Annotated in this window: 51 protein-coding genes (1 of these 51 only partly in view); 35 read left to right on the top strand and 16 right to left on the bottom strand. The window is 65.1% G+C overall.

Features of this window, described 5'->3' with window-relative positions; genetic code table 11:
- Both wrbA and arsC read right to left on the bottom strand, forming a co-directional pair.
- Nucleotides 1–346 carry the 5' portion of an NAD(P)H:quinone oxidoreductase gene (gene wrbA, locus APH44_RS11970; RefSeq protein ID WP_054892907.1) on the bottom strand. The gene continues 260 nt to the left of window position 1, outside the view, so the window shows 346 of its 606 coding nt (coding positions 1–346); the start codon lies at nt 344–346; its stop codon lies off the left edge, out of view.
- On the bottom strand, nt 343–696 hold the full coding sequence (arsC, locus tag APH44_RS11965; protein ID WP_054892906.1) for an arsenate reductase (glutaredoxin): 354 nt from the start codon (nt 694–696) through the stop codon (nt 343–345). The genes wrbA and arsC overlap by 4 nt, the downstream gene beginning before the upstream one ends.
- 87 nt (nt 697–783) lie before the next feature.
- On the opposite strand from arsC, the gene APH44_RS11960 reads away from it, so the two are divergent.
- On the top strand, nt 784–1,251 hold the full coding sequence (locus APH44_RS11960; RefSeq protein WP_054892905.1) for a TlpA disulfide reductase family protein: 468 nt from the start codon (nt 784–786) through the stop codon (nt 1,249–1,251).
- A gap of 36 nt (nt 1,252–1,287) precedes the next feature.
- Here the strand turns inward: APH44_RS11960 and APH44_RS11955 are convergent, their stop codons facing one another.
- The 4 genes from APH44_RS11955 to APH44_RS11940 are packed head-to-tail and all read right to left on the bottom strand — an operon-like array spanning nt 1,288 to nt 5,929.
- A complete protein-coding gene (locus APH44_RS11955) occupies nt 1,288–1,692 on the bottom strand; it encodes an META domain-containing protein (protein ID WP_054892904.1) in 405 nt (134 codons plus the stop codon).
- Nucleotides 1,689–2,126, bottom strand: a complete 438-nt coding sequence (locus APH44_RS11950; protein WP_054892903.1) for a hypothetical protein — start codon at nt 2,124–2,126, stop codon at nt 1,689–1,691. Before APH44_RS11950 ends, APH44_RS11955 begins: the two co-directional genes overlap by 4 nt.
- A 25-nt stretch (nt 2,127–2,151) precedes the next feature.
- Entirely contained in the window at nt 2,152–3,141 is a 990-nt protein-coding gene (locus APH44_RS11945; protein ID WP_054892902.1) for a 2-hydroxyacid dehydrogenase, read from the bottom strand.
- Nucleotides 3,142–3,172: 31 nt separating this feature from the next.
- The gene (locus APH44_RS11940; RefSeq protein ID WP_054892901.1) at nt 3,173–5,929 is read right to left on the bottom strand and encodes a response regulator; all 2,757 of its coding nucleotides are present in this window, start codon (nt 5,927–5,929) and stop codon (nt 3,173–3,175) included.
- A 203-nt stretch (nt 5,930–6,132) separates the two neighbouring features.
- Here APH44_RS11940 and APH44_RS11935 point away from each other — a divergent pair, with 203 nt between their 5' ends.
- The 7 genes from APH44_RS11935 (at nt 6,133) to APH44_RS11905 (ending at nt 14,489) form a co-directional block, all read left to right on the top strand.
- Nucleotides 6,133–6,849 carry a response regulator transcription factor gene (locus tag APH44_RS11935; RefSeq protein WP_054892900.1) on the top strand — a complete coding sequence of 239 codons (717 nt, stop codon included), beginning with the start codon at nt 6,133–6,135 and terminating at the stop codon, nt 6,847–6,849.
- 2 nt (nt 6,850–6,851) lie between these two features.
- Complete coding sequence (locus APH44_RS11930) at nt 6,852–8,285, top strand: sensor histidine kinase (protein ID WP_082420899.1); 1,434 nt, start codon at nt 6,852–6,854, stop codon at nt 8,283–8,285.
- A gap of 95 nt (nt 8,286–8,380) precedes the next feature.
- Nucleotides 8,381–9,280: a cysteine synthase CysM gene (cysM, locus tag APH44_RS11925; protein ID WP_054892899.1), complete on the top strand. Its 900-nt coding sequence runs from the start codon at nt 8,381–8,383 to the stop codon at nt 9,278–9,280.
- The gene (gene rlmD / locus APH44_RS11920) at nt 9,280–10,644 is read left to right on the top strand and encodes a 23S rRNA (uracil(1939)-C(5))-methyltransferase RlmD (protein ID WP_054892898.1); all 1,365 of its coding nucleotides are present in this window, start codon (nt 9,280–9,282) and stop codon (nt 10,642–10,644) included. Before cysM ends, rlmD begins: the two co-directional genes overlap by 1 nt.
- Before the next feature lie 96 nt (nt 10,645–10,740).
- The gene (gene relA / locus APH44_RS11915; protein ID WP_054892897.1) at nt 10,741–12,981 is read left to right on the top strand and encodes a GTP diphosphokinase; all 2,241 of its coding nucleotides are present in this window, start codon (nt 10,741–10,743) and stop codon (nt 12,979–12,981) included.
- A gap of 108 nt (nt 12,982–13,089) precedes the next feature.
- On the top strand, nt 13,090–13,923 hold the full coding sequence (gene mazG, locus APH44_RS11910) for a nucleoside triphosphate pyrophosphohydrolase (RefSeq protein WP_054892896.1): 834 nt from the start codon (nt 13,090–13,092) through the stop codon (nt 13,921–13,923).
- A 26-nt stretch (nt 13,924–13,949) separates the two neighbouring features.
- Entirely contained in the window at nt 13,950–14,489 is a 540-nt protein-coding gene (locus APH44_RS11905; protein WP_054892895.1) for a DUF2058 domain-containing protein, read from the top strand.
- A 44-nt stretch (nt 14,490–14,533) separates the two neighbouring features.
- Here the strand turns inward: APH44_RS11905 and APH44_RS11900 are convergent, their stop codons facing one another.
- The 4 genes from APH44_RS11900 to purM all read right to left on the bottom strand — a co-directional run bounded on the left by APH44_RS11900 (nt 14,534) and on the right by purM (nt 17,355).
- Nucleotides 14,534–14,716: a hypothetical protein gene (locus APH44_RS11900; RefSeq protein WP_054892894.1), complete on the bottom strand. Its 183-nt coding sequence runs from the start codon at nt 14,714–14,716 to the stop codon at nt 14,534–14,536.
- Between the two features lie 208 nt (nt 14,717–14,924).
- The gene (locus APH44_RS11895) at nt 14,925–15,635 is read right to left on the bottom strand and encodes a DUF3108 domain-containing protein (RefSeq protein ID WP_054892893.1); all 711 of its coding nucleotides are present in this window, start codon (nt 15,633–15,635) and stop codon (nt 14,925–14,927) included.
- An 8-nt stretch (nt 15,636–15,643) separates the two neighbouring features.
- Nucleotides 15,644–16,297: a phosphoribosylglycinamide formyltransferase gene (purN, locus tag APH44_RS11890; protein WP_054892892.1), complete on the bottom strand. Its 654-nt coding sequence runs from the start codon at nt 16,295–16,297 to the stop codon at nt 15,644–15,646.
- On the bottom strand, nt 16,297–17,355 hold the full coding sequence (gene purM / locus APH44_RS11885; protein WP_054892891.1) for a phosphoribosylformylglycinamidine cyclo-ligase: 1,059 nt from the start codon (nt 17,353–17,355) through the stop codon (nt 16,297–16,299). Before purM ends, purN begins: the two co-directional genes overlap by 1 nt.
- Nucleotides 17,356–17,626: 271 nt before the next feature.
- Between purM and APH44_RS11880 the strand changes: the two genes are divergently transcribed.
- From APH44_RS11880 to mqo, 3 genes are all read left to right on the top strand, one after another.
- Entirely contained in the window at nt 17,627–18,691 is a 1,065-nt protein-coding gene (locus APH44_RS11880) for a DUF2066 domain-containing protein (RefSeq protein ID WP_054892890.1), read from the top strand.
- A gap of 12 nt (nt 18,692–18,703) precedes the next feature.
- On the top strand, nt 18,704–19,777 hold the full coding sequence (locus APH44_RS11875; protein WP_054892889.1) for an AI-2E family transporter: 1,074 nt from the start codon (nt 18,704–18,706) through the stop codon (nt 19,775–19,777).
- Between the two features lie 264 nt (nt 19,778–20,041).
- Nucleotides 20,042–21,685 carry a malate dehydrogenase (quinone) gene (gene mqo, locus APH44_RS11870; RefSeq protein ID WP_054892888.1) on the top strand — a complete coding sequence of 548 codons (1,644 nt, stop codon included), beginning with the start codon at nt 20,042–20,044 and terminating at the stop codon, nt 21,683–21,685.
- 223 nt (nt 21,686–21,908) lie between these two features.
- Here mqo and APH44_RS11865 read toward each other — a convergent pair whose 3' ends face one another.
- Nucleotides 21,909–25,334, bottom strand: coding sequence for a hypothetical protein (locus APH44_RS11865; protein ID WP_054892887.1), 3,426 nt, complete (start codon nt 25,332–25,334; stop codon nt 21,909–21,911).
- Between the two features lie 330 nt (nt 25,335–25,664).
- On the opposite strand from APH44_RS11865, the gene APH44_RS11860 reads away from it, so the two are divergent.
- The 3 genes from APH44_RS11860 to APH44_RS11850 are packed head-to-tail and all read left to right on the top strand — an operon-like array spanning nt 25,665 to nt 29,738.
- Nucleotides 25,665–27,017, top strand: coding sequence for a hypothetical protein (locus tag APH44_RS11860; protein ID WP_054892886.1), 1,353 nt, complete (start codon nt 25,665–25,667; stop codon nt 27,015–27,017).
- A gap of 4 nt (nt 27,018–27,021) precedes the next feature.
- Nucleotides 27,022–27,519 (top strand): sorbitol dehydrogenase, encoded by a 498-nt coding sequence (locus APH44_RS11855; protein ID WP_054892885.1) that lies wholly within the window; start codon nt 27,022–27,024, stop codon nt 27,517–27,519.
- Complete coding sequence (locus APH44_RS11850; protein WP_054892884.1) at nt 27,516–29,738, top strand: GMC family oxidoreductase; 2,223 nt, start codon at nt 27,516–27,518, stop codon at nt 29,736–29,738. Before APH44_RS11855 ends, APH44_RS11850 begins: the two co-directional genes overlap by 4 nt.
- 44 nt (nt 29,739–29,782) lie before the next feature.
- Here APH44_RS11850 and APH44_RS11845 read toward each other — a convergent pair whose 3' ends face one another.
- Both APH44_RS11845 and APH44_RS11840 read right to left on the bottom strand, forming a co-directional pair.
- The gene (locus APH44_RS11845) at nt 29,783–31,105 is read right to left on the bottom strand and encodes an APC family permease (protein ID WP_054892883.1); all 1,323 of its coding nucleotides are present in this window, start codon (nt 31,103–31,105) and stop codon (nt 29,783–29,785) included.
- 138 nt (nt 31,106–31,243) lie between these two features.
- The gene (locus tag APH44_RS11840) at nt 31,244–32,068 is read right to left on the bottom strand and encodes a carbon-nitrogen hydrolase family protein (RefSeq protein WP_054892882.1); all 825 of its coding nucleotides are present in this window, start codon (nt 32,066–32,068) and stop codon (nt 31,244–31,246) included.
- 177 nt (nt 32,069–32,245) lie between these two features.
- On the opposite strand from APH44_RS11840, the gene APH44_RS11835 reads away from it, so the two are divergent.
- The 8 genes from APH44_RS11835 to APH44_RS11805 all read left to right on the top strand — a co-directional run bounded on the left by APH44_RS11835 (nt 32,246) and on the right by APH44_RS11805 (nt 39,261).
- On the top strand, nt 32,246–33,031 hold the full coding sequence (locus APH44_RS11835; RefSeq protein ID WP_054892881.1) for a helix-turn-helix transcriptional regulator: 786 nt from the start codon (nt 32,246–32,248) through the stop codon (nt 33,029–33,031).
- 414 nt (nt 33,032–33,445) lie between these two features.
- Nucleotides 33,446–33,610 (top strand): hypothetical protein, encoded by a 165-nt coding sequence (locus APH44_RS30080; RefSeq protein ID WP_172964786.1) that lies wholly within the window; start codon nt 33,446–33,448, stop codon nt 33,608–33,610.
- Nucleotides 33,611–33,721: 111 nt separating this feature from the next.
- On the top strand, nt 33,722–34,651 hold the full coding sequence (locus tag APH44_RS11830; RefSeq protein WP_054892880.1) for an FHA domain-containing protein: 930 nt from the start codon (nt 33,722–33,724) through the stop codon (nt 34,649–34,651).
- Between the two features lie 8 nt (nt 34,652–34,659).
- Entirely contained in the window at nt 34,660–35,022 is a 363-nt protein-coding gene (locus APH44_RS11825) for a hypothetical protein (protein ID WP_054892879.1), read from the top strand.
- Entirely contained in the window at nt 35,022–35,357 is a 336-nt protein-coding gene (locus APH44_RS11820; RefSeq protein WP_371105658.1) for a tetratricopeptide repeat protein, read from the top strand. The genes APH44_RS11825 and APH44_RS11820 overlap by 1 nt, the downstream gene beginning before the upstream one ends.
- Entirely contained in the window at nt 35,354–37,495 is a 2,142-nt protein-coding gene (gene sctV / locus APH44_RS11815; protein ID WP_054892877.1) for a type III secretion system export apparatus subunit SctV, read from the top strand. Before APH44_RS11820 ends, sctV begins: the two co-directional genes overlap by 4 nt.
- A 59-nt stretch (nt 37,496–37,554) precedes the next feature.
- The gene (locus tag APH44_RS11810) at nt 37,555–38,814 is read left to right on the top strand and encodes a type II and III secretion system protein family protein (protein ID WP_370671064.1); all 1,260 of its coding nucleotides are present in this window, start codon (nt 37,555–37,557) and stop codon (nt 38,812–38,814) included.
- A gap of 30 nt (nt 38,815–38,844) precedes the next feature.
- Nucleotides 38,845–39,261, top strand: coding sequence for a hypothetical protein (locus APH44_RS11805; RefSeq protein ID WP_054892952.1), 417 nt, complete (start codon nt 38,845–38,847; stop codon nt 39,259–39,261).
- Nucleotides 39,262–39,281: 20 nt separating this feature from the next.
- Here APH44_RS11805 and APH44_RS11800 read toward each other — a convergent pair whose 3' ends face one another.
- Nucleotides 39,282–40,067, bottom strand: coding sequence for a tetratricopeptide repeat protein (locus APH44_RS11800; RefSeq protein WP_054892875.1), 786 nt, complete (start codon nt 40,065–40,067; stop codon nt 39,282–39,284).
- A 112-nt stretch (nt 40,068–40,179) separates the two neighbouring features.
- Here APH44_RS11800 and APH44_RS11795 point away from each other — a divergent pair, with 112 nt between their 5' ends.
- From APH44_RS11795 to APH44_RS11735, 13 genes are all read left to right on the top strand, one after another.
- Nucleotides 40,180–40,758 carry a hypothetical protein gene (locus tag APH44_RS11795; RefSeq protein ID WP_054892874.1) on the top strand — a complete coding sequence of 193 codons (579 nt, stop codon included), beginning with the start codon at nt 40,180–40,182 and terminating at the stop codon, nt 40,756–40,758.
- A gap of 22 nt (nt 40,759–40,780) precedes the next feature.
- Nucleotides 40,781–40,996 (top strand): hypothetical protein, encoded by a 216-nt coding sequence (locus APH44_RS11790; RefSeq protein ID WP_054892873.1) that lies wholly within the window; start codon nt 40,781–40,783, stop codon nt 40,994–40,996.
- Nucleotides 40,997–41,089: 93 nt separating this feature from the next.
- On the top strand, nt 41,090–41,437 hold the full coding sequence (locus APH44_RS11785; protein WP_371105664.1) for a hypothetical protein: 348 nt from the start codon (nt 41,090–41,092) through the stop codon (nt 41,435–41,437).
- 4 nt (nt 41,438–41,441) lie between these two features.
- Nucleotides 41,442–42,224, top strand: a complete 783-nt coding sequence (gene sctJ, locus APH44_RS11780; protein WP_054892871.1) for a type III secretion system inner membrane ring lipoprotein SctJ — start codon at nt 41,442–41,444, stop codon at nt 42,222–42,224.
- Nucleotides 42,221–42,847, top strand: a complete 627-nt coding sequence (locus tag APH44_RS11775; protein ID WP_054892870.1) for a hypothetical protein — start codon at nt 42,221–42,223, stop codon at nt 42,845–42,847. The genes sctJ and APH44_RS11775 overlap by 4 nt, the downstream gene beginning before the upstream one ends.
- Entirely contained in the window at nt 42,844–43,434 is a 591-nt protein-coding gene (locus APH44_RS11770; RefSeq protein WP_054892869.1) for a FliH/SctL family protein, read from the top strand. Before APH44_RS11775 ends, APH44_RS11770 begins: the two co-directional genes overlap by 4 nt.
- On the top strand, nt 43,431–44,753 hold the full coding sequence (locus APH44_RS11765; protein ID WP_054892868.1) for a FliI/YscN family ATPase: 1,323 nt from the start codon (nt 43,431–43,433) through the stop codon (nt 44,751–44,753). The genes APH44_RS11770 and APH44_RS11765 overlap by 4 nt, the downstream gene beginning before the upstream one ends.
- 13 nt (nt 44,754–44,766) lie before the next feature.
- On the top strand, nt 44,767–45,240 hold the full coding sequence (locus APH44_RS11760) for a YscO family type III secretion system apparatus protein (RefSeq protein WP_054892867.1): 474 nt from the start codon (nt 44,767–44,769) through the stop codon (nt 45,238–45,240).
- Nucleotides 45,237–46,265 (top strand): FliM/FliN family flagellar motor switch protein, encoded by a 1,029-nt coding sequence (locus APH44_RS11755; RefSeq protein WP_054892866.1) that lies wholly within the window; start codon nt 45,237–45,239, stop codon nt 46,263–46,265. Before APH44_RS11760 ends, APH44_RS11755 begins: the two co-directional genes overlap by 4 nt.
- On the top strand, nt 46,262–46,918 hold the full coding sequence (gene sctR, locus APH44_RS11750; RefSeq protein WP_054892865.1) for a type III secretion system export apparatus subunit SctR: 657 nt from the start codon (nt 46,262–46,264) through the stop codon (nt 46,916–46,918). Before APH44_RS11755 ends, sctR begins: the two co-directional genes overlap by 4 nt.
- A 4-nt stretch (nt 46,919–46,922) precedes the next feature.
- The gene (locus APH44_RS11745) at nt 46,923–47,192 is read left to right on the top strand and encodes an EscS/YscS/HrcS family type III secretion system export apparatus protein (protein ID WP_054892864.1); all 270 of its coding nucleotides are present in this window, start codon (nt 46,923–46,925) and stop codon (nt 47,190–47,192) included.
- Nucleotides 47,193–47,198: 6 nt separating this feature from the next.
- Nucleotides 47,199–48,017: a type III secretion system export apparatus subunit SctT gene (sctT, locus tag APH44_RS11740; protein WP_054892863.1), complete on the top strand. Its 819-nt coding sequence runs from the start codon at nt 47,199–47,201 to the stop codon at nt 48,015–48,017.
- Nucleotides 48,010–49,056, top strand: coding sequence for an EscU/YscU/HrcU family type III secretion system export apparatus switch protein (locus APH44_RS11735; RefSeq protein WP_054892862.1), 1,047 nt, complete (start codon nt 48,010–48,012; stop codon nt 49,054–49,056). The genes sctT and APH44_RS11735 overlap by 8 nt, the downstream gene beginning before the upstream one ends.
- 207 nt (nt 49,057–49,263) lie before the next feature.
- On the opposite strand, the gene APH44_RS11730 is transcribed toward APH44_RS11735, so the two are convergent.
- Both APH44_RS11730 and APH44_RS11725 read right to left on the bottom strand, forming a co-directional pair.
- Complete coding sequence (locus APH44_RS11730; protein WP_054892861.1) at nt 49,264–52,821, bottom strand: hypothetical protein; 3,558 nt, start codon at nt 52,819–52,821, stop codon at nt 49,264–49,266.
- Between the two features lie 165 nt (nt 52,822–52,986).
- Nucleotides 52,987–55,839, bottom strand: coding sequence for a winged helix-turn-helix domain-containing protein (locus APH44_RS11725; RefSeq protein ID WP_082420878.1), 2,853 nt, complete (start codon nt 55,837–55,839; stop codon nt 52,987–52,989).
- Nucleotides 55,840–55,866: the final 27 nt, after the last annotated feature.

The raw sequence follows: 55,866 nt of genomic DNA, 5'->3' as shown, positions 1-55,866 counted from the left end.
CAGTGGAGGTGAACACCGCCGCAGGCTTGCCGACCAGTTCACCGCCCAGCCACAGGCTGCTGGTGCCGTCGAGGAAGTACTTGAGCGGCGCGGCCATGTTGCCGAAGCGGGTCGGGCTGCCCAAGGCAAGCCCCGCGCAGTGGCGCAGGTCGTCCAGCGTGGCGTAGAGCGCGCCGCTGGCGGGGATGTCCGGCGCCACGGCTTCGCACTCGGTGGAAATCGCCGGCACCGTGCGCAGGCGCGCTTCCAGGCCCGCCATCTCGACACCGCGGGCGATGTGCCGGGCCATTTCGCTGGTGGAGCCGTGGCGGCTGTAGTAGAGGACCAGGATGAATGGATCGTTCACGGCAGGATCTCCAGGACTTTCTCGGGGGGCCGACCGATCACGGCCTTGTCGCCGGCGACCAGGATCGGGCGTTCGATCAATTTCGGATGCTGGACCATGGCGTCGATCAGTTGCGCATCGGTGAGCGCGGGGTTGGCCAGGTCCAGGGCCTTGTATTCGTCTTCGCCGCTGCGCAACAACTGGCGCGCGCCGATGCCGAGCTTGCCGAGCAGCGCCTTAAGCGTGGCGGCGTCGGGCGGGGTTTCGAGATAGCGCACCACGGTCGGGGCCAGGCCGCGTTCTTCCAGCAGTTCAAGGGCACCGCGGGATTTGGAGCAGCGCGGGTTATGATAGAGGGTCAAATCGGTCATGACGGGTCGCATCCAGCTGGGTGTGGCGGCTATTCTAACCGCAGCGATCGACATTTCATGCCTTAAAACTTCGAGAAGGATTGACCCATGGCAAGGCGTTTGGCAGCTGCACTGCCCATCACCGCGAGCCTTTTGCTCGGCGGCTGCGGTGCGGACTACGGCGTGGACCAGCACGGCAATACGGTGAAGGCCGAGCAGATCGACGGGCACTGGCTGGTGCTCAACTACTGGGCCGAGTGGTGCGGACCTTGCCGCACCGAGATCCCCGAACTGAACACGGCGGCCAAGCAATGGTCTGCCCAGGGCATCAAGGTGGTAGGGGTGAACTTCGACGGGCTGCAGGGCGACGACCTCAAGCAGGCCGTACAGGCGCTGGGCATCGACTTCACCGTGCTGGCCCAGGACCCGGCCGAACGTTACGAGCTGCCTCGCAGCGAAGCACTGCCGGTGACCTACATCATCGACGACAAGGGCAAGGTGCGTGAGCAGTTGCTCGGTGAGCAGACGCTCGAAGGGCTGCAGGCGAAGATCAAGGCGCTCAAGGGCGGCGCCTGACCTGTTGTCGGGGCCGCGCAGCGGCCCCGATGCACTTCAGCCTTCCTCAGGCCAGAAGCGCAGCGGCTTGCCTTCGGCCGGCCAGAAGCGGATCTGCTCGATCGCCGACACATCCCAGCGCTGCACCGTTTCCAGGGCCTGGAGGAAGCGCTGCTCCTGCTCCATCAATGCCGGGGCACACAGCTTGCGGGTCTTGCCGATCTTGCCGAAGCTCAATTTGTCGCCGTCCAGGGTATAGCTGGCGAACCAATGGTTGCAGCCCGCATTGCCATAGGCGCGGCCATCATCGGCCAGGGTGAGGGTCAGGTGGCTGTAGTCGATCAGCGGGCGTTCGCCGATCCACTCCAGCACATAGCTCTGCTCCTGCTGCAGTTTGGAAGGCTGCGCGGCGCAGCCGAACAGACCGCCAAGCAGGGCGGCGCAGATCAACAGGTGTTTCACTGGGCGCTTCCCTGGCAGTTGCGGCACAGGTGACGCTCGCCCTGGCTGCTCCAGCCCAGTTCCGCGATGCGTGCATCGGCGGCGGGCTGGCGGGCCTTCTTGCCGAGCTTTGCATCGACGGCGAATTCGAAGTCGAGCACGGCCTCGCAGCTGTCGCACTTGACCTGCCAGGCGAGGATTTCCAGTTCGTTGAACACCGGGCCGCTGGCCACGGCAACCCACTGGCCGCGCGGGTTGATCAGGTGACGGACGCTCTCGACGGTCAGGCGCATGGACAGGTCCTTGCTGCCTTTGAGCGTCACCAGCAGGACGTCGCCTTTGTGCATCGATCCGCCGTTGCCGGTTACCTGGTAGCGGCCTGGCACCAGCGCGCGGCATTCGATCAGGGTGTGTTGCGGGTTGAAAAGGGTGTAGCGGAAATCGTGCTCGACCATGGGTCCTCCAGAAATGCCGCGTATCCTACCCTGTGACCGTGTTTTGCGCATCGCCTGCTGCCCAGCGGGCGATGTTGTCCAGGGTGGTCGCGGCAATCGCTTCCAGCGCTTCGCGGGTCAGAAACGCCTGGTGCGCGGTGACGATCACGTTGGGGAAGGTCAGCAGCCGGGCCAGCACGTCGTCCTGTAGCGGCAGGTCGGAGCGGTCCTCGAAGAACAGTTGCGCCTCTTCTTCATAGACATCCAGGCCCAGGTAGCCGAGCTGGCCGCTCTTGAGCGCGTCGATCAGCGCTGGGGTATCGACCAGCGCACCGCGCCCGGTGTTGATCAGCATGGCACCGGGCTGCAGGCGCGCGAGGCTCTCGGCGTTGATCAGATGACGGGTGTGCTCGGTCAGCGGGCAATGCAGGCTGATGATCCGTGCCTGGCCAAGCAGTTCGGGCAGTTCCAGATAGCGGGCACCGAGGGCCAGCAGCTCGGGGTTGGGGTAGGGGTCGTAGGCTAGCAACTGGCAGCCGAAGCCGGCCATGATGCGGGCGAACGCAGCACCGATCTGCCCGGTGCCGACCACGCCCACGGTCTTGCCGTGCAGGTCGAAGCCGGTCAGGCCATGCAAGGTGAAATCGCCTTCGCGGGTGCGGTTGTAGGCGCGGTGCAGGCGGCGGTTGAGGGCCAGGATCAGCGCTACCGCGTGCTCGGCCACGGCGTGCGGCGAATAAGCTGGGACGCGCACCACCGTCAGCCCAAGGTGTGCAGCAGCCGCCAGGTCGACATGGTTGTAGCCCGCCGAACGCAGGGCGATCAGCCGTGTACCACCGCTGGCCAGGCGTTGCAGGACTTCGGCGCCCAGATCATCGTTGATGAAGGCGCAGACCACCTCGAAGCCCTGGGCCAGTGGGGCGGTGTCCGGGGTGAGGCGAGCGGATTGGAAATGCAGCTCCAGGGCGCGGCTGGCGGCGGCCTGGGTGAAGCTTTCCTGGTCGTAGTGCTGGCTGCTGAACAACAGGACGCGCATGGTGGAGATTCCTTCGGTGTGTCGTCGACGATCAGGCACGCAGGTGCGCCTGCTCCGCCAGCCGGTGGATGGCGCGCTCCAGGTCATCCAGCGCCTGCAATGCCTGCGGGCTGTCCTGCTTGAGCAGCGTCTCGCTGCGCTGACAGGCGGCCCGCAATTGTGGGACGCCGCAATAGCGCGAAGCGCCGTTGAGGCGGTGAACGCGCTCGATCATCGCCGAACGATCGCCTTGTTCGCGCGCGCTGCGGATGGCCTGGCGATCACCTTCCAACGAGGCCAGCAGCATCGCCAGCATGTCGGCGGCCAGGTCCGCTTTGCCGGCCGCCAGGCGCAAACCCTCTTCGTGGTCGAGCACCTTGAGCTCGTTGCTATCGGGCAAGCGTTCAGTGGCGCGGTCCAGTGAGGGCGTACCGAGGCTCAGGCCGGTCCATTTCATCACCACTTGGGCCAGCTGGCGCTCGCTGATCGGCTTGGTCAGGTAGTCATCCATGCCACTGTGCAGCAGGGCGCGCTTTTCGTTGGCCATGGCGTGGGCTGTCAGGGCGACGATAGGCAGGGGCGGGCCACTCTGGCTGGCTTCCCAGCGACGGATCTGCTCGGTGCAGGCGCAGCCGTCCATGCCGGGCATCTGCACATCCATCAGCACCAGGTCGAAGGGTTCGTCCTGCACGGCCTGGACTGCCGCGAAGCCGCTGTCTACTGCCACGACTGCGGCGCCCATGCCTTCGAGCAGGGTCTGCACCAGCAGCAGGTTGGCCGGGTTGTCGTCGACACAGAGGATCCTTGGCACCCGCGAGCCGGCAGTGTGCCGCGGTTCGCTGCTGGGGCGGGTCGGTTGCACCAGTTCCAGCAGCAGGCGGCGCAACTTGCGGGTGCAGGTGGGCTTGGACAGCAATTGGCCATGGGCATTGGGCAGGAACGGGTGATACAGCGCCTGCTCGGTGGTCGGGCACAGCACCACGCACTGGCAGCCCAGGCGTTCGAGTTGTTGGTGGTACTGGCCGAGCTGGTCGGGCGAGAGGTTGCCCAGGTTGGCGCCAAGCACGGCGAATTCGAAGGGGTGGCCGGCCTGGCTGGCGGCCTGTACGCCTTGCAGCAACTGCTCGAACGACGAGAACAGGCTGACGCTCAGACCACAGTCTTCAAGCTGGTGTTCCAGGGCCTGACGGGCCAGTTCGTGGCCGTCGACGATCGCTGCGCGACGGCCCAGCAACGCTTGCAGGGGCATTTCCTCGGCGTCGTCGTGGGCCTTGGGCAGGCTCAGGTTGATCCAGAACTGCGAGCCTTCGCCCGGCGTGCTGTCGACGCCGATCTCGCCGCCCATCTGTTCGATCAGGCGCTTGGAGATCACCAGGCCAAGGCCGGTGCCGCCAGGTTGGCGCGACAGCGAGTTGTCGGCCTGGCTGAAGGCCTGGAACAGGGTGCGCACGTCCGCCGGGGACAGGCCGATGCCGGTGTCCTGCACGCTGATGCGCAGTTGCGCGGTGTCTTCGTGCTCGTCTTCGACCATGGCGCGCACGACGATCGTGCCTTCGCGGGTGAACTTGATGGCGTTGCTCACCAGGTTGGTGAGGATCTGCTTGAGCCGCAGCGGATCGCCAACCAGCGACAAAGGCGTGTCGCGGTACACCAGGCTGACCAGCTCCAGCTGCTTGGCGTGGGCCGCCGGGGCGAGGATGGTCAGGGTGTCCTGGATCAGGTCGCGCAGGTTGAAGGGGATGCTGTCGAGCACCAGCTTGCCGGCTTCGATCTTGGAGAAGTCGAGAATCTCGTTGATGATCCCCAGCAGGTTGTCGGCGGACTTTTCGATGGTGCCCAGATAGTCGAGCTGGCGAGGCGTGAGCTCGCTCTTTTGCAGCAGGTGGGTGAAGCCGAGGATGCCATTGAGCGGGGTGCGGATCTCGTGGCTCATGTTGGCGAGGAATTCGGATTTGATCCGACTGGCCTCCAGGGCCTCCTTGCGCGCCATGTCCAGCTCGATGTTCTGGATCTCGATGGTCTCCAGGTTCTGGCGCACGTCCTCGGTGGCCTGGTCGATGCTGTGCTGCAGCTCTTCGTGGGCGTTGTGCAGGGTTTCGGCCATGCGGTTGATGCCGGCCGCCAGCTCGTCCAGCTCGACGCTGCCCATGGGCGGCAGGCGTTCTTCGAGATTGCCCTCCTTGAGCTGGGTGACCGCGTGCTTGATGCGCCCGATCGGGCCGTTGATCGCCCGGCTCATGCGCAATGCCAGCAGCACCGTGAGGCTCAGGCAGGCAAAGATCAGCAGCAGGCTGGTGAACAGGTTGCGATAGCCGCGCAGGAGCGTGCCGTCGTGGGACAGTTCGATCTCGACCCAGCCAAGCAAGCGCTCGGATTCGTTGGGCACGGCTTCGGTGGCCAGGTCGCGGTGATGGCCGAAAACCGGCATCAGGTAGCGCGTGGCGTCGTTGCCGGTACGTTGCAGCAGTTGCGTACCGGTGCCGCCACTGGGCGGCTGGTTGAGCATGCTGGGGCCGGCATGGGCCAGGCGCGAACGGTCCGGGGCCAGGAAAGCCACGGCACGCACATCGGTCTGCTCCAAAGCTTCGGCGGCGATGCGCTCGAGCTGCCCTGGCGCTTCCTGGGCCAGGGCGGGGGCTGCGAGCGGTGCCAGTTGCTCGGCGATCATCTTGCCGCGTTGCAACAGTTGGGTGCGCAGTTCGTTCTGCTGCAACCAGGTGAAATAAATGCCCAGCACCAGCGCCATCAGCCCGGCGGGCAGTAAGGCCAGCAGCAGGACGCGGCTTCTGATTCCCAAACGATCGAGCACACCTGTCTCCTGTCATGTGCGTGCGGGCCGTCGCGAGTGGACGGGATCCCGCAGAACGTTACTCCGCGCGCACCGGTAATGCACTTTGTTTGTGCGGGTTTTTTATGACGCGCAGCGCTGGCAAGGGCATTGGTCGTCACTCGGTTGCCAGAACGGCGTCCCTCGCCAATAATCGCGCAACTGAGAATTCATGGCAGATGCCAATGCATACCGTATCCATTCACGACTCAAGCATCCTCGCCATCGAGGACGATCCGGTGCTCGGCGCCTACCTGCACGAGGAGCTGCAGCGCGGCGGTTTCCGCGTGACCTGGTGTCGTAATGGCCTGGAAGGCTTGGAAACTGCTGGCCGCGAGGCCTTCGATGTGGTGTTGCTGGACATCCTGCTGCCAGGGCTCAACGGTCTGGACGCCCTGGCGCAACTGCGCCGGCGCAGCGCCACGCCGGTCATCCTGATGTCGGCGCTGGGGGCCGAGGCGGACCGTATCAGCGGTTTCCAGCGCGGTGCCGACGACTACCTGCCCAAGCCCTTCAGCATGGCCGAGCTGCGCGTGCGCATCGAGGCGATCCTGCGCCGGGTCGCCCTGGAGCGCCGGCATCAAGCGCCGCGTGACGTCTTGCCGGGGCAACTGCATTTCGACGACCAAGCCTGCGACGTGACGCTCGACGGGCAGGCTGCGGGGCTCACGCCCAGTGAATACCGCCTGCTCGACACCCTCAATCGCAGCCAGGAGGAGGTGCTGAGCAAGCCCTTCCTTTACCAGCAGGTCCTGCAGCGTGGCTATTCGCGCCATGACCGCAGCCTGGACATGCATGTCAGCCAGATCCGTCGCAAGCTCAAGGGTATCGGTTATCACGAGCGCCAGGTGCGCACGGTATGGGGCAAGGGCTACGTGTTCTGTGCCGGCGAGGCAGACTGAGCATGCTCGATCGTCGATCGCTGTTCTGGAAGCTGGCGGTGCTGCTGGTTGGCTTCTGCCTGCTGATGATCGGCCTGAGCTACACCTGGGGCCGGCATATGGAAACCCAGAACGCCTTCTTGTCCGAGCCTGCCCGGCAGCTGTTGCGCGGTTATGCCGCCGAGGCCGAGCAGGCCTGGAACCAGGGCGGCCGGGAAGGCCTCGAGCGCTGGTTGCTGGACATGCGCCAGCGTGAATCGGGCTGGATCGCGGTGCTCGATGGCAACTTGCGTCCGCTCGCGGGGGCTCGCTTGTCCACGGAGGAAATCCAGCGCCTGACCCGCCTGCGCGGCGTCGACTGGCCGATGAGCAGGCGCAGCGTCGACCAGCCCTGGTTGCGCTTGCCGTTCCCCCAGGCTCCCGAGCAGGGCATGCTGGTGATCGAGTTGCCCCAGCGCCTGACCCCCGGCCAGTACCGGTTGTTCTGGCGGATCATCACTAACGGTGTGATGCCGGGTCTGTTCACCCTGCTGCTGTGCGTGGGCCTCTACCGGATGCTGATCGTGCCGCTGAACCAGTTGCGCGAGCAGGCCAATGCCTGGCGTGCCGACCAGCTTTCGGCGCGGCTCGATTCGCGCACGATCGGTCGTGACGACGAGTTGGGCGAGCTGGCGCGTGCCTTCGACCAGATGGCCGAGCGCCTGCAGGGCACGGTGGCCCTGCAGCAGCAACTGTTGCGCGACTTGTCCCACGAGATGCGCACGCCACTGAGCCGCCTGCGTGTGGCCTGCGAGGGCGAGACCGACGTCGCGCGCCTGCGCGAGCGCCTCGAACGGGAACTCGATTGCATGCAGCAACTGGTCGAGGACACCCTGCAACTGGCCTGGCAGGATGCCGAGCGTGCGCCGATGAACCTTGAGCCCATCCAGCTTCAGGCCCTGTGGGACCTGCTGGTGGAGAATGCCTGCTACGAAAGCGGCTGGGCAGCGCAGCGGTTGCAGTGCACGTTGCCGGCCAGCTGTTGGGTGGAGGGTAATCTCAACCACCTGGCCCAGGCGCTGGAGAACATGCTGCGCAATGCTATCCGCCACTCGCCGCACGACGGGGTGGTACGCCTGAGTGGTCTGCGCGAGGGCAATCACTGGCAGTTGTTCCTGGAAGATGAAGGCGGCGGGGTGGATGACGACGCTCTGGAAAGGATCTTCGCGCCGTTTTCCCGGCTCGACGGCTCGCGCCCCGGGGATGGAGGCTTTGGGCTGGGGCTGAGTATCGCCCGCAGTGCGATCCAGCGTCAGGGCGGCAGGCTGTGGGCCGAGAATGGGCAATGGGGGCTGCGACTGTGCATGCGCCTGCCTTGTGTCGACATGGAGGGCTTGGCGGGTAAGCCTGCTGCTGAAAAGGCTTTCACCGTTCTTGCGAGCGCGAGTTTGCCCGCGCAGGGTTCGTCTCCCATATAACTACCTGCTATATCTCCCAGCAATTGCGTGATATGGCGGCGCGTCCTTTGCCGGTATGATAGGCGCCCCTGCCGTCCTGATTGCGAAACACGCCCATGACCTTGCAGTACCCAACCATCGCCGATTGCGTCGGCAACACCCCTCTGGTCCGCCTGCAGCGTATCGCCGGGCAGACCAGCAATACCCTTCTGCTCAAGCTCGAAGGCAACAACCCGGCCGGCTCGGTCAAGGACCGTCCGGCGTTGTCGATGATCACCCGTGCCGAACTGCGCAACCAGATCAAGCCAGGCGACACCCTGATCGAGGCGACCTCCGGCAACACCGGCATCGCCCTGGCCATGGCGGCGGCGATCAAGGGTTACAAGATGATCCTGATCATGCCCGACAACTCCACGGCCGAGCGCAAGGCGGCGATGACCGCCTATGGCGCCGAGCTGATCCTGGTGACCAAGGAAGAGGGCATGGAAGGGGCGCGCGATCTGGCCGAAAAACTGCAGGCCGAGGGTCGCGGCCTGGTGCTCGACCAGTTCGCCAACGGCGACAACCCGATTGCCCATTACACCAGCACAGGTCCCGAGATCTGGCAGCAGACCCAGGGCAGCATCACCCACTTCGTCAGTTCCATGGGCACCACCGGCACCATCATGGGCTGCTCGCAGTACCTCAAGGAACAGAACCCGGCGGTGCAGATCGTCGGCCTGCAACCGATGGAAGGCTCGGCCATTCCCGGTATTCGCCGCTGGCCGGAGGAATACCTGCCGAAGATCTTCGACGCCACCCGCGTCGATCGCGTGGTGGACATGTCCCAGCAGGAAGCCGAAGACACCACCCGTCGCCTTGCACGCGAAGAGGGCATTTTCTGCGGTGTGTCCTCCGGCGGTGCGGTCGCGGCGATGCTGCGTCTGTCCCGTGAAGTGGAAAATGCCGTAATGGTCGCGATCATCTGCGACCGCGGCGACCGTTATCTCTCCACCGGCCTGTTCGACGCGACCTGATGTCCAGAAAGAAAAGCAACAGCAGCGGCCTGCGCTTCCAGCCAGCCGGCGGCGACCGCACCCCACAGGTGCCGGTGGGCAAGAAACAACGCCTGGACATCGAGCGCCTGGCCGGTGACGGACGCGGCATCGCCTTTGTCGAGGGGCGCACCTGGTTCGTCAGTGGTGCCCTGGCGGGCGAGGCGGTCGAGGCGCGGGTGCTCAATGCCCGCGGCAAGATCGTCGAAGCACGTCTTGAGCGCGTGCTGCAGGCCAGCCCCGAGCGGCGCGAGGCGCCGTGCCGACATTACGCCCGCTGCGGCGGTTGCAACCTTCAGCACCTGCCCCACGAGGGCCAGCTGGCGCTCAAGCAGCGCCTGCTCGCCGAGCAGTTGCAGCGCGTAGCCGGTGTGCAGCCTGATGAGTGGGCCGCGCCGCTGGCCGGGCCGGAATTCGGCTACCGCCGTCGCGCGCGCATCGCCGTGCGTTGGGATGTGAAGGCGCGCGAGCTGCAGGTCGGTTTTCGCGCCGAAGCCAGCCAGGACATCATCGCCATCGACGATTGCCCGGTGCTGGTACAACCCTTGCAAACCATCCTGCGACATTTGCCGACCGTGCTGCGCAGCTTGAGCAGACCTCAGGCGCTGGGGCATGTGGAATTGTTCAGCGGCACCGCCGAGGCCGTGCTGGTACGCCATGTAGCGCCGCTGGCCGATGACGACCTGGCGCGCCTGCAGGCGTTCTGCGAGCAGGCGGGTGCGCAACTGTGGCTGCAGGGCGAGGGTGAGCCGGCGCCACATGATGGCGCCGCGACACTTGGGTTTGACCTAGCCCCTTGGGGGCTGGAGCTGGCGTGGCGACCGGGCGACTTCGTGCAGGTCAATGCCCAGGTCAACACCCTGATGATCCAACAGGCGCTGGCGTGGCTTGCGCCGCAACCGGACGAACGGGTACTGGACCTGTTCTGTGGCCTGGGCAATTTTGCCCTGCCGCTGGCTCGCCAGGCCCGTGAAGTGGTGGCGGTGGAAGGTGTGCAGGCGATGGTCGATCGGGCCGCCGCCAACGCCGGTAGCAACAATGTGCATAACGCACGGTTTTTTCAGGCCGATTTATCGCAGTCTTTGGCAGGTGCCGAATGGGCCGCCGAGGGCTTTTCTGCGGTACTCTTGGACCCACCGCGCGACGGTGCCTACGAGGTGGTGCAAAGCATCGCACGCCTCAAGGCCAGGCGGCTGGTCTATGTATCGTGCAACCCCGCCACGCTGGCGCGAGACGCGCAGGTGCTGGTCGGCCAGGGGTACCGGTTAAAAAGGGCCGGGATTCTCGACATGTTTCCTCAGACGGCGCATGTCGAGGCCATGGCGTTATTCGAAGTGGGCCAGTAACGGCTAGCCCCTTGGTGCGGCTTCCACGGACGGGAAGCGGCACGGTTGATTGCCAGTGCACCCGCGAGGTGCGCTGTATGGAAAGGTAAACGAAACATGGTACAGGTGAGAGTGCACCAGCCGGTCAACACCGACGGCAGTATCAATCTCGAAGCATGGCTGGATCATGTGGTGAGCGTCGATTCGGCGCTGGATCGCACGGCGCTCAAGGAGGCCTGCGATTTCGCCCAGGAAGTCGAGAAGAAGGGCAACCCGGCCAAGCATTCCTGGGCCGACGGGACGTCGAGCTTCCAGGCGGGGCTCGAGATCGCTGAAATTCTCGCAGACCTCAAGCTCGACCAGGACTCGCTGGTCGCTGCCGTGATCTATCGCTCGGTCCGCGAAGGTAAGGTCACCCTGGCCGAGGTCGGCCAGCGTTTCGGCCCGGTGGTCTCCAAGCTGATCGACGGCGTGCTGCGCATGGCCGCCATCAGCGCCAGCCTCAGCCCGCGCCAGTCGCTGGTGCTGGGCTCGCAGGCGCAGGTCGAGAACCTGCGCAAGATGCTCGTGGCCATGGTCGACGACGTACGCGTCGCCCTGATCAAGTTGGCCGAGCGGACCTGCGCGATCCGCGCGGTGAAGGCCGCCGATGACGAAAAACGCCTGCGTGTGGCGCGCGAAGTGTTCGACATTTACGCACCGCTCGCTCACCGCCTGGGCATCGGCCATATCAAGTGGGAGCTGGAAGACCTGTCCTTCCGCTACCTGGAGCCCGACCAGTACAAGCAGATCGCCAAGCTTCTGCACGAGCGGCGGCTGGACCGCGAGCGCTTCATCAGCGATGTGATGAACCAGTTGCAGAACGAGCTGCTGGCCACCGGGGTCAAGGCCGACATCAGCGGCCGGGCGAAACACATCTATTCGATCTGGCGCAAGATGCAGCGCAAGGGCCTGGAATTCAGCCAGATCTACGACGTGCGTGCGGTGCGCGTGCTGGTGCCGGAAATCCGCGACTGCTATACCGCGCTGGGTATCGTCCACACCTTGTGGCGCCACATTCCCAAGGAGTTCGACGACTACGTCGCCAACCCCAAGGAAAACGGCTACCGCTCGCTGCACACCGCGGTGATCGGCCCCGAGGGCAAGGTGCTCGAGGTGCAGATCCGTACCCACGGCATGCACGAGGAGGCCGAGCTTGGTGTCTGCGCGCACTGGAAGTACAAGGGCACCGACGTCAAGTCCAGCTCCAACCACTACGAAGAGAAGATTTCCTGGCTGCGCCAGGTGCTGGAGTGGCACGAGGAACTGGGCGACATCGGCGGCCTGGCCGAACAGCTGCGGGTCGACATCGAGCCGGACCGGGTCTACGTGTTCACCCCTGATGGCCACGCCATCGACCTGCCCAAGGGCGCCACGCCGCTGGACTTCGCCTACCGCGTGCACACCGAGATCGGCCACAACTGCCGTGGCGCCAAGATCAACGGGCGCATCGTACCGCTGAACTACAGCCTGCAGACCGGCGAGCAGGTGGAGATCATCACCAGCAAGCAGGGCAACCCGAGCCGCGACTGGCTGAACTCCAACCTTGGCTACGTCACCACCTCGCGTGCGCGGGCCAAGATCGTCCACTGGTTCAAGCTGCAGGCGCGCGACCAGAACGTCGCTGCCGGCAAGACCCTCATCGAGCGCGAACTCAGCCGCCTGGGCCTGCCGCAGGTGGACTTCGAGCGCCTGGCGGAAAAGGCCAACGTCAAGACCGCCGAGGACATGTTCGCTGCGCTGGGGGCCGGTGATCTGCGCCTGGCGCACATGGTCAACGCCGCCCAGCAGTTGCTCGAGCCGGAGCGTATCGAGCCGGTCGAGCTGGTGCCGCGCCCGGCGCGCGGGACCCGATCGGGCAAGCGCAACGACATCCAGATCCAGGGCGTAGGCAACCTGCTCACCCAGATGGCCGGTTGCTGCCAGCCGCTGCCGGGCGACGCCATCGTCGGCTACATCACCCAGGGCCGCGGCGTGAGCATTCACCGCCAGGACTGCGCCTCGGTGCTGCAGTTGGCGGGCAAGGAGCCGGAGCGCATGATCCAGGTGAGCTGGGGGCCGATTCCGGTGCAGACCTACCCGGTCGACATCGTCATCCGCGCCTATGACCGCCCGGGCTTGCTGCGCGACGTTTCGCAGGTGCTGCTCAACGAGAAGATCAACGTGCTGGCGGTCAATACCCGCTCGAACAAGGAAGACAACACCGCGCTGATGTCGCTGACCATCGAGATTCCAGGCCTGGATGCGCTGGGGCGCTTGCTCGGACGGATCTCGCAGTTGCCGAACATCATCGAGACGCGGCGTAATCGTACGCCTTGAGACTGCGTCGCCCCATCGCGGGCAAGCCCGCTCCTGCAGGTGCAGCGTGATTCCTGTAGGAGCGGGCTCGTCCCGCGATGAGGGCGCCACCTAAGGACCTGCCAGAGCATGACCTACACCCTCAACGACCTGCTCCACCTCATGGCCCGCCTGCGCGATCCGCAATACGGCTGCCCCTGGGATCTCGAGCAGGACTACACCAGCATCGTCAAGCACACCATCGAGGAAGCCTACGAGGTGGCCGACGCCATCGAGCAGGGCGATTTCGCGCAGTTGCAGGGCGAACTCGGCGACCTGCTGTTCCAGGTGGTCTACTACAGCCAGCTGGCGCGGGAGGAGGGGCGTTTCGAGTTTGCCGGCGTGGTTGATTCGATCACCCGCAAGCTGATCCGCCGCCATCCGCACGTGTTCCCCACCGGTGACCTCTACGCCGCACCCGACATCCCGTGCTTGAGCGAGGCGCAGGTCAAGTCGCGCTGGGAAGAGATCAAGGCCGAGGAGCGCGCCGAGAAGAGCACCCCCGAACAGCTCTCGCTGCTCGACGATGTTCCCGGCGCCTTGCCGGCGCTGTCGCGTGCGACCAAACTGCAGAAGCGCGCGGCCACCGTCGGCTTCGACTGGCCCGAGGCGTTGCCGGTGCTGGACAAGGTCCGCGAGGAGCTCGACGAGGTATTGCAGGCCATGGCCGATGGCGATGACCAGGCACTGGAAGACGAAGTCGGCGACCTGCTGTTCGCCGCTGTGAACCTGGCCCGTCATCTCAAGCAGGATCCGGAAAACGCCCTGCGCCGCGCCAACCGTAAATTCGAACGACGTTTCCGCTTCATCGAGCAGGCATTGCGCGACACTGGCCGACCGATCGAAGATTGTAACCTTGACGAGTTGGATGCCCTCTGGGGTGAAGCCAAGCGTCAGGAAAAGAACCTGCCCAGCTGCGGCTGAGCCGATGCATAAGTGAGTGAACACCGATGAGCCTTTCCCTTCGCGATCAATTGCTCAAGGCCGGTCTGGTCAACCAGAAGCAGGTCTCCCAGACCAACAAGGCCGAAAAGAAACAGAAACGCCTGGAACACAAGGGCCAGGTCGAGGTGGACGACAGCCAGCAGCGCCTGGCCAAGGAAGCCATGGCCGACAAGGCCAAAAAGGACCAGGAACTGAACCGCCAGGTGCAGGAGAAGGCCGAGCAGAAGGCCCGTGCCGCACAGGTCAAGCAATTGATCGAGGCGACCCGCCTGCCCAAGCTGACCACCGAGGACTACTACAACTTCGTCGACGACAAGAAGGTCAAGCGCATTGCCGTCAACGCCCTGATGCGCAGCAAGCTGAGCAACGGCTCGCTGGCGATCGTCGCCCATGGCGGCGGCTACGAAGTGATCCCGCGCGAGGCGGCGGTGAAGATCCAGGAACGCGATCCCAAGCGCATCCTGCTGCTCAACACCCATGTCGAGGAGGCCGATGAAGACGATCCATATGCGGCCTACAAGATCCCTGACGATCTGATGTGGTAAATGACGAAAACCCCGCTCAGGCGGGGTTTTTCGTGGGGGAGATCTTATTGTGTGCCGCGTTGGCTCTCGAGGGTCTCGAGCTCCTGGCGGTACTGGTGGGCTTCATGCTCGTTGTGGAACATGCCGACCAGTTGGCCCTGCTGGTGTACGTCCCAGATCCGCACGCCAGCGGCCAGGCCTTCGTGGGACATTCTCGATTCGTCGCGTTCGGTTACTTGGACAGTCATCGGTAAACTCCACTTCTGTTGGTCTGCGACACTGTGTCGCACACTTTCTTTATAGAGTTTGTTAGCAGGCTAAGTAAATAAAACGACGATGAAACTATGTTCATGAAACGCGCTGCGCTTGATCCCGTCGCGGCGCTCCTGCAAGTCAAAACAAAGCCCCGCACCAGGCGGGGCTCGGGCTACAGCAGGTTACAGCGCAGGGAACGGATCAGTTGCCCTTCACCGTCCTGCCATCGACCGTACCATCCTGCAGCACGATCACGTATTCCTTGCCATCGGTCTCGACCTGGCGCAGTTGCACCAGCAGGTAGTCCCAATCCTTGGCGAACCACAGCTCGGTGATGCGCTTGCTCTGGCTTGGGTCGCGCACGCGCTCGACCTTCACCGCATCGACCTGGCCGGTCTTGGTGGCAACCTTCTCGGTGCCCAGCACGCGGAAGTCGTAGGTGTCGATCTCGTCACCGTCGACCACCTGGTACGTCATGCTCTTCTTGCCCGCCGCCACGTCATGTTGCAGGGCCAGTTGATAGGACGACTTGTCCAGCACCCCACGGTTGAGCGGCAGGCTGATCGCATCGCCACGGTCGCTACCGGTGACTTTCTTGCTGTTCCAGTCGAAGTCCAGGTCAACCTTCTTCGCCTTGCCCAGGCCACCACGCTCGAAGTGATACTTCTGCGGCAGCAGGGTGTCGTTGTCCATGCGCACCGTGCTCTGTTCGGTCAGGCTGGCGATCATCATGGAGGCTTTGAAGTTGAGGTCCCAGGTACCGTTGGCGTTCTTGACCAGGCTGCGTTCGGCGGTGCCGCTCATGGGCAGCTGTTTCCAGTCGGCGGTGTAGCTGGCCGAGAAAGGCTTCAGATCAGCTGCCTGGAGGGGCAGGGCGAGCACGGCGAGAGCCAATAGCAGGGCGCGACGCATATATTCTCCTAGGGTCGAATCAAGTGACCGCTGGCCGCCAGCGGCTGGCCATCCAGTAATGCACCTTGTTCGCCCAGGCGCAAGCGTCCTTCGGCGAACCAGCGCACCGCCAGCGGGTAGATCTGGTGTTCCTGTTGGTGGACCCGTTGTGCCAGGCTCTGCGCATCGTCGCCTGGCGCGACCGCTACCACAGCCTGTACGACCAAGGGCCCGCCGTCGAGTTCCTCGGTGACGAAATGAACACTGCAGCCGTGTTCGGCGTCACCGGCGTCCAGGGCCCGCTGGTGAGTGTGCAGCCCTTTGTACTTGGGCAACAGCGACGGGTGGATGTTGAGCAGGCGCCCTTGGTAGTGGCGCACGAAGGCGCCACTGAGGATGCGCATGAAGCCGGCCAGCACCACCAGGTCGGGGGCGAAGCCATCGATCAGTTGCATCAGCGCCGCGTCGAATGCTTCGCGCCCGTCGAAACCACCGTGCTCGAGCACGGCGGTGTCGATCCCGGCGGCTTTGGCCCGTTGCAGGCCAAAGGCGTCGGGGCGGTTGGAAATCACCGCGCGGATCCGCGCGCTACCGTGTTCGGCGTGGATGCTGTCGATCAGGGCTTGCAGGTTGCTGCCGGAGCCCGACAGCAGTACGACGACATTGCAGGTCTTGCTCGGCATCAGTGTGCCTTGAGGTTCTGCAGCTCGACCTGGGCAGCGCCTTCGGCGGCTACGTCGATGCGGCCGATCACCCAAGGCTGCTCACCGGCCTGGCGCAGGACGTTCAGGGCGTTGTCGACCTGGTCCTGGGCCACGCAGATGACCATGCCTACGCCGCAGTTCAGTACGCGGTGCATTTCGTGCTCGTCGACGTTGCCTTTCTGTTGCAGGAAGTCGAACACCGCCGGACGCTGCCAGCTGGCCACGTCGACCACGGCCTGGGCGCCTTTTGGCAGGACGCGCGGGATGTTGTCCAGCAGGCCGCCACCGGTGATGTGGGCCATGGCCTTGACCGCGCCGGTCTTCTTGATCAGCTCCAGCAGCGGCTTGACGTAGATGCGGGTCGGCGCCATCAGCAGGTCGGTCAGTGGCTGGCCGTCGAGCTGGGTGTTCTCGATGTCGGTGCCGGACACTTCGAGGATCTTGCGGATCAGCGAGTAGCCGTTGGAGTGCGGGCCGGAGGAAGGCAGGGCGATCAGGGCGTCGCCGGTGACCACTTTCGAGCCGTCGATGATTTCCGACTTCTCCACCACGCCGACGCAGAAACCGGCCAGGTCGTAGTCTTCGCCTTCGTACATGCCTGGCATCTCGGCGGTTTCACCACCGACCAGCGAGCAACCGGCCAGTTCGCAACCGGCGCCGATGCCGGTGACTACGGTAGCGGCCACGTCGACGTTCAGCTTGCCGGTGGCGTAGTAGTCGAGGAAGAACAGAGGCTCGGCGCCGCAGACCACCAGGTCGTTGACGCACATGGCGACCAGGTCCTGGCCGATGCTGTCGTGCTTGTTCAGGTTCAGTGCCAGGCGCAGCTTAGTGCCGACGCCGTCGGTGCCGGAGACCAGCACCGGCTGCTTGTAGCCGGCCGGGATCTCGCAGAGGGCGCCGAAGCCGCCCAGGCCACCCATGACTTCAGGGCGTGCGGTGCGCTTGGCGACGCCCTTGATGCGTTCGACCAGTGCTTCGCCGGCGTCGATGTCTACACCGGCGTCTTTGTAGCTCAGGGAGGGTTGCTTGCTCATTGATCCAGGCCTTTAAGGGGGAGGGATTCAGGAAAACGACCAGCGCGGCCAAGGCCGGCTCGGGAGGCGGCGGCTGCCTGTACGTGACTGGTCTGCGAAGGCGCGCGATTTTATCAGGGTTGCCCGGCAGCGGCCATCCTCCATTGAACGGCAAGTGGCGAGCGGTAGGCTATAAGAGAAGACAGACAGCACCGGCGCGCGCTTTTGCTTGCCGCTGACAGCGTGCAGCTTGTAGCTTCTGCCCTGAAAGTCATCTGGACAGGAATCCTTCATGCGTTTTCTCAATTACCTGGCAGTGGTTTGCATAGGGCTGATCGGTGCAACGGCACAGGCCGAGACCGTATCGGGGCTTTATCAGGTCCGCGAGCCTGTCGATGGGCAGGGCAGCGAGGCGCGGACCCAGGCCACCGCCAAGGCACTCGACACCCTGGTGCTGCGCCTGACCGGCGATGCCAAGGCGACGCAGAACCCGGCGGTGGTCGCCCTGCGCAAGGATCCGCAACAGATCGTCAATCAGGTTGGCAGCGACGCCGGCCCACCTGAAGCGGTGGTGGTGGAATTCGACCCCGGCAGCACCGAGCGCGCCCTTCGCCAGGGCGGCCTGGCCCTGTGGGGCAGCAACCGGCCGTCGATTCTTGGCTGGTGGCTGTACGACAGTGTCGAGGGCAGCAGCCTGGTCGGAGATGGCCAGAGCAGCGCCGAGCCGCTGCGTCGTGCAGCCCAGCACCGTGGCCTGCCGCTGCGCCTGCCGCTGGCCGACCTGCAGGAACAACTGGTGGCCAATGCCAAGCAGCTCGAAGGCAACGACCCGGCGCCGCTGCGTGAGGCGTCCGAGCGCTATGGCGCCGATGCCCTGCTGGCTGTGCACGCCCACGAAGCCGACGGCAAGTGGCAAGGCAAATGGCAACTGTGGCTGGGCGAGCAGCGCGAGCAGGGCACGGCAGAGGGGGCCGACCAGGCCGCGCTGGCCGACGCGGTGATGCTGGCGATCAGTACACGCCTGGCACCCCGTTACGTCACCCGCCCGGGCGCGAGCAGCGACCTGCAGGTCCAGGTGCAGGGCATGAACCTGCAGCGCTACGCCGAACTGCTGCGTGTGCTCGAGCCCTATGGCCCGCGGCTGCAGATGGCCGACGGCGACACCCTGACCTATACGGTCACCGGCAATCGCGAACAACTGCGCGCGCAACTGGGGCTGGCGCATCTGCAGGAGGTGCCCGTCGATCCGGCGCCTGCCGCCGCTCCCGCTCCCGTAGCAGAGGCAGCGCCTGGCCAGGCGGTCGCCCCGCAGGCGGCTGCGCCAAAGCCGTTCGATGGCCTGCGTTTTCGCTGGTAAGGAGCCGCGAACATGACTGATGTACGCCGTTGGGTATGGTTGGGCATAGCCCTGCTGATCGCCGTCCTGCTGTACCTGCTGCACAACATCCTCTCGCCGTTCCTGGTGGGCATCCTGCTGGCGTACCTGGCCGACCCGCTGGTCGATCGCCTGGAGCGCCTGGGCCTGTCGCGCACCTGGGGCGTGGTGGTGGTGTTCAGCCTGTTCACGCTGGTGTTCCTCGCCTTGCTGCTGGTACTGGTGCCGATGCTGGCCAAGCAGTTGCTGCGCCTGTACGAGCTGGCGCCGCAGATGCTCGACTGGCTGCAGCATGTGGCCCTGCCGTGGGTGCAGAGCCGTCTGGGCCTGGCCGATGGCTTCTGGAAGTTCGACAAGATCAAGGCTGCCATCGGCGCGCACATGGGCCAGACCACCGACATCGTCGGCATCGTCCTGTCCCAGGCCACCGCCTCGAGCCTGGCGCTGATCGCCTGGCTGGCCAACCTGGTGCTGATCCCGGTGGTGGGCTTCTACCTGCTGCGTGACTGGGACCTGATGATGGCCAAGCTGCGCAGCCTGCTGCCGCGCCAGCGTGAAGACCAGGTGGTGGGGCTGGCGGGTGAGTGCCATGAGGTGCTGGGGGCGTTCGTGCGCGGCCAGCTGCTGGTCATGCTGGCGCTGGGCGTGATCTACGCGGTCGGGCTGTCGCTGATCGGCCTCGAGCTGGGGCTGCTGATCGGCCTGCTGGCGGGGTTGGCGGCCATCGTGCCGTACATGGGCTTCATCGTCGGCATCGGTGCAGCGCTGATCGCCGGGTTGTTCCAGTTCGGCGGCGACCTGTACCCGATGCTGGGCATCGTCGCGGTGTTCATGGTCGGCCAGGCCCTCGAGGGCATGGTGCTGACCCCGCTGCTGGTGGGCGACCGCATTGGCCTGCACCCGGTGGCGGTGATCTTCGCCATCCTGGCCGGCGGCGAGCTGTTCGGCTTCACCGGCGTGCTCCTGGCGCTGCCGGTGGCGGCGGTGATCATGGTGCTGCTGCGCCATGTGCATGACCTGTATAAAGAGTCGGATATGTACGCCGGGGATATCGATCCCGAGCTTTGAACCTCCCAATCGCCCGGCTCACGTGCCGGGCGAGCCCCTGGGACAACCCGCCACCTTGACGTTCCCGCCGCCAATTTGTTTGTGCTGGCGTTTCGGTTACAATCCGCAATCGTTTCAGCCGACCCAGGTCAATCAGACCAATGGCTGAAGTGTGTAAGGGTTCTCTGGCTGCTGAACAATGATCACAAAAAGCCTGCGCTGAAGAACAAGAAACACCTGGGCCAGCCACAGGCCCCCCTCCGTTCTACTGACTGGAAGTGATCAATGTTCAAAAAAGCTGGCAAGACCTTGCTGGGTCTGGCTGTCGCGGCGAGCTTCATGCAAGCGCACGCCGACGAAGCCAAGAAAGTCGATGTGCTCCTGATTGGCGGCGGCATCATGAGTTCGACCCTGGGCGTATGGCTCAGCGAACTGGAGCCGAGCTGGTCGATGGAAATGGTCGAGCGCCTGGACGGCGTCGCCGAGGAAAGCTCCAACGGCTGGAACAATGCCGGTACCGGCCACTCCGCGCTGGCTGAGCTGAACTACACCCCGATGGACAAGGACGGCAAGGTCAACATCTCCAAGGCGATCGAGATCAACGAAGCCTTCCAGGTGTCGCGCCAGTTCTGGTCCTGGCAGGTTCGCCAGGGCGTGCTGAAGAACCCGAAATCGTTCATCAACACCACCCCGCACATGAGCTTCGTCTGGGGCGACGACAACATCGCCTTCCTGAAGAAGCGTTACGAAGCACTGCAGGCGAGCCCGCTGTTCCGCCCGATGCAGTTCTCCGAAGACCACGCGCAGATCGCCAAGTGGGTCCCGCTGATGATGGAAGGGCGTGACCCGAACCAGAAGCTGGCCGTGACCTGGACGCCGATCGGCACCGACGTCAACTTCGGCGAGATCACCCGCCAGTTCGTCGGCCACCTGCAGACCCGCGACAACTTCAAGCTGAAGCTGTCCAGCGAAGTGCAGGACATCACCCGCAACAAGGACGGCTCCTGGCACGTCGAGTACAAGAACCTGAAGGATGGCAGCACCTCTGCCACCGACGCCAAGTTCCTGTTCATCGGTGCCGGCGGCGGCGCCCTGAAGCTGCTGCAGAAGTCGGGCATTCCTGAAGCCAAGGAATACGCAGGCTTCCCGGTAGGTGGTTCGTTCCTGGTGACCGAGAACCCGACCGTTGCCATGCAGCACATGGCCAAGGCCTACGGCATCGCCTCGACCGGCGCGCCACCCATGTCGGTTCCGCACCTGGACACCCGCGTGCTGGACGGCAAGCGCGTGATCCTGTTCGGGCCATTCGCCACCTTCTCGACCAAGTTCCTGAAGAACGGCTCGTACCTGGACCTGCTGAGCAGCACCACCCTGCACAACGTCTGGCCGATGACCAAAGTGGGCATCGAGCAGTACCCGCTGGTCGAGTACCTCGCTGGCCAGGTGATGCTGTCGGATGACGACCGCTTCGAAGCCCTGCGCACCTACTTCCCGCACGCCAAGAAAGAAGACTGGCGCCTGTGGCAGGCCGGTCAGCGCGTGCAGATCATCAAGCGTGACGAAGAGAAGGGCGGTGTGCTGAAGCTGGGCACCGAAGTGGTGGCGTCCCAGGACCGTACCATCGCCGGTCTGCTGGGTGCTTCGCCAGGCGCCTCGACCGCTGCGCCGATCATGCTCAACGTGCTGGAAACCGTGTTCAAGGAGAAGGTCGCTACGCCTGAGTGGCAGGCCCGCATCCGCGAAATCGTGCCGAGCTACGGTACCAAGCTGAACGATTCCGCTGCTGCCGTGCAGAAAGAGTGGAACTACACCGCTGAAGTGCTGCAACTGGAGAAGCCGCCGGTCATCGACCAGAGCGTCGGGACCAGCACCGGTGTCGAGTTGACCGCACCTGCCGAGAGCAAGGCTGCCAACGACATGGCGCTGTAAGCTGCCTGAGGAAATGGCCTGTCGCCTGACAGGCCGTTGCCTGAAAAGCCACGAGGATCGCCGCAGGCGGGCTCGTGGCTTTTTTGCGCCTGGTTACAGTGTTTTGTGGCAGCGGGCCCCTGTGGGAGCGGGCCCGCGAACACCGGCGGAGCCTGTGTCATCCACCGCGGCGCTCTTTTCGCGGGCAAGCCCGCTCCCACAGGGGTGGATTGCAATCAGTGGCTCAATGATCCACGTGCAACTTGTCGTCCAGGCGGTTGCTCGACGAGCCATTCTTCTGCGGCGTCTCGTCGAAATGCTTCCATTCGGCCTCCTGGAAGCGGAACAGGCTGTCATCCTCCGGCGCCTCGCGGTCGCCGTAATGGTGGATCGAGTAGTGGGCATACTCGACCTTGTCCGCCCAGTCGCCCTGCAACAATCCATCGGCCGCCAGGTCCCGGTACCAGTCGTTTTCCTTCTCGCTGGCCTTCTGCCGTTTGTTGTGATCGACGAAGTAACCGATGATCCCGCCGATCACCCCCAGCACCACGCCCACCAGGAAGAAAGGTCCGGTCAGCGCTGCGGCCGTGCCTGCACCGAACAGGCTGGCAGCACCGAGTACACCGGCCGAGGCACCGAAGGCACCGCCGGCGATCTGCAGCCCACCGGAGGCCTTGGCCAGCGGATCGCCATCTTTGATTGCGTTCTTGATGGTGAAGGCCCCCAGGACGATGTCGGCGAAACCACCGGCAAGGTCGGTGGCCGGACCCAGTACCTTGATCACCGACCCCGCAATCTTCGCCGCCTTGCCCGGTGGCAGCTTGACCGTGCCGGAGGCTGATACGGCGTCCTCCAGGCGCTGGGTAATGCCGCCATAGGCGTTCTTGGCGGCGTTGGCGTTGCCCGCGCCGTCACCGAGCACGTCGGAAAAGTCCCCGAGCTTGCTGCCGGGCAGGGTATCGAGCGCTTCGGCGATCTTGGCCTTGGTGCTCGCCGGCAGCTCGCTGAGCTTGAATTCGAACTTCGGCTCCTGGATCCCGCCCTTGCCCCAGATCTCCGGCAGGGTCTTGTCCAGGCCGAGGAAATCGACCAACCCGCTCTTGCCGACCAGCCCGCCGATGGCATCGCCGACCTTGGCGAAGTGGCTGCCAGCGCCGGCAAAACTGACGAAGTCCTTGGCGATCGACAGGCGTTGCTGCCAGGTCTCGCCCAGCTTGCCGCCCTGGCCGACCAGTTGATAGATGCCCGAGAACAGGTTCACCCCGGCACCCAGCGTGCCGAGGATGCCCTTGCTGTTGAGGGCGCTGAACACCTCGCCGAGGGTGCCGCGGTCGGCAATCGGCACATAGGGCTTGGACAGCACGGTCTTCAGGTCGGCCTCGCTGATGCTGCCCTTGGCCATGTCGATCTGCGACAGCTCTTCGAGCACCTTGGTGACCACCGAGGACTTCTGCTTGCCCTGCAGCCCCTCTTCGAGAAACTTCTCGATGACCTCCTGGGTGCGCCGCGGCATGTCCAGCAGTGAGCCCTTGAGCACACTCTTGAGCAGGCCGAACAGGTCCTTGGTGGCCAGCTCCTTGTTCTCGTCGGAAATCTTGCTCGGGTCGCCGACCAGGTCATTGAGGTCGCTGGTCAGGCCGTCGGCCTGGATCGACTGGGCCGCCTTGGTCGCCGCCTCCGGATCGAACAACGACAAGGCCGAGAGCGTATTGTTGAGGTCTTCCTTGGCCTCGTGGTCCTTGCCCTGCTTCTGCAGGTCCTTGAGGTAGGCGATGTAGTCGGGGTTGTTGGTCAGGTCGAGCAGCTTCTGCTTGACCTCGTCCTTGTTGGGGATGCGGTTGAGCGCATCGTCCATCTTCGACTTGTAGTCCTTCTGGATGGTCTCGTCGGCGAACAGGGTGCTGATCTGCTCCTTGAGCTTGCCGCCGTCGATGATGTCGTGCATGTCGGCGGAGGTGAGCTCGGTCTGCTCCTTGTCGAACACCCGCCATGTGCCGCCGAAGGCGCCGGGCTCTTCCTCGTAGCCGGTGATGCCGCGGCCGTTCTGGTAGGCGGCCTGCGCTTCGAGGGCGCGGACCAGCTTGGCGCGCGGGTCGTCCTTGGCGATCGAGCCGTCCTGCACGCCCTTGCGGTAGCTGTCGAGCAACTCTTTGGTGGCCAACTCGCCCACGGTCAGTTCGGGCGAGGACGCATCCTTCTCATCGGCCTTGACCCCGGTCTTGAGATTGAGCGCATCGAGTTCCTCGCGCGGTGGCAGGTTGTACTTGCTGCGGGTCTCATCGACCTCGCCCTTGGTCCAGCCTTCCCACTTGCCGACCACTTCGTCGTACAGCTGTGGGCTCAGCTCCTTGGAGACGATGAACTTGCCCTCGTCGGTCTCGAAGCGGATCAGGCCATCGCCCAGCTCGTCCGGCGAGCCGAAGGACATGTCCTTGTTCTTGAGGAAATCGTTGGGGCCGGCGAGCTTGTAGCCCTCCTTCTCGCTGTCGTGGATCTTGCCCCAGGTGTCGTTGGCGGTCGCCACCTGCTTGAACAGCTCCGGCGAGATGTCGCGCGAGACCACGACCTTGGTGCCGTCGTGGGTTTCGTAGGTGAGCACATTGTCTTCCTGGCCGGTGGTCCAGCCGAAGCCCTTGTAGTCGTTCAGGCCCGGGGCCTGGGTATTGGCATCGGCCAGCACGGCACCGTTGTCCAGTGCGGTGCGGATGTCGCCAGCCTTGGCCGGGTCGCTGTAGACCTCGTGCAGGCCGGCCAGGTAATCGAACAGCTTGGGGTTGTCGTCGCGGGCGACCACCACTTTCTCGCCATTGTGTTCATAGCGGATAAGGTCCGGGCCGACCTCGTCGCGAGCACCGATGGCCGTGCCGTCGAAGGGCGGCCAGACTTCATTGTCGGTGGCGCGCCGGTAGCCGTCGGCTTCGCTGGCCTGCAGGCCCGAGAGGCTGTCATAGGCACTGGCGGCGGCCTTGTACAGCTCGGGATTGTCGCGCTCGGACACCACGTACTTGCTGCCATCCTGGGTCTCATAGCGGATCACGCCCGGCCCGACTTCCTCGGCCGGGCCCACGGCGCGGAAGTCGCCAAGCGTGCCGGGTACCTCCTGGTCGGCGCCGGCCCATTGGTAGCCATCGGCGATGCTGCTGTTGATGCCCGAGAGTGCCTTGTAGTCCTGCGAGACCTGTTTGAACAGGTCAGGATTGTCCTGCTCGGCGACGATGTAGGCCTTGCCGTCGGCGGTCTGGTAGCGGATCAGGCCGGGGCCGACTTCGTCAGCGGCACCGATGGCCTTGTAGTCAGCGAGGGTAGCGGGGGCCTGGGCGTCCTTGCCGAGCAGTTCGTAGCCGTCCTGCTTGCTCTTGGCGATGGCCTCCAGCGCCGGGCGGGCCTCGACGATCTGTTGGTAGAGCTTGGGGTTGGTGGCCTTGCTGACCAGCACGGCGTCGCCTGCGGTCGTCACGTAGCGCACGGTGTCGGCCCCCTGGGCGCCAGGGGCTTCGATCGAGGCCAGCTCGCCCAATGCGGGCATCTGCTCGTCGGGCTTGGCACTGCGGTAGCTGTCGGCGTTGCGCTCGCTGTTGGCGAGCAGCACGCGGAAGGTGGCGGCGGGCTTGTGGTCGCGTGGCTCTGACAGTTTGATGTCGGCGCTACGGGTGAGGGGGCTGGTCGACATGCCGTGAAACTCCTTTCGTCGGGGCAGAAAGGGCGCAAGGCGTGTCAGTGTTGCTGGACGCTCGGCGACCCTCGAGGCGGCTCGACGGTAGCAGAACAAGATGTAAGCAAAGATTTCAGTGCGCGGGAATTCACAACGTTTTACGTCTGTGAAACAACGGTCCTGATCGTTACGGCAGAGGCAATAACCCTACCGTTAATCCGATTATTTGGCCTATGGCAAATGGCCAGCTAGCCTGCAAATCAGCGTCAGGGATAACGCTGAATACTGGGACCATGAAGGACCCGCCTCTTGTGTCGTCCCGACGCTTTATCTGCTGAGGAGACGATAATGAGAACACGACCGAAACACCTGGCCTGCCTGGGCGCAGGCTTCACCAGCGTACTGGCCATGGCCGCTGTGGCAGACAGCCCCGTGCTGTCGCCGCAGATTCCCTTCGATGTCACCGTCGTGGTACCGCCCACACCTACCCTTGAAAGCCTGCAGCACGATTTCGACCTGTTGTCGTGGAAGACCTTCGTCGCCCTGAACTGGCCGGCCAAGCCCGATGGCAGTGCCGACACCGATGCGCCGATCGGCAAGCCGAACACAACGACGGTGTGGGAGTCGTGGAAGGAGAGTTACGAGATCTTCCTGCCCAAGGGGCAGAAACCTGTAGGTTGGCACGAGAAAGCCCCGCTTCCCGCGGCCTGTGAGGGCAAGGGCAACCTGCCTGTGCTGCAGCAGATGGGCAAGGTCGCCGGAGTGCTCGATGAGTTCATCCAGCCGTTCAAGACCGGGCCACTGGTCGACCAGAGCGGGCAGTACACGCGCAACGCGATCATGGTCAACCAGCCGATGTTCGACGATATCGTCAACAACGGCCTCTACAGCAAGGAGGGGCAACAGGCGTTCCTCGGCAAGAGCGACAACCGCATCGCCTTTGCCTGCGGTTCGAACGAGGATAAGCGGGTCGGCGCGATCATGGTCAAGTCGGCCTGGAAGGTCCTCGACGCAAGCGACAAGGCCGATGAGTTCCATGCCGTCGATGCGCTGGTTTACACCCCGGGCAATGACGATCCGGACAAAGGGGCGCTCATCCCCGAGTCGTGCAGTGCGCAGAAGGTCGGCCTGGTCGGGCTGCACATCGTACACAAGACCCAGGACGCGCAGCAGTGGGTGTGGTCGACGTTCGAGCACGTGCGCAACGTGCCGGAAAAGACTACGCCGGTGAGTGAGCGCAAGGGGCCGTACCTGTTCTATGACGCCAAGGCCGATCGGCCGATCAACGAGCCGCCGGCGCAGCCGTGGGATCCGTCGAAAAAGGCCGAGCCGTCGCAGATCGTGCGCGAGATTCCGATCACTGCCGCCGCCCAGGCGCTCAACCAGCAGTGGCGAGGCGCGCTGGCCGGCACGGTCTGGGCCAACTACCAACTGGTCAGTACGCAATGGCCGACCAAGCCCGCCAAGGATCCGAAGTGCCAGGTACCGGACCCGGTCAATCCCTTGGGCTCTCCGGCGCCAAGCTTCCTGGCCAACGCGACGCTGGAAACCTACAACCAGGGCACCGTGCCGCAGGCGTCTTCGAGCTGCATGGAGTGCCACAACAACGCGACCACCCGGGTGACCGAGTCGCCGCGCACCAGTTTCGCCGACTTCACCTTCCTGCTTGAACGTGCCCAATCCACTGGCGCCAAGGAGTGATGCCATGAACGACCAGAACCTGCAGAACTTCATCGAGCTTTCGGCGCTGCTGACGGGGCTGTCCAGCGACCACCTTGCCCCGTCCGACGACCCGGTCAACCTGCCACCGGTGTTTTTCGCCACAGCGCAAAGCGGCATGGGCGCGGCAGCCTTCAGCCATCTGCTGGAGCTGTTTGTCAGCCTCAAGGGTCGGCCCGAGAAAGAGATCGCCGCCGCCATTCTGGAGCGCAAGGATTCACCGATCGCCCAGGGCGCGCGTTCGATCATGAAGCTCTGGCTGCTGGGCAGTTGGTACCAGCCCTACGACCTGAAGGACGCGCGGAAAACCCAAGGTGATATCCACGTGGTTTCCGACCAGGCCTACAAGGAAAGCTGGGCATGGAAGATCGCCCAGGCCCATCCCATGGGCTACAGCCAGTATCACTTCGGCTACTGGGCCGAGCAGCCACCAACCCTCGAGCAATTCACCGGTGTCAAAGCCAAGGAAGGGCAGCAGCCATGAGCCTCGTACAAGCCAAGAACATCGAGCAAGCCGATGTGATCGTCGTGGGCGCCGGCATGGCCGGCAGCGTGATGGCCTACCAGTTGGGCCTGGCCGGGCTCAAGGTACTGGTGCTGGAGTCGGGGCCGGCGATTCCGCCGAACCGCAGCGAGTACCTGGAGCGTTTCTACACCGCGGTGCTCAAATCGCCTGAATCGCCCTATCCGCCTGAGCAGGGCGAGCAGACCCCGGACAAGCAGTTCGCCCCCCGGGCCACCATCCAGGACCTGATCACCGCCGGCGGCAGCGACCCGCACAAGCAGCAGAAAAGCTACCTGGTACAAAAGGGGCCACTGCTGTTCGCCAGCACCTACGAGCGGGTCGGCGGCGGCACCATGTGGCACTGGATGGGCACCGCACTGCGCCTGTTGCCCAATGACTTTCGCATGAAGTCGGCCTACAACGTCGGGGTCGATTGGCCGATCAGCTATGCCGACCTGCAGACCGCGTACTGCCGCGCCGAGGAGGAGATGGGCGTGTCTGCCGATGTGGCGGCCCAGTCCTACCTCGGCGTGACCTTCCCCGAAGGCTACCAGTACCGCATGCACGGCATCCCGCCTTCGCTGGTCGACCAGGGCGTGGCCAAGGCAATCGACGGCAAGCGCTATAACGGCATCACGCTGAAGGTGCGCCCGACCCCGGCCGGACGCAACTCGCAGAACGACAACGGGCGGCGGGTCTGTGCCGGTAATACCAGCTGTACGCCGATCTGCCCGATCCAGGCCAAGTACGATGCCACCGTGACCATGGCCAAGGCGCTGGACACTGGCAACGTGCGCATCCTCTACCAGACCGTCGCCAGCAAGGTGCTGGTGACCGACAAGCAAGTCAGTGGCATCGAGTTCATCCAGTACCAGGCCGACGGCAAGCGCAATGATGGCGTGGCCCAGGGTCAGCGTTACGTCATCGCCGCCCATGCCATCGAGACGCCGAAACTGCTGCTCAACTCCAAAAGCAAGGATTGGCCGGATGGGGTTGCCAACAGCAGCAAGCAGCTTGGCTGTGGCTTGTCGGACCACCCGGTTTACCTGGCCTGGGGCCTGATGCCCGAAGGTAAACCGCTGTTCCCGTTCCGTGGCCCGCTGTCGACTTCAGGTATCGAGGAAATGCGTGACGGCGACTTTCGCAGGAAACATGCGGCCTGGCGTATCGAGATCGGCAACGAGGGCTGGAACTGGTCGCAGGAGGACCCTTACAAGGCCGTTTGCGACTACATCGACGGGACCAACGAGGGCGGGACCAACCCCAAGAAGTCGGCGCTGTCTGGCAAGGAGCTGGTGCAGCAGCTCAACAGCGTGCTGACTCGCCAGTTCCGCCTGGGCTTTCTGGTCGAACAGTTGGAAAAAGACCCGGACAAGGCGCTGTGTCGAGTGAAGGTCAGCGATACCCTCACCGATGGCCTCGGACTGGCTCGACCGGAGATCGAATATGATTTTTCCGACTACACCAAGGAAGGATTCAGGCAGGCGCGTTTGGCCGCAACGCACATCATCACCGAGCTGATGGGCGCCAGCGAGCTGACCAACTTCCATCCAGACAAGAACGGCGGACCGCAAACGGTGTTCGACTATGGCAACGAACGCTATGCGTTCTATGGCGCCGGGCACCTGATGGGCACCTACCGCATGGGTAGCGACCCGGGCAAGTCGGTGGTCGACAAGCAGCAGCGCAGTTGGGACCACAAGAACCTGTTCCTGGTCGGCGACGGTGTGTTCCCTACCACCGGCACTGCCAACCCGACCCTGACCATCACCGCGCTGACCTTCCAGGCTGCCGATGTGGTGGCCAGCGACCTGCTTGCGCGCACCGTCGAGGTCCAGGCCAACCAGGCCTGGCAGGGGACCGGGGTGCAGGTCAATGGCCACAGTTGGCAGTTGGCGGTGTGCAAGGGCGGGCAGTGGACGGCCAACCCGGCGACCGGGTTCGTGGGCGCCAGGGGTAATGCCGGCTTGATCGCCAAGCCCGGCTATACCTTGCCCGGGCAGAACGAAGGTGCGCTGATCGGCCGTATCGGCAGCAACGGAACGCCGTTTCTGGTGGGGGACAAGGTGCAGCTGCCCCGCGGTCAGAAGGGCGAGCTGCAGTTGTGCATCAATGACGATCTGGAGGGGCGCTACGGGGTTGGTCTGCGCGACAACCTGGGCAGCTTGAGCGTCGAGCTGAGCTTCGGATCCTTGTAGTCCGCGATGGCAGGATGGGCACCGGCGTGGCCGGTGCCCTCCGATCACGCTTCTTCGAAATGCATTTCTGGCGGCTGCTTGCTGAATCCACCCGTCAGCACGGCCAGATACAGGATGCCCGCCGCCAGCCAGGCCAGGCCCAGGTAGATCGCCAGGTGATCCAGGCTCACCATCAGCCACAGGTCTGCCAGCAGGCCGATCAGCGGGAACACCAGGAACAGCAGCACCGCGCGTGGCCCGCGTTCGCCACGGCCGATCCAGTAGTGGAACACCACCGACAGGTTGACCAGGCTGAAGGCCAGGAAGGCGCCGAAGTTGATGAACGAGGTGGAAGTGGTGACATCCATGTGCAACGCCAGCAGCGCCACCACGCCGCACAGCACGATGCTGCCGACCGGGGTGCCGAAGCGCTCGCTCAGGCGCCCGAAGAATGCCTTGGGCAGTACACCGTCACGCCCCATGGCGAACAGCAAGCGCGAGGCGCTGGCCTGGGCGGACAGCCCCGAGGTGAACTGACCGACGATCAAGCCGACCAGGAACAGGCTGACGAACAGGTCGCCACCGATATTGCGGGCGATCTCGTAGGCCCCCGAGTCGGCGTTTTCGAACTGGGTGGAGGGGTGGGCAAGCTGCACGAAGTAGCTGGCGGCGATGAACAGGAAGCCACCGATCAGGGTAATCAGCAGGATTGCCCGCGGGATGTTCTTGCGCGGCTCGTGGGTTTCCTCGGTCAGGGTACTCACGGCATCGAAGCCCAGGAACGAATAGCAGGCAATCGCTGCACCGCTCATGATCAGCGGCAGTTGCACGCCTTCCTTGAAGAAAGGCTCAAGCGACCACAGCGGTTTGCTCGCATCCCCCAGCACATAGTGGATCGCCAGCACCACGAAGGCCGCCAGCACCAGGAACTGCACCAGCATCAGCGCGCCGTTGATGTTCTTCGCCAGGCGCAGGCCGACCACGTTGATCGCCGTGGTCACGCCGATGAACGCCAGCACCCACAGCGCCTGTGGCACGGCGGGGAAGGCCGAGTGCAGGTAGGCTGCGCCGATCAGCCAGATGGCCATGGGCAGGAACAGGTAGTCGAGCAGCACGCCCCAGCCGGCCAGGAAGCCCAGTTTCGGGCTGATCGACTTGCGCACATAGGTGTACGCCGAGCCCGCCACCGGGAAAGCGGCGGCCATGCGCCCGTAGCTCAGGGCGGTGAACAGCATGGCGACGGAGGCGGCGAGGTACGCCGAGGGGACCACGCCGCCAGTGGTGTCGGCGAGGATGCCGAAGGTGCCGAGGACGATGATCGGGGTCATGTAGGCGATGCCGAACAGCACCACCGCACTGAGCGAAAGGGTTCGCTTGAGTCGGGCCATTACTGCTTACTCCAGATTATGTTTGTTATGCAGAGTCGAAATCGACGCAAAAAATGGCATCCCTTGCCCGTCGCGGGTCAGCGCTTTGCAGTCTGCGTGACCCTCAGGATTGTTGAGTTCCCTATAGATGCGGTGGTGTCAGCGGTTATCGATGATCAGCTCGCGCAGGCCGCTATCGTGCTCGCGCACTTCGCCCGGCAGGACAAAGCGGCGCTCGGCCAGGTAGCTGTAGTCGCGACGGGCAACATCCAGTTGCGCCAGGTCCAGTTCCAGCCCGATGCGGCACTCCTCGCGCCCGGCTTCGCAGAGCAACTGCCCGTACGGGTCGACCACCGCGCTGCCGCCGGCGAACACCAGCGCGCCATCACCCTCGCCGACGCGGTTGACCATCACCGCGAATGCCTGGTTTTCCATGGCGCGGCCACTGATCGCGGTGCGGTGGGTCGGCCCGTAGGGGTCCATGTTGCCGTTGGTCACCAGGATCAGCTCGACGCCCAGTTGGCCGAGGGCGCGGGCGCTTTCAGGGAACTCGATGTCGAAACAGATCAGCAAGCCGACCCGCACCCCCTTGAACAGCGTGGTGGCGTAGCGGTCGCCCGGAGTGAAGATGCCGCGGTCCGACGCCCACAGGTGGGTCTTGCGGTATTTCAGGGCGATGCCTTCAGCGGTGATCAGCAGGGTGGTGTTGTAGAAGCGGCCGTCTTCACCCGCTTCGGCCATGCCGACCACCACGCCGACGTCACGTTCGCGCGCTGCCTGTTGCACGGCGCGTACGCTTGGGCCGTCAAGGGGTTCGGCGAGGGTTGCGATGTTGTCTTCGCTGGGGAACCCCATCAGCTGGGTTTCAGGGAATACCACCAGGTCGGTGCCGGCAGGGCAGGCGTGGATCGCCTCCAGGGTGCGGCTCAGGTTGTAGGCGGTGTCACCGTCGCGGCCCACCAGTTGCACGAGTTCGACCTTCATTGCTGTTCTCATAGACCCAATCTTTTATTGAAATGCCCGAGCCATGGCGGTGACATGACCGCCCGGTGAAAAACGGTCAGAATGCGCATCGGACCGAGGCAAGGCTTGCCCGAGTATGCGTCGGGCACCGTATCAGGGGTAATTACGCCCACGTGGTAACCCAACAGGGGTAGAGGCATGAACCTTACGCTGCAGGACCTGGCCTGGCACCGCTCGGTCGGTCACCTGGTCGAGACGCTCGACAAGCCCGGCTTCTGGCTCGCCCTGGTGCGCCTGCTCGATCAGTATGTGCCGTTCGACAGCTGGGTGGCCTTGCTCTTCAGCAATGGTAGACCGCAAGTGTTCGCCGAGTGTCCAGGCGAGGATGGCGGGCCCGACCCGCTGTTCCAGGACTACCTCAAGGGCCTGTACCTGCTCGACCCGTTCTACATCGCCAGCCGCGAGGCGCCGGGCAGCGGCCTGTTCCAGCTGGCGGACGTGGCGCCGGAGTGCTTCGAGCAGACCGACTACTACCAGCGCTACTTTCGCCTGAATGTGGTGGCCGACGAGGTGCAGTTCAATGTCCAGCTCGAGAAGGAGCGCACCTTGTGCCTGTCGCTGGGGACCAAGGGGCGTTTCAGCGCCGAGCAGATCACCCTGCTCGACCTGCTGCGCCCCTGGGTGGCCGGGCTGATGCGCCAGCGCATGACGTTCGAGCGTGAATTACTGGAGCAGGCAACGCCACCGGCGCCACGCTGGCAGAGTCGCCTGGAGGAAACCGTCGAGGCGCTGCAGACACCCCTGACGGCACGGGAACTGGAAGTGGGGCGCTTGATGCTCAGTGGTTGTTCGAGCAAGGAAATAGCGCGCAAGCTGGCGATATCCGCCGAGACCGTGAAAGTGCACCGCAAGCACATGTACAGCAAATTGGGCATCAAGTCACAGTCCGAGTTGTTCTCGCTGTTTCTGCAGGCGCAAAGTTGATTGAGTTCACAGAAGTCATTATTTATCCGTTCATCCTGCCGCCTTGTAATATTTGCCCTGTAGTGCCTCCTGGGTGACTACGTTTGTTCGATAACTGAACTTCACTGCCGGCTGTTTCGACCAGAAAAACAGCGCGTTTTACCCAATCCGAGACATTCCAAGGTATTCGGCCTTCCAGCTGAAGGCCTTGCTGTGCCTGGATTGTAGCCTGTGTAAAGGCGCTGTCTGGTGATTTGTATCAAGAGTTTTCCCAACCTTTCACAACGTTTCACAGCAGTGGCGAATATTCATTGCCTAACATGGGCCCCGTGTTGGAAAGCGACTGCCTACATCCCCTTCGGTCGCTGTCTTGCACGGACTTCTACCCGCCTCAAAGCGGCTTCTTACGAATCCCTATCCTGAAGGAGTATCACCATGAGCAACGTACCTCCAGCAAGCAGCGGTGGCGGCGCAGACGCAGCAATCGCCAAGATGGAAGCCACTTTCAACATGGCCATCGAGAAGTCGGCCCAGATCACCGAGCTGACCACTGCCAAGAAGGCTGAGCTCGACGCCACCAAACAGCGTCCGCAGAACTGACGTTGTGCCTTGCGGGCGGGGGTTGCTCCGCCCGCATGTCTTGCAACGACGCATTTTTCGGCAAGGGCCTGAATGGCCGTTGCCCGTGGTATTCACGGTGGTGCCCCGCCCATGACAGCCCTTACCGCTCTGGCCGCCGTCACCGGTGGCGCGACAGCCTCCAAGCCGGTACTCAGCGTCACCCAGGGTCTGCACCAGGGTGGCCGGATCAGTCTGGACGGCACCCAGTACACCTTCGGCAGCACACCTGATGCCGACTTCATTCTCAATGACCCGGGCGTCGAGCCCCGTCATCTGGTATTGCGCCTGGCAGACGGCAAGGTCGCAGTCGAGGCCGTGGGCGGCGAAGTGCGGGTCGAAGACCCGCAGGGGCGGGCGATCATCGTTCCGCTCGGCAGCGGTTATCGCGCTCAGTTGCCGCTGCGTATCGCCTTGGGCGAGGCGCAGTTGAGCCTGGAGCACGAACAGCCCGCGCGCGCCGCTGCCGCAATCGCACAGCCCCAGCACGCCTCGGCATTCACCCGCACCCACGTCGCGCTGGCGCTGGGCCTGATGCTGATCTGCGCCTTCGCCTACGCCATGCGTGGCGAGCCACCCAAGCCCCTGGCCGCCAGTGTGACCCCCGTACCGCGCGCGCCGCAGCTGCCTTCGCTGGCGCAGGCCCATCAATGGCTGGGGCAGCAGTTGCTGGCCAACGGCCTGGAAGGCGTACGGCTCAGCGAAGCAGGCGGGCAACTGGTGGCCGAGGGGCGCCTGGACCTGACGCAGAAGGCGCGCTGGCTCGCCGTACGCCAGGACTACGACCAGCGCTACGGCCAGCAGGTGATGCTGCACAGCACGGTCACCGCCCAGGCCGATATCGCCCGTCCACGGGTGCGCTTCCAGGCGGTGTGGTTCGGCAACAACCCCTATGTGATCAGCGAAAGCGGCAAGCGCCTCTATCCCGGCGCGGCCTTGGCCGACGGCTGGATGCTGGAACGTATCGACAGCGACCAGGTGATCCTGGCCAGGGGTGAAGAACGCTTCACCCTGACCTTATAGGACCGAGCATGAGGATCGAACCGCGGCCATTGTTGCCGTCTTCCACCGAAAAGACCGCCTCCGTCGAGGCCGTACGCCCGCTGCAGGCGCGCCCGAACGCCCGCTTCGATGCGCTGCTGGGCAAGCGTGAAGTCGCTGGCCGCCGTTCGCTGCGCGCAGAGCTCGAGCAAGCCTGTGCCGGCGAGGAGATCAACCCGGACCTGTTCAGCGGCACCCGCGCGCTGGACCTGTTGCAGTACCTGCTGGACGAAGTCATGCCGTCGCTGGATGCCGAACCGGAGATCCGCGAGCTGGCCGAAGACCTGCTTCGTGAAGAGATCCATCTGCGCCAGTCCCTGGAGCAGCAACGCGCCGAGGTGCAGGAACCATGATGTCCCGCGAACGACACGACAGCATCGAACTGCTCAAGGGCCTGGGCGACCTCTACCGCCGCAGCGGTCAGCCCCAGCGCGCGCTGGTGATGCTGTTGATCGCCGCGCAGATGGCCCCCCAGGACGGCACGCTGCTGCGCTACCTGGCCATGGCCTTCACCGACAGCGGCAACGCCAGCCGCGCCCTGAACGCACTCGACCGCCTCACCGAGCAGGAAGGCGAGTCACCCGGCCTGTTGCTGCTGCGCAGCCATGCGCTGTGGCGCGGTGGGCGCAAGGACGAGGCGCGCCAGTGCTTCAAGCGCTACCTCAGTGCACGCAGGGCCGCCCGATGAGCCCGCTCGATCGCCTCAACGGCCTGGCGCGGGCGGCGTCCCAGCGCACCGACGTGATCATCGTGTCGTTCATGCTGATGGCCATCGCGATGATGATCATCCCGCTGCCGACCTACCTGGTCGACGGCCTGATCGGCCTGAACATCGCCCTGAGCATGCTGATCCTGATCGTCGCCTTCTATATCAACCACTCGGTGGAGTTCTCGGCGCTGCCGCCGCTGATCCTGCTGAGCACCCTGTTCCGCCTGTCGCTGTCGATCACCACCACGCGGTTGATCCTGCTGCACGGCGATGCCGGCCATATCGTCCAGGCGTTCGGTGACTTCGTCATCGCAGGCCAAGTGGTGGTCGGCCTGGTGGTGTTCCTGATCATCACCGTGGCGCAGTTCGTGGTCATCACCAAAGGTGCCGAGCGGGTTGCCGAGGTGGCCGCGCGCTTCACCCTCGATGCCATGCCCGGCAAGCAGATGAGCATCGACAACGACCTGCGCAATGGCGACATCGACCAGGCCGAAGCCCGTCGCCGTCGTTCGCGCCTGGAGCGTGAAAGCCAGATGTTCGGCGCCATGGACGGTGCGATGAAGTTCGTCAAGGGCGACGCCATCGCCGGCCTGGTGATCCTCGCGGTGAACCTGCTGGGCGGCATGCTGATCGGCATGGTCGAGCGCGACATGCCGTTCGGCACCGCAGTGCACACCTATTCGCTGCTGACCGTCGGTGATGGCCTGATCGCACAGATTCCGGCGCTGCTGATTTCGGTGGCGGCCGGCACCGTGGTCACTCGCGTCAACAGCGACGGCGCCAGCGGTGACCTGGGGACGGAGATCATTCGCCAGTTGGGCGCCAGCCATCGTGCCTTGTTCCTCACGGCATTGATCCTGCTGGGCATCGGCCTGCTGCCGGGCTTCCCGGCGGCGGTGTTCTTCGTGCTTGCCGCAGTGCTGGCTGGCTCGGCGTTCTACCTCAAGCGTCGCCAGGCGGCCGAGCAGGCTGAGCCGGTGCAAGCGCCGGAGGCCGAGGATGAACCCCAGGTGCCAGCGGTGGAGCCCAGCGTGTCGGCGAGCAAGCCGCTCAACTGCCGCATCCTCCTGGTCATGGGGCCGGGCCTTGCGGCCAGTGCGCCGGAGCAGCCGCTGCGCCAGCGCTTCGAGGCGCTGTGCCACGAGATCCGTGGCGAGCTCGGCATCGATGTGCCCTTGGCCGCCGTGCATGTGGACGCGAAGAGCGCCGCCCAGCGCTTCGTCATCGAACTTGAAGGCGTGCCGGTGAGCGAAGGTGAACTGCCTGCCGATTGCCTGCTGCTCAGGGACGACCCGGTCAATGTGCAGTTGCTCGACATCCCGATGATCGAAGCCGACTCGCCCCTGGCTGCGCGCAGCGCCCACTGGATCGCTCGTGAGTACCAGGAGCGTCTGGAACAGGCGGGCATCGGCTTCATGCTCCCCGAGGAAGTCCTTCGGGCGACGGTCGAGCGCACCCTGCGCCGCTACGCGGCAGATTTTCTCGGCATCCAGGAGACCCGTGCGCTGCTGGAAAGCATCGAGGGCAGCTATGGCGAGCTGATCAAGGAAGTGCTGCGCAACCTGTCGTTGCAGCGCATGGCCGAAGCCCTGCGCTACCTGGTTGCAGAGGGTGTGTCGATCCGCAACCAGCGCGCCTTGCTTGAGGCCATGGTCGACTGGGGTGGGCGCGATGCCGACGCCGCGCACCTGGCCGAGCACCTGCGCGCCGCCCTGGCCCGACAGATCAGCCACCAATATGCCGACCGCAACCGGGTGATCAGCGCCCTGGTGCTGGCGCCGGCTTTGGAGCAGCAGTTGCGCACCGGCATGCGCCGTCAGGACGGTGGCCGCGAGGCGATTCCCGAGCAGGTCAGCCGCGCCTTGATGCTGCAACTGCGCCAGGCCTGCGAGCGCCTGCCCGAAGACCGCACCAGCGTACTGCTGGTGCACCCGGAACTGCGCCGCCACCTGCGCCGCCTGGTGCTGCGTGGCGACATGGAGCTGGCCGTGCTGTCGTTCCGCGAGCTGGCCGGTGAATACAACCTGCAGGCCGTGGGCACCCTCGAACTTGGCGACACCTCTCAACGCCGCTCCACCAGCGGCGCTTCGGTCACTTCTCTGGCGAGTGCTTCATGATCGGTTCATCACGCATCGGCGCTGTGTTTCATTACCGTTTGTGGCTGGGTCTGGCCGGCATGCTGCTGTCGTTGCTGGCCTGCGCCGACGAGATCGCAGTGGGCAGCCACGGTCGCCTGGACCTGGCATCGGGCGAGGGCAGGGTGCTGCATTTCAAGGCGCCGGTGGCCTCGGTGCTGGTTGCCGAGCCGGGCATCGCCGACCTGCAAGTGGTGTCCGACGGGGTGATCTACGTGTTCGGCAAGGCGCCAGGGCAGACCAGCCTGATCGCCCTGGACGATGCGGGCAAGCAACTGGCGGCCTTGAACCTGTCGGTGAACAACGCGACCCAGAGCGTCAGCCGTCCGCTGCAAGACCTGCATCCAGCCAGCGGCGCCCAGGTCAGCGCCGTGGGTAACCAGCTGGTGGCCAAGGGCTTGGTCAGGGATGTCGGCGAAGCCAGTGACCTCAATGCATTGCTCGACAACCAGAGCCCGGTACCAGCGGTCAACGCCGCAACCTATGCCGGTTCTGCCCAGGTCAACATCCGCGTGCGCTTTGCCGAAGTCTCGCGTTCCGAGCTGCTGCGCTACGGGGTGAGCTGGAACGCACTGTTCAACAACGGCACCTTTTCCTTTGGCTTGATCACCGGTGGTCGCCTCGCCGCCGACGCCGCCAGCGGTGCATCGAATGTCATCAGCGCCGGCCTCAGCTCGGGCAACGTGAACATCGACTCGATGCTTGAAGCCCTGCAGAGCAATGGCGTGCTGCAGATCCTCGCCGAGCCGAACATCACCGCCATGACCGGGCAGACCGCAAGCTTCCTGGCGGGCGGTGAGATCCCCGTGCCGGTGCCGGTCAACCGTGATCTCGTGGGCATCGAGTACAAGCCTTTCGGTGTCTCGCTGCTGTTCAGCCCGACGCTGCTGCCCAACGGCCATATCGCCTTGCAGGTGCGCCCCGAGGTCAGCAGCCTGATGGGCTCGGACACCACTGACGTCAACGGCTACCGGGTGCCGTCGTTCCGCGTGCGACGCGCCGATACCCGGGTCGAGGTCGGCAGCGGCCAGACCTTCGCCATTGCCGGCCTGTTCCAGCGCGAAAGCAGCCAGGACATGGACAAGGTGCCGATGCTCGGCGACATGCCGATCCTGGGCAACCTGTTCCGCTCCAAGCGTTTCCAGCGCAACGAGACTGAACTGGTGATCCTCATCACCCCGTACCTGGTGCAGCCGACCCGCGAGCGCGACCTGGCCACGCCCCTCGATGCCCTGCCGGGCCCTGCGACCGCTTCGGCGGGGCCACGCAGTGGCGGCAAGTTCGGCTTCTACATGAACTGACCGGGAGCGACCATGAAATCGATCTTTTCCATGTCGATGATCAGCGCCCCCGCCGGGCGCTGCTGGCTGTTGCCATTGGCACTGCTGGCTGGCTGCCAGACGCACCTGGAGCCGGTCTCCTACTCACCTGATTTTCAGCACAAGACACTGGCCAACGGCAGCACCGAGATCCTGCCGGTGGAATGCCTGAAACCGGCGAGCAAGGATGACTTCGGCCTGGACGAGGACTTCGTGCCACTGCTGCCGCCAGGCTGCGCCAACAACCTCACGCTGATGCGCATGGTCGAGCAGCCGGACGACCTGGCTCAGGGGCGGCCGACCGGGCCGGCCATGGCGGCGCCCGTGGGGCGCGCCGCACAGGTCTACATCGAGGGTTATGATCGCGCCGAGCTGCGTCGACGCCAGGATGAGCAGCAAGCGCGCGCCGATCGCCAGGAGAAGCAATGAAACGCGCGCATGTGCAGGTGCTAGCGACCGTCCACCAGGCCCAGCTCGCGGGCCTGGGCCTGGGCATCCGGGATCGCCTTGATGCGCCGGGCTTCGTTCAGCAGCGTCTGGCGTTCGCTGGCGGAGAGATCGTCCAGGGGCAGGCCGGCGACATCCTGCTCGCGGCCGGCCAGTACGGTGACCAGCAGTTCGTTGCGCTGGTGCCGGGGCAGGGCACGCGGCGACTGGCCGACCACGCGCACGGTGTCCAGGGCCCGTTGCGCCTGACCGCCGAGGGCGTAGGCCAGGGCCAGGTTGCAGCGGGTGTCGAGGTTGTCCGGTGCCAGCGCCAACCCCTTGCTGAAGGCCCGTTGGGCGGCCTCTGCCTGGCCGCGCAGGATCTGCGCGATACCCAGGCGGTTCCAGGCATCGGCGCTGTTGCCACGCTCGGCCGCCTGGGTCAGGGACGTGACCGCACGCTCCAGCTTGCCCTGGCGCAGTTGGGCGCTGCCCAGCCCCAGCAAGGCGTCGAGGTTGTCCGGCTGCAGTTCAAGCGCCTGCTGGTAGGCCCGCTCGGCTGCGCGCGCGTCGCCTGCGGCCAGCGTGGTGTCGCCCAGCTTCTGCCACGCTTCGGGATGGCGCCCAGGTTGCTGGGCGGCATTCTGGTAGAGCGCCGCAGCCGAGGCGGCATCGCCGCGCTGCTGCAGATCGCCGGCCAGGTGCATGAGGCGATCGTAGCCATCATCGCTACGGTTCGGCTGGCTGGTACAGGCGCCGAGCAAGGTGCTGGCGATCAGAAGCAGGGTGGACGGCAAACGCTTGGGCATGGGCAGGACTCGAGCGGACGACTGAGTGGCCATTCTAGCGACTTGATGTGTGATTTCGACTGCGCTTCATACGATTTCACAGCTGTGAGCCGCGCCAGGGAGGTAATCGCCCATGCGTAGCCTGCTCTGGCTCACCACCCTGCTGCTGGTTCTGCTGTCGTTGCCGGTGCGCAGCGACGAGGGCAAGGACGAGCCCGACTGGTTCGCCCAACCCTACGCCTATGCCCTCGTCGACCAGGACCTGCGCGGCGCCCTGAGCGAGTTCGGGCAGAACCTGGAGCTGGTCGTGGTGGTGTCCGACAAGGTCCGAGGCAAGGCCCGCAGCCCGTTGCGCAGCAGCACTGCCGGCGACTTCCTCACCCAGCTGTGCGACAGCAACGCGCTGGGTTGGTACTACGACGGCAACGTGCTCTACATCAATAGCAACGATGAAGTGGCCACGCGCCTGTTCCGTCGCCAGCCCGGGTTGGACCTGGAGCAGTTGCGCGACTACCTGCAAAGCCTCGATGTGTACGGCCGCCAGTTGTCGCTGCGCCCTGGCGCCGAGCGCGACGAACTGCTGGTTTCCGGACCGCCTGCCTACCTGAACATGATCCAGCAGCACCTCGACAACCGACCCCAGCCCGTCGCGACGTCCGCAGCCTCCCGGAGTATCCGGGTGTTCCGCGGCGCCAGCGTCAGCGATCACTGAAAAACCACCCAGGAGAAGCCCCATGGCCGTTACCCCGATCGATACCCCCGGCAGCACCCCGAGCAGCGCCGAAGCGCGCTTCGATGCGGCGCTCGACAAGTCCCAGGACGCCTCCGACGATCCAAGCTTCCAGGAGGCGCTGGTGAACCAGGCCGTGCTGATCGGCGGGCAGTTCATCATCATGCCCAAGGCCCAGGAAATGCTGAACGAAGCCCAGTCTTCGGACGACGACGAGTAAACGGCCATGACAGCCAGTCTCGCGACCACGGCGGCACTGCCGCCGTCAGGAGGACAAGGGGGGCTCGGTGCCTCCCAGAACCTCTTCGAAAACATGGCCAACAGTGCCAAGGGCATGCCTGAAGGTGCCAGCCCTCACCAGATCGGTGAAAGCCTGATGCAGCGCCTGGACGGCTTCATCGACCGCTCGCGCACCTTCAGCGCTCGGGCCGAGTCACTCAGTCACGGCAGCCCGGCGATGCCATCGTCGACCCCGGCCGCAGGCCCGTCGCCGTTCGTGGCCACCGGCGCCGAGGGCGCGCCCAAGGTCGGTGATACCCAGGTCGCGAACATCGTCCAGTCGCTTGGGCGGATGTTCGACTACTCCATCGAAACCCAGATGGTGGTACGTGGCGCGACCCAGGTTTCCGGCTCCGCCAACACCCTGCTCAAAGGACAATGAATCGATGACCCGTCGTTGGCGAGCCCTGCGTGTGCTGATCGTCGTCGCCCTGGCCAGCCTGTTGCAGGCCTGTGACATGGACTTGTACAGCAACCTCAGCGAGCGCGAGGCCAATGCCATGCTCGCGGTGTTGCTGCGCGACGGCATCCCGGCCTCGCGCAAGGTCCAGGACAACGGCCAGATGAAGATCGTGGTGGACGAGCGTCGCTTTGCCGACGCCATGGCCCGTCTCGACGAGGCCGGGCTGCCGGGGCAGTCGTTCTCCAATCTGGGCGAAGTGTTCAAGAGCAACGGCCTGGTGTCCTCGCCGGTGCAGGAGCGTGCGCAGATGGTCTACGCCCTGAGCGAAGAGCTGTCGCACAGCGTCTCGCAGATCGACGGCATCGTGTCGGCGCGGGTGCATGTGGTGCTGCCGGACAACGACTTGCTCAAGCGGGTGATTTCCCCGTCGTCGGCCTCGGTGCTGGTGCGCTATGACGCCAACACCGACATCAATCCGCTGATCCCGCAGATCAAGACCCTGGTCGCCAACGGCATTTCCGGGCTCAGCTATGACGGTGTGTCGGTGACCGCGATCAAGGCCGCAGCCCCCAGGAGCGAAGACGAGGGGCAGCCGCGCCTGGTCAGCGTGATGGGCATCTGGATGCTCGAACAAGATGCGTCCCGCGCGCGTCTGCTGCTCGGTGGCAGCCTGCTGGTGGTGCTGGCCCTGGCCGGGCTGTTGGGCTGGCGGCACTGGCAGCAGCGTCGTGGTCGTGCGCTGTACAGCCTGTCGGAGGCGCCATGAGCCTGATGCCCCAATGGCAGGCCCTGCTGGGGCAGCCTCTGGCCTTTGTCGACCGGCGGCACCTGCGGCGCTGTTTCGCCGAGAACGTCGCCGGTGCGCAGATCCAGGTATTGATCGAGTCGCCGCGTTTCCAGGCGCGCTTGCAGGCGTTGATGCTGGCGCATTTCCAGTTGCAGCCGTTGGATCAGGTGTCGCATCCAACCGAGCAGGACCTGCCGGTATTGCTGCTGGCGCCGCAGGATTTCGCCCGTTTGCCGCGCCTGTGCGGGGCCATCTGGCATGGTGCGACCTTGGGCCGGGAAATCCGTCGCGAGGTGGTCGAGCACCTGCGCCAGGGGCTTGGGCATGAGGTCTTCGGCCTGGCCATTGCTCACCGCCAGTGGGGCGGGGCAATGGACCTGTTGCGCCAGCCTGACGATCTGCTGGCCGCCATCGACCACGACGGTGCGCGCTGCGTGCAGGCCTGGTTCGACGAGCAGCCCGCCGACCTGCGCGATTGGCTGCAACTGCGCTTGCCGCTGCCTGTGGCGGAAGGTTCGGCATCGTTGGCCGACCCTGGCATCGTGCGTCGGGTCGCCGCCTTGCTGATGCCGTTGTCCGAGAACCGGGAGAGCGTGCAATGAGTCAGTTGCCCAGCCGTCCGGCATCGCGCATCCTGCGTGCCGCCGAGGTCCAGGCCTGGACCGATGGACGCGATTACCTGCAGGCCGCCCGCGATGAGGCCGAACGTATCCGGGAAGACAGCGCACGCTGGCTGGAGCAGGCCCGTGCCGACGGTTTCGAGCTCGGCCGTGCCAAGGGCGCCGAGGCGGTCAGCGAGTTGCTGGCCGACACTGCCGCCAAGGTCGAGGCCTATCTGGCAGGGTTGGAAAACAGCCTGGCTGACCTGGCCCTGGGCATCGCCCGCGAAGTGCTGGAGAGCTTGGGTGACGCCGAGCGTATCGTGCTGTGCACGCGCAAGGCGCTGGTTGCGTTTCGCCAGGACCAGGCGCTGACGCTGTTCGTGCCGCGCCTGGAAGTGGAGGCCGTGCGCCGACGCATGCACGGCGAAACGGATGGCCTGGCGGCGATTGCCGTGGAGTCCGATGATCAATTGCAGCCCGGTCAGGCTCGCCTGAGCAGCCCGGTCGGTTCGGTGGAACTGGGGCTGGACGCCCAGTTGCAGGCGCTGCGCCGCAGCCTGTTGCCGTTCGCCGAGGTGACGCCGTGAGCCTGGAGCATGTATTGCCGCGCCTGCACGCGCGCCTGGGCGATGCCCGGCCACGGCCGATGAAGGGCACCATTCGCAGCATTCGTGGTGTGCTGTTGCGCGCCAGCGTCGCCGGCGTGCGCATCGGCGAGCTGTGTCGCCTGCACGACCCGTCCAGTGGTCGCGCCCTGGCGGCAGAGGTCATCGGCTTCGATGGCGACGAGGCGATTCTCTCGCCGATCGGCTCGCTCGAAGGCTTGTCGACCCGCACCGAGATCACCGCCACCGGCGAGGCGCTGGGGGTGAGTGTGGGCGATGGCCAGTTGGGGCGTGTCATCAGCCCCATGGGCGATTACCTCGATGGTGATCGCCAGCCGCCGCTGGGGCCGATGCGCCGCTATCCGCTGCAGGCCGAGCCCCCCGAACCCTTCGCCCGACAAGTGATCGTCGATCCGCTGTCGGTGGGGGTTCGCGCCATCGACGGGCTGCTGACCCTGGGCCGCGGCCAGCGCATGGGCCTGTTCGGCGAGCCGGGGGTGGGCAAGTCTTCGCTGCTCGCCAGCATGGTGCGCAACACCGATGCCGACGTGGTGGTGATCGGCCTGATCGGCGAGCGTGGCCGCGAGGTGCGCGAGTTGCTCGATGTGCAGCTCGATGCCCAGGCCCGCGCGCGCACCGTGGCGGTGGTCGCCACTTCCGATCGCCCGGCCGCCGAGCGTGCCCGCGCCGCCTACGTGGCAACGGTGCTGGCCGAGTATCACCGCGACCAGGGCCGCAACGTACTGCTGCTGATGGACAGCCTGACCCGCTTTGCCCGCGCCCAGCGCGAGATCGGCCTGGCGGTGGGCGAGCCGCCGACCCGCCGCGGTTACCCGCCGTCGTTCTTCTCGGCCCTGCCGCGCCTGCTGGAGCGCGCCGGCCCCGCTGCCCGGGGCAGCATCACGGCGCTGTACACGGTGCTCACCGAAGGTGACGCCGCGACCGATCCGGTGGCCGAGGAGGCGCGCTCGATTCTCGACGGCCATGTGGTGCTCAGCGCCGAGCTGGCCCAGCGCAACCATTTTCCCGCCATCGATGTGCTGCGCAGCCGCAGCCGCCTGATGGAGCAGGTCGCCAGCCCTGAGCAACGCCAGCTGGCCATGCGCATGCGTGAGCTGATGGCGCGGCGCAACGATATCGAAATGCTGATCCGCATCGGTGAATACGCTGCCGGCAGCGACCCACTCGCGGACGAAGCGATCGCCCGCCACGCCGCTATCGAAGCTTTCCTGCGCCAGTCGGCGGCGGAGCCGAGCGGCGCCCGACAAACCCTGGAACACATGCGCAAGGTGCTGGCATGAGAGAGGAGCGCCCATGAAAAGTCATGAATTGAAAAGCCTGCAGACCCTGCGCCAATTGCGTGAACAACGGGCGTCCGCACAACTGGCCGCCCAGCGCCAGCTCTGCCGCGAAACCCATGCCGCCCTCGACGATGCCCGCCAGCGGCTGTGCCTGGCGCGGGAGACCTCCGCGCTCGAGGCAGAAAAACTCTACGGTCGCTTCAGCGAGGGGCTGTCGGTCAAGGCCTGGCTCGCTGCGCAGGTGCACCTGTCGGAGCTGGAGGACGAACAGGAGACGTTGCTGGGCAACCTGGACGAGGCCCACGACTACCACCAGCAGCAGGAGCAGGCCCAGGAGAGCCTGCGTCAGGCCCATGTCGCTCGTCAGCGCCAGGCCGATGCCTGGGACTCCCTGGTCGAAGACCACGCCTTGGGCGAGCGCCGTATCGGGGAAGCGCAGGATGAGGGCGAAGACCTGTTTGCACCCTTGCTGGATCTCACGCCTTGACCCTCCAGACCACCGAGGTGCTCGCCGACGCGCTGGCCTTCGAGCATAGCCTGGAGCGCCTTGACCCGCAGTGGCAGGCCCTGCACCAGCGCCTGCATCGGCCGCGCCAGCCCTGGCAGGGACAGTTGGGCGGGGCGCCGCTGAGTGTCGCCTGGGCGTCGAGCGGTGCGGCGATGGATGAACCCCAGCTTGAGTTGTGGTTGTCGCTGGGCGACTCGCCCGTGCAACTGCACGTGCCGGCCCGTGCCCTCGATCTGCTCGGCTTGCCCGAGGGGTTGGCGTTGCCGAGCCTGCCCGCGGCGCTGTTGCTGGAGCAGGCGCTGCTGACGCTGATCGCGCCGCTGGAGCACCTGTTCGCGCAGCCGATCCACGTGCTCGATCGCGCGCTCACGCAGTGCGTCGAATTGGCGCCACTGAGCCTTGGCCTGGAGGTACGCCTGGGTGACAGCGCGCTGGCGGTGCAATTGCGCTGCGATGCCGCGACCTGGGCCGAGATTGCCGTGTTGCTGGAGCAGCATGCCGCGCCCATGCCCCACGACCTCGGTGGCCTGGTGCTGACGCTGGGCGTCGACGGCGGCGAAGCCTGGCTCAGCCTGGCCGAGCTGCGCAGCCTGCTGCCGGGCGATGTGGTCATGCTCGATCCTTGGCCGGACGATCACCTGCGCCTGCAACTGGACGACCAGTGGCAAGCCCGTGTGCAGCGCGACGGACAACGCCTGCAGCTAATCGAACCCCCTATCACCGCGCTTGCCTTGAAGGAGCGACACATGAGCGAACAGGGCACCGGGCCGAGCCTGGACAGCAGCCTTGACGAGCTGCAACTGAAACTGGTCTGCCAGGTCGGCAGCGTCGAGTTGAGCCTCGCGCAACTGCGCGAGCTGGGCGTGGGCAGCGTGCTGGAGCTGGCGCCGCGCATGCACGAAGGCGTCGACCTGATGATCAACGGCCGCCGCGTCGGCCAGGGCCAACTGGTGAAGATCGGCGACGGCCTGGGCGTGCGCCTGCTGAGCTTTGCCGCATCATGAGTGGCTACCAGCCAAACCTGATCGAGATCATCCTGGTCGTCGCCTCCATCGGTTTGATTCCGCTGGCGGTGGTGACACTGACCGGGTTCCTGAAGATCTCCGTGGTGCTGTTCCTGATCCGCAACGCCCTGGGTGTGCAGCAGACCCCGCCGAACCTGGTGCTCTATGGCATCGCGCTGATCCTGTCGGTGTACGTCACCACGCCGGTGATCGGCGACATGTACCGCGCGGCGCAGAGTCATGGCCTGCAACTGGAGAACGCCGAGCAGCTCAAGGCGTTGGGCGAGGCAATCAGGCCGCCCTTGCAGGCGCACCTGTCGCGCTTCGCCAACGAGAGCGAGCGCGGCTTCTTCGTCCAGGCCACGCAGAACGTGTGGTCCGAAGAGGCCCGCGCCGAGCTGCGTGACGACGACCTGGTGGTGCTGATCCCGGCGTTCGTCAGCTCCGAGCTGACGCGGGCGTTCGAGATCGGATTCCTGCTGTACATCCCCTTCCTGGTGGTCGACCTGCTGGTGTCCAACGTGCTGATGGCGATGGGCATGTCGATGGTGTCGCCGACCTTGATATCGATACCGCTGAAGCTGTTCCTCTTCGTTGCGCTGAGCGGCTGGTCGCGCTTGATGCATGGTCTGATTCTGAGCTACGGGAGCTGAGCCGATGGGCCAGGACGTGTTCCTTTCGTTGATGAAGCAGGCGCTGATGACGGTGTTGCTGCTGTCGGCGCCAGCGCTGGGGGTGGCGATCATCGTCGGCCTGAGCGTGGGCCTGTTGCAGGCGCTGACGCAGATCCAGGACCAGACCCTGCCGCAGGTGGTGAAGCTGGTGGCGGTGCTGCTGCTGATCGTCTTCGTCGGCCCGCTGCTGGCCGGGCAGGTGATGGGGCTGGGCAACCAGGTGCTGGACAACTTCGCGCTGTGGACGCGCTGACCGGGCATGGACGCAGGTTTCGTCAATGCCTTCCTGGAGATCGCCTACCCGGTGATCAGTTCGGCCGCGCTCTCCACGGCCCGCGCCATGGGCGTAGTGGTGATCACCCCGGCCTTCAACCGTCTGGGCCTGACCGGGATGATCCGCACCTGCGCCGCCGTGGCGATCTCGGTGCCGATGTTCCTGCCGGTGTTCTCGGCCTTCACCGCTACCCCCGAGCTTGGCGGGTTCTGGCTGGCGGGCTTGTTGATCAAGGAGTTCCTGGTCGGATTGGTGGTCGGTTTGTTGTTCGGCATCCCGTTCTGGGCCGCGGAAGTGGCGGGGGAGCTGATCGACCTGCAGCGTGGCTCGACCATGGCGCAACTGGTGGATCCGCTGTCGTCGGGTGAATCCGGGGTGATGGCGACCTTGCTCACGGTGATGCTGATCGCGCTGTACTTCATGTCGGGTGGCTTCATCCTCATGGTCGATGGCTACCTGCACAGTTACCAGTTATGGCCGGTGACCCAGTTCACGCCGTTGTTCGCCGGTTCCGCGCTGACGGCGGTGCTGTCGATCCTCGACCAGGTGATGCGCATCGGGGTGCTGATGGTGTCGCCGTTGCTGATTTCGTTGCTGATCACCGACCTGATGCTCGCCTACCTTTCGCGCATGGCGCCGAGCCTGCACATCTTCGACCTGTCGCTGCCGGTGAAGAACCTGTTCTTCACCATTCTGATGGTGGTCTACATCGGCTTCCTGGTGCCGCTGATGCTCGATCAGCTTGCGGAATTCCGCGGCACGGTCGGGGTGCTGCAGAGCCTGGTGGAGGGGGGGAATGGCTGATACCAGCGAAGAGAAGTCGCAGCCGGCAACGGACAAGAAACTCAAGGACGCACGCAAGAAGGGGCAGGTCGCCAAGAGCCAGGACCTGGTGTCGGGGGTGGTGATCCTGCTTTGCACCCTGTGCATCGCCATCCTGGCGCCACGGGCCAAGGCGCAGGTCACGGCGCTGGTGGACCTGACCGCGCAGATCTACATCGAACCCTTCGCCACGGTGTGGCCGCGCCTGCTCGATACCGCCGAGCAACTGCTGATCGGCATCACCCTGCCGGTGATGGCGGTGACGGTGACAGCCGTGGTGCTGACCAACCTGGTGACCATGCGCGGGTTGGTGTTCTCGGTCGAGCCGCTCAAGCCGGATTTCAAGCGCATCAACCCGGCCGAGGGTTTCAAGCGCATCTTCGCCATGCGCAACGTCGTGGAGTTCCTCAAGGGCCTGGTCAAGGTGCACTTGCTGGGGCTGGCGTTCTACGTGGTCGGGCGCCATGCGCTGCAGGCGCTGATGGAGTCGTCGCGGTGTGGGCCTGAGTGCCTGCAGTCGACCTTCCTGCTGGTGCTCAAGCCGCTGGTGTTCACGGTGCTGGCGGCGTTTCTGGTGCTGGGTGCGGCGGATGTGCTGATGCAGCGCTGGCTGTTCGGCCGCGACATGCGCATGACCCGCAGCGAGCAGAAGCGCGAGCGCAAGGATATCGATGGCGATCCGTTGATCAAGCGCGAGCTGCGCCGCCAGCGCCAGGAGATGCAGGCCATGGCGACCAAGCTGGGGTTGGGCCGGGCGTCGTTGATGGTGGGTGTGGCCGGTGGCTGGGTGGTGGGTTTGCGCTACGTGCGCGGGGAGACGCCGGTGCCGGTGGTGGTGTGCCAGGCCGAGCCTGAGGACAGCGCGCGGATGCTTGGCGAAGCTGCGCAACTGGGGATCGCCCATGCCATGGATGCCCGCCTGGCGGCCGAGCTTGCCCGGCGCACCGTGGCGGGGGATCCGGTGCCGGACAGCACCTTCCAGGCCGTGGCGGATCTGCTGGTGGCTGCGCGGTTGATCTAAGCCCCCGGCAGAGATAGCGCGGCTCTTGTCACCGCGAACACCGGAGCCGCCGATGCCATGCCACCCTGTGGGAGCGGGCTTGCCCGCGAAAGGAACACCGCGATGCATGGCACCGGCTATGCCGGTGTTCGCGGGCAAGCCCGCTCCTACAGAGGCAGTGTGGCCCTTGTGGAGCGGCGAACCGCCGCTCCACAAGGCAAGGGTTGATCAGCCGTTGTCCACCGGCTTGTACGGCCCGCCATAACCATCACCGACCATCGAGATGATGTTGCCGTTGTCGTCGATCCAGTCCGAGGGCTTGAGCGAGTACTTGTAGTCTTCCGAACGGCGGTTGTTGCCGTCGCCGATGTAATCCGGATGATCGACGCGATGGTCGCCGCGGATGCTCGAGCGTGCATCCCACTCTTCCTTGCGGAAGTCGAAGATGCTGCGATCGCCCGGCGCGTCGCGCTGGCCCCAATCGGAAAGGTAGGTCTGCAGCCACACATAAGCCTCGTCGCCGTTGGGCTTGAGCAGGCCGTCCTGCTTGAAGTCCTGGATCTGGTCCCAGTTCTGCAGCGAGATCTTGTGCAGCTTGTGCGACTTGACGTCGTTGAGGATCGCACCGACGAAGGAGAACACCCCGGAGAACAGGAACCCCACCGGCCCGAGCAAGGGCACCAGGCGCCCGGTGACACCGAACACCCCGGCGACACTGCCGGCTGCACCGAACAGGCTGCTGACGCCACCTGCGACCGACAAGGAACCGGAAGCGATCTTGATCGGGTCTTTCTCGCGCACGCCGTCGCGGATGGTCAGGCCACCCATGACCACGCCGATCACCCCACCGACCACGTCGGCTCCGGCGCCGATGACCTTGATCGCACTGCCGGCGAAGCGTGCGATCTTGCCTGCGCCGACCACGCCGCCACGCTTTTCGATACCACTCTCGATGCCCTGGTGCAGCTTGTTCATCGTGGCTTCGTCGAACGGCTGGCCGTTGAGCGCCTTGCCGACATCCTTACCGTCGGCCATGGCGTCGTCGATGATGTTGTAGTACTGGTTCTGCACATCCTGCACGCTGCGCGGGATCTCGGGCCCCGCAGTGCCTGGCTTGCTCCAGATGGTCGGCACCGAGCGGTCCAGGCCCATCAGCTTGTAGGCGTTGGTGCCGAACGCCTTGTCGAAGGCCTTGGTGCCGAGGGTGGCGAAGTGCGAACCGGTGCTGAGGAAGCCGATGAAGTCGTTGGCGATGCCGGCCCGCTCGCGTGGGGTGTCGGCCAGCGTGCCGCCCTTGCCGGCGAGCTGGTAGATCGCCCGCCCCAGAGAGATCGCACCGCCCATCGAGCCGAGCACGCCATTGTCGCTGAGGAAGGACAGGGTCTTGACGAAGGCGCCACGGTTTTCCGCGCTCAGGTTCGGCATCAGCTCGGTGCTGACCGCCTTGTTGATGTCGTCGAGGGTGATCTTGCCGTTGGCCTGCCAGGTGTCGCCCAGGTTGCTCATGACCTTGCCGAAATCGGTGGCCATGTCCTTGTCCTTGAGCAGCATCTCGACGAACTTCTCGTAGGTCGCCAGCGACCTGCGCGGGATGCCGTCGCCGCCGGCCTTGAGAGCCTGGAGCATGAGCAGGGTCTGGTCGGTGGTGGCCAGCGCGGTGTTGTCGTCGGAGATCTTGCTGGGGTCGGCGATCAGCTTGTCCAGCTCCAGGGTGTAGCCGTCGATCTGCAGGTTCTGCAGGAACTGGTCGGCCTTGGCCGGATCGATGTCGGCGAGCCCTGCGTAGGCGCTGCGGATTTCACGGGTGGCAAGCTCGGTCTGGCCGTTGGCCTGCAGGTCGTTGATGTACTTGACGAAGTTCTCCGAAGAGGTGCTGTCGAGCAGCTTCTGGCGGGTTTCGTCGACTTTCGCCGAGCCGCCTTCGACCTTGCCCAGGGCGGCATCGTGCTTGCTCTTGAGGTCGGCGACGATGGTCGGGTCGCCGAGCAGTTCGCCGAGCTGGGCATCGATGGCCTTGGCATCGAAGATCTCGTCGCGCACATCGCGCGAGGTCACGGTGATCGGGTCGCTGGCGTTGCCATGGTTGCCAAAGCCATGCTCAGGGATGATCGACATGCCATGGTCGGCCATGCTCTTGGCTTCCAGCGCCCGAACCAGCTTGGCCCGTGGGTCGTCCTTGGCAATGCTGCCGTCCTTGATCCCGGCGCGGTAGCCATCGACCAGGTCGCGGATGGCCAGGTCGCGTACCGACAACGGCTGGCCGTCATCGTCCTTTTCGGTGGTGGCGAGCTCATCCACCGAGACTTCCTTGAGCGGCGGCAGGCCATGGTCGGCGCGCAGCTTGTCGACGTCGGTGACCTGCTCGGCAATGCTGCTGCGGTAGTCGGCGATCTGTTCGAACATCTGCGGGTTGTCGAACTGCGAGACGATGATCTTCTGCTCTTCGCCGCCGGGCTTGCGCTGGGTGAAGGCGATCAGGCCCGGGCCGTAGTCGCCGATGCCGCCGACGCTCATGATGTCCTCGGTCGAGGCCAGGTAGTCGTCCGGGCCAGCCTTGGTGTAGCCGTCGCCCTTGGCCTTTTCCAGACCGGCGAGGGTCTGGCCCTTGGTGCTGTAGTCGAGGAAGGCTTCGGGGGAGACGTCGCGCGATACCACCACCAGTTTGCCGTCGGCCTTGGTGACCACCAGGATGCCGTCGGTGGGCGCATCGACCTTGCTGATGTCGTTCATCCCCAGCGTGCCCTCGGCACGGGTCTGCAGGTGCTGGTCGGGCAGCTTGTGGGCGTTCTTGATGTAGTCGAAGGCGGGCGTGCCCTTGGTCGTGTCCAGCGCGTGCAGGAAGTCGTACAGCTGGCTGCCGCGGTTCTCCGGGGCGGGCTGGTTGGCGGCGGCGGAGGGGACGCTGTCGAGCGAATCGTAGCCGCGGTCGTGGGCCTTGGCGTCGTCGCGGCTGATCGCGTACTTGTGGCCGTCGTGCTCGAACAGGATGACGTGGGCGTCCTTGTCTTCGGAAACCACCTTGAGCTTGTCCACGTCCAGGCCGCCGGGCAGGCCGGTGACCTGCTCGTAGCCGGCGGCCTTGGCTTCGTCCAGTGCGACACGGGTCTTGCCGGCGCCGCTGTAGGCGGCATAGGCCTCGGGCGTGATACCCTCGGCGATGATGACTTCGCGGCCGTTGGTGAGCTTGACCTTGAGCACGCCGTCGGTGGCTTGCTCCACCGACTGGATGTTGTCCAGCAGGAAGCCGCCGTCGTCCTTGCGCAGCAGCGACTGGCCCGGGTCGGTGAGGCCGGCGACGATCAGGTCGTGGGCTGGTGTGCCCTGGGTGTCGGCCAAGGTGTCGAGCAGGTTGTAGAGCTGGGTGCCGTGGTCGGGGCCGCGGTCTTCACGGGTCGGCACGGCATGGCCGAAGCGCAGGTTCTCGAAGGTCTCGTAGCCTGGCTGGCTGTCCTGCGCGGCCTTCTCGCTGATCTGGTACTTGTTGCCGCCGTGCTCGAAGTAGATGACGCCGTTGTCCTTGTCCTGGGCGACGATCTTCAGCTTGCCGATATCGAGGGTTTCCGGCAGCTCGGTGATGTCCTTGTAGCTGTCGGCATCGGCGGGCTTGTCGTGCGACACGCTGCCGCCGCCGTCGTTGGCCGCCAGGACCTTGGGCTTGAAGGTCTTGTCCGCGCCCGGATCGCTGAGCAGCAGGCGGGCCTTGTCGAGGACGCTGTCGAATAGGTCGGCGGTGTCGGAGGGGGAGGAAGGGCTGCTGCTGGAGGGGGCTTCGGGTCTGTTGATCATTGCACGGTCCGGGGCGAGGGCGGCGGCAAGCGCAGCCCCGCAGCCCGAGACGATTCCGTTGCTGGGCGACCAGGTTGCGCGACCGACATCAAAGGTTCATGGAAGTCTGATCCTAGGCGACCTCGACCTTTGAAACGCACAACCTTGGCAAGTTACAGCAAGGTTTCACGTGTGTGAAAACTGGGTGTTGAACTGGCGCTCCTGACGACGCTGATCCCAGGCCTGGCTGGTGCGCCTGGGGGCTTCCTCCGGTTGGCTGGTCAACTGCGAGAGGGTGGCGGTGATGCGTCCGGCCCAGAAGCGCGCGCCCTGTTCCTGGGCCTCCTGCATGGCCTGGTTGAGCAGCTCCTGGGCTTGCGCCTGGCGTTCGGGCGAATCGGGCCTGGCCAGCAGTTGGGCCTTGATGCGCAACAGCTCGGGGCGGAACCAGCGTTCCTGGCGAGCGGCGGTCACGGCCAGGGTCTGGTCGAGGATCTCGATGGCCAATTGCTCCAGGCCCAGTTGCGCCAGACCTTGGGCGTACTCGCTGCGCACCAGGTTGTACAGCGGGCTGTCGCCGATCGCATGGAGCTGGTCGAGCGCTTCGCCCAGGCCGCGCACGCCGTCTTCGGCATTGCCCTGGCGGATCAGCAGGATGTGCTCGAAGCACCGGACGAACAGGCGCCATACCGGCATCTCGTGGCCCCCCAGGCTCTCTTTGAGACGGGCAAGAAACTCGCGGCTGCGCTTTTCGTGGCCGACCAGCAGGGTGATGGGGATGGCGCTCAGGCTCAGGGTGTACCAGAGGCTGGCCGGGTGATGCTGGGTCAACGCCGCCTCGACGTTGGCCTCGATGGTCAGCAGGGCCTGACCGACCTGGCCTTGCAGCAACTGCACCTGGGCCTTGAGCGAGCGCGCGGCGATACCTTGGTCGAAGTGGCTGTCGATGACGTGGGCGCGGGGCATCATCGGGAAACTCAGGGCTTCGCTGATCGCCTGGCGGGCGCCATCGAAGTCGGCCATCTGGAACAGCGGCGTTGCCCGCATGCGCCGGCCGAGCATGCGCCGCTCGAGGATGCCGGTGCGTTCGCTGAGCTGGATGTACTGGTTGGCCAGGTCCAGCGCCTCGGCGTGCTGGTTGCTGCAGCAGTGGTCGTGCCAGAGGCCCCACAGGCCGCGCAGTTCATGCTCGGTGTCGCCGAGGATGCGGGCGTCTTCGATCACCTGCTGCCAGGCGTCACGGATCGACTGCCCGGCACCGCGGGTCAGGGCCATGACGCTGGCCGAGAGGGTCAGCAAGAGCATGCGCTGGCGGGGCGTGATGGCCTCGAAGCGCAGGCCGCGGTCGACCCAGGCGTGGCATTCGTCGACACGCGACAGACGCAGCCACAGCGGCACGCTCATCAGCGTGAGTTCGACGCCGAGACAGGCATCGCCCTGTTCGCTGAAACACCAGCTCAAGGCGCTGCGTACGCTGTCGCTGCCGGGGCTGTGCAGGGCCATCCAGCTGTCGCTGTCCAGGCGCTCAAGGTCTTGCACCGCGCGGCGTTGTTCCTGGAGGGTGTACTGCGCGTGGCGCTGGGCGATAGCGGCGGTCTCGTCATGCAGGGCCAGCTGCTGCGCCGCATACACGCGGGCCGTGTGGTGCAGGCGGTAGCGCTTGATCGGTTGCGCCCCGGCGGCCACCAGCAGCGACTTGTCCATCAGGCTTTCCACCAGCCAGGCAGCGTCCTGGAAAGGGCCTGGCTGGACCTCGACCACCGCCTTGGCGGCGGCGAGGGTGAAGCTGCCGGTGAACACCGACAACTGACGGAACATCGCCTGCTCCTGGGTGCACAGCAGCGCGTGGCTCCACTCCAGCGAGGCTTGCAGGGTGCGGTGGCGGGGCAGGGCGGTACGCCGGCCGGCCATCTGCAGGCGGAAGTCGCCATCGAGCAGCTCGACCAGATAGGCCAGGCCAAAGGCGCGTACGTGGCTGGCGGCGATCTCGATGGCCAGGGGATTGCCGTCGAGGGTACGGCACAGTGCGAGCGCCGCCGGCACGTCGGTATCGCTGAAGGCAAAGTCCGTGTCGTGCGCAGCGGCGCGCTCGGCGAACAACTGGACGGCCGGGCTGAGCAGGGCCTGGGCGGCGCAGAGTACGTGATCGTTTGCGGGGCAGGGCAGCGCCGCGACCTCGTGCACGCATTCGCCTTCGGCGTGCAGCGCTTCGCGGCTGGTGACCAGGATATGGCAGCCCGGCGCCTGTTGCAGCAGGGCTTCGACCAGGGTCGCAGTGGCTTCGAGCACGTGGTCGCAGTTGTCCAGGATCAGCAGGTGGCGGGCCTCGTCGAGTAGGGCGGCGATCAGTGCCACGGCGTCTTGTGCGGTGCTGTCGATGCCCAGCGCCGCCGCCACCAGGTCGGCGACACAGGCAGGCTGATCAGCCTCCGTGAGGTCGACGAAGGTGCGCCCCTCGCTGAAGTCTTCGGCCATGGCGTGGGCGAGTGTCAGCGCCAGGGTGGTCTTGCCGATGCCGCCGGTGCCGGTGAGGGTGAGCAGGCGGCGGCTGCGCAGGGTTTCGGCCAGGGTCTGGCAAATGTCGTCGCGGCCGATGACGCTGCTGCCAAGGCTCGGCAGGTCGTTGCCGGGTTTCGTCGCAAGTAAAGGTTGCGGCGCCATTTCACGGATGGTCACCGGAGCCACGAAGCGGTACCCGCGGCCCGGTACGGTGACGATGTAGGTGAAGTCTCCTTCTTCGCCAAGCACTCGGCGCAGGGTGGTCATTTGCGCGCGCAGGTTGCATTCCTCGACGATGACCTTGGGCCAGACCAGCGCCAGCAGCTCGTTCTTCTCCAACAGCTCGCCGGTTCGGCTCGCCAGCGTGACCAGCAGTTGCAGCGCACGGCTGCCCAACTGCACCAGTTCCCCGTCCTTGAACAGCAGATGCTGTTGGGGGTAGAGCACGAAGGACCCAAAGCACAGGGCGTTTTCCGGATCAGGGGTATCCAGGGCGTCCAGGGCGACAATCTTTCCGGGCTTGGTCTTGGTCAGGGGCATGATTAAACCTTTATGAATGAGTTAGGG

Origin of the sequence: Pseudomonas sp. NBRC 111143, from assembly GCF_001320965.1 — a bacterium.
In the GTDB taxonomy this organism is placed as follows: domain Bacteria; phylum Pseudomonadota; class Gammaproteobacteria; order Pseudomonadales; family Pseudomonadaceae; genus Aquipseudomonas; species Aquipseudomonas machongensis.
Note: the sequence above shows the minus strand (reverse complement) of the source record. Positions and strands in the feature narration are given on the sequence as shown.

What these genes read in the sequence shown, in the direction of transcription:
- arsC (WP_054892906.1), bottom strand. Translation starts at nt 696, where the DNA reads ATGACCGATTTGACCCTCTATCATAACCCGCGCTGCTCCAAATCCCGC.
- APH44_RS11960 (WP_054892905.1), top strand. Translation starts at nt 784, where the DNA reads ATGGCAAGGCGTTTGGCAGCTGCACTGCCCATCACCGCGAGCCTTTTG.
- APH44_RS11950 (WP_054892903.1), bottom strand. Translation starts at nt 2,126, where the DNA reads ATGGTCGAGCACGATTTCCGCTACACCCTTTTCAACCCGCAACACACC.
- APH44_RS11945 (WP_054892902.1), bottom strand. Translation starts at nt 3,141, where the DNA reads ATGCGCGTCCTGTTGTTCAGCAGCCAGCACTACGACCAGGAAAGCTTC.
- APH44_RS11935 (WP_054892900.1), top strand. Translation starts at nt 6,133, where the DNA reads ATGCATACCGTATCCATTCACGACTCAAGCATCCTCGCCATCGAGGAC.
- APH44_RS11930 (WP_082420899.1), top strand. Translation starts at nt 6,852, where the DNA reads ATGCTCGATCGTCGATCGCTGTTCTGGAAGCTGGCGGTGCTGCTGGTT.
- cysM (WP_054892899.1), top strand. Translation starts at nt 8,381, where the DNA reads ATGACCTTGCAGTACCCAACCATCGCCGATTGCGTCGGCAACACCCCT.
- rlmD (WP_054892898.1), top strand. Translation starts at nt 9,280, where the DNA reads ATGTCCAGAAAGAAAAGCAACAGCAGCGGCCTGCGCTTCCAGCCAGCC.
- relA (WP_054892897.1), top strand. Translation starts at nt 10,741, where the DNA reads ATGGTACAGGTGAGAGTGCACCAGCCGGTCAACACCGACGGCAGTATC.
- mazG (WP_054892896.1), top strand. Translation starts at nt 13,090, where the DNA reads ATGACCTACACCCTCAACGACCTGCTCCACCTCATGGCCCGCCTGCGC.
- APH44_RS11905 (WP_054892895.1), top strand. Translation starts at nt 13,950, where the DNA reads ATGAGCCTTTCCCTTCGCGATCAATTGCTCAAGGCCGGTCTGGTCAAC.
- APH44_RS11900 (WP_054892894.1), bottom strand. Translation starts at nt 14,716, where the DNA reads ATGACTGTCCAAGTAACCGAACGCGACGAATCGAGAATGTCCCACGAA.
- APH44_RS11895 (WP_054892893.1), bottom strand. Translation starts at nt 15,635, where the DNA reads ATGCGTCGCGCCCTGCTATTGGCTCTCGCCGTGCTCGCCCTGCCCCTC.
- purN (WP_054892892.1), bottom strand. Translation starts at nt 16,297, where the DNA reads ATGCCGAGCAAGACCTGCAATGTCGTCGTACTGCTGTCGGGCTCCGGC.
- purM (WP_054892891.1), bottom strand. Translation starts at nt 17,355, where the DNA reads ATGAGCAAGCAACCCTCCCTGAGCTACAAAGACGCCGGTGTAGACATC.
- APH44_RS11880 (WP_054892890.1), top strand. Translation starts at nt 17,627, where the DNA reads ATGCGTTTTCTCAATTACCTGGCAGTGGTTTGCATAGGGCTGATCGGT.
- APH44_RS11875 (WP_054892889.1), top strand. Translation starts at nt 18,704, where the DNA reads ATGACTGATGTACGCCGTTGGGTATGGTTGGGCATAGCCCTGCTGATC.
- mqo (WP_054892888.1), top strand. Translation starts at nt 20,042, where the DNA reads ATGTTCAAAAAAGCTGGCAAGACCTTGCTGGGTCTGGCTGTCGCGGCG.
- APH44_RS11865 (WP_054892887.1), bottom strand. Translation starts at nt 25,334, where the DNA reads ATGTCGACCAGCCCCCTCACCCGTAGCGCCGACATCAAACTGTCAGAG.
- APH44_RS11860 (WP_054892886.1), top strand. Translation starts at nt 25,665, where the DNA reads ATGAGAACACGACCGAAACACCTGGCCTGCCTGGGCGCAGGCTTCACC.
- APH44_RS11855 (WP_054892885.1), top strand. Translation starts at nt 27,022, where the DNA reads ATGAACGACCAGAACCTGCAGAACTTCATCGAGCTTTCGGCGCTGCTG.
- APH44_RS11850 (WP_054892884.1), top strand. Translation starts at nt 27,516, where the DNA reads ATGAGCCTCGTACAAGCCAAGAACATCGAGCAAGCCGATGTGATCGTC.
- APH44_RS11845 (WP_054892883.1), bottom strand. Translation starts at nt 31,105, where the DNA reads ATGGCCCGACTCAAGCGAACCCTTTCGCTCAGTGCGGTGGTGCTGTTC.
- APH44_RS11840 (WP_054892882.1), bottom strand. Translation starts at nt 32,068, where the DNA reads ATGAAGGTCGAACTCGTGCAACTGGTGGGCCGCGACGGTGACACCGCC.
- APH44_RS11835 (WP_054892881.1), top strand. Translation starts at nt 32,246, where the DNA reads ATGAACCTTACGCTGCAGGACCTGGCCTGGCACCGCTCGGTCGGTCAC.
- APH44_RS30080 (WP_172964786.1), top strand. Translation starts at nt 33,446, where the DNA reads ATGAGCAACGTACCTCCAGCAAGCAGCGGTGGCGGCGCAGACGCAGCA.
- APH44_RS11830 (WP_054892880.1), top strand. Translation starts at nt 33,722, where the DNA reads ATGACAGCCCTTACCGCTCTGGCCGCCGTCACCGGTGGCGCGACAGCC.
- APH44_RS11825 (WP_054892879.1), top strand. Translation starts at nt 34,660, where the DNA reads ATGAGGATCGAACCGCGGCCATTGTTGCCGTCTTCCACCGAAAAGACC.
- APH44_RS11820 (WP_371105658.1), top strand. Translation starts at nt 35,022, where the DNA reads ATGTCCCGCGAACGACACGACAGCATCGAACTGCTCAAGGGCCTGGGC.
- sctV (WP_054892877.1), top strand. Translation starts at nt 35,354, where the DNA reads ATGAGCCCGCTCGATCGCCTCAACGGCCTGGCGCGGGCGGCGTCCCAG.
- APH44_RS11810 (WP_370671064.1), top strand. Translation starts at nt 37,555, where the DNA reads ATGCTGCTGTCGTTGCTGGCCTGCGCCGACGAGATCGCAGTGGGCAGC.
- APH44_RS11805 (WP_054892952.1), top strand. Translation starts at nt 38,845, where the DNA reads ATGTCGATGATCAGCGCCCCCGCCGGGCGCTGCTGGCTGTTGCCATTG.
- APH44_RS11800 (WP_054892875.1), bottom strand. Translation starts at nt 40,067, where the DNA reads ATGCCCAAGCGTTTGCCGTCCACCCTGCTTCTGATCGCCAGCACCTTG.
- APH44_RS11795 (WP_054892874.1), top strand. Translation starts at nt 40,180, where the DNA reads ATGCGTAGCCTGCTCTGGCTCACCACCCTGCTGCTGGTTCTGCTGTCG.
- APH44_RS11790 (WP_054892873.1), top strand. Translation starts at nt 40,781, where the DNA reads ATGGCCGTTACCCCGATCGATACCCCCGGCAGCACCCCGAGCAGCGCC.
- APH44_RS11785 (WP_371105664.1), top strand. Translation starts at nt 41,090, where the DNA reads ATGGCCAACAGTGCCAAGGGCATGCCTGAAGGTGCCAGCCCTCACCAG.
- sctJ (WP_054892871.1), top strand. Translation starts at nt 41,442, where the DNA reads ATGACCCGTCGTTGGCGAGCCCTGCGTGTGCTGATCGTCGTCGCCCTG.
- APH44_RS11775 (WP_054892870.1), top strand. Translation starts at nt 42,221, where the DNA reads ATGAGCCTGATGCCCCAATGGCAGGCCCTGCTGGGGCAGCCTCTGGCC.
- APH44_RS11770 (WP_054892869.1), top strand. Translation starts at nt 42,844, where the DNA reads ATGAGTCAGTTGCCCAGCCGTCCGGCATCGCGCATCCTGCGTGCCGCC.
- APH44_RS11760 (WP_054892867.1), top strand. Translation starts at nt 44,767, where the DNA reads ATGAAAAGTCATGAATTGAAAAGCCTGCAGACCCTGCGCCAATTGCGT.
- sctR (WP_054892865.1), top strand. Translation starts at nt 46,262, where the DNA reads ATGAGTGGCTACCAGCCAAACCTGATCGAGATCATCCTGGTCGTCGCC.
- APH44_RS11745 (WP_054892864.1), top strand. Translation starts at nt 46,923, where the DNA reads ATGGGCCAGGACGTGTTCCTTTCGTTGATGAAGCAGGCGCTGATGACG.
- sctT (WP_054892863.1), top strand. Translation starts at nt 47,199, where the DNA reads ATGGACGCAGGTTTCGTCAATGCCTTCCTGGAGATCGCCTACCCGGTG.
- APH44_RS11735 (WP_054892862.1), top strand. Translation starts at nt 48,010, where the DNA reads ATGGCTGATACCAGCGAAGAGAAGTCGCAGCCGGCAACGGACAAGAAA.
- APH44_RS11730 (WP_054892861.1), bottom strand. Translation starts at nt 52,821, where the DNA reads ATGATCAACAGACCCGAAGCCCCCTCCAGCAGCAGCCCTTCCTCCCCC.
- APH44_RS11725 (WP_082420878.1), bottom strand. Translation starts at nt 55,839, where the DNA reads ATGCCCCTGACCAAGACCAAGCCCGGAAAGATTGTCGCCCTGGACGCC.